Source organism: Nostoc sp. FACHB-133, from assembly GCF_014698055.1.
Lineage (GTDB): Bacteria > Cyanobacteriota > Cyanobacteriia > Cyanobacteriales > Nostocaceae > Nostoc.
In genome coordinates this window covers 1-57,671 of record NZ_JACJSH010000036.1, presented here as the reverse complement: position 1 = coordinate 57,671, position 57,671 = coordinate 1, and the positions used below count along the sequence as shown (strand labels likewise).

General features: G+C 40.4%; 45 protein-coding genes and 1 pseudogene (1 of these 46 running past the window's edge). 31 read left to right on the top strand and 15 right to left on the bottom strand.

The genetic code is table 11. The features are described from left to right. Window positions 1–2,334: the 3' portion of a plasmid replication protein, CyRepA1 family gene (locus H6G86_RS24815; protein ID WP_190936565.1), read on the top strand. The gene continues 1,218 nt to the left of window position 1, outside the view; the window shows 2,334 of its 3,552 coding nt (coding positions 1,219–3,552); its start codon lies beyond the left edge, outside the window; its stop codon occupies window positions 2,332–2,334. A gap of 107 nt (window positions 2,335–2,441) precedes the next feature. Here H6G86_RS24815 and H6G86_RS24810 read toward each other — a convergent pair whose 3' ends face one another. The 3 genes from H6G86_RS24810 to H6G86_RS24800 all read right to left on the bottom strand — a co-directional run bounded on the left by H6G86_RS24810 (window position 2,442) and on the right by H6G86_RS24800 (window position 5,959). Continuing rightward, window positions 2,442–3,371: a tyrosine-type recombinase/integrase gene (locus tag H6G86_RS24810; RefSeq protein WP_190936564.1), complete on the bottom strand. Its 930-nt coding sequence runs from the start codon at window positions 3,369–3,371 to the stop codon at window positions 2,442–2,444. Window positions 3,372–5,005: 1,634 nt separating this feature from the next. Continuing rightward, a complete protein-coding gene (locus H6G86_RS24805; protein ID WP_190936563.1) occupies window positions 5,006–5,152 on the bottom strand; it encodes a hypothetical protein in 147 nt (48 codons plus the stop codon). A 132-nt stretch (window positions 5,153–5,284) separates the two neighbouring features. Next, window positions 5,285–5,959: a hypothetical protein gene (locus tag H6G86_RS24800; protein ID WP_190936562.1), complete on the bottom strand. Its 675-nt coding sequence runs from the start codon at window positions 5,957–5,959 to the stop codon at window positions 5,285–5,287. A 632-nt stretch (window positions 5,960–6,591) separates the two neighbouring features. Here H6G86_RS24800 and H6G86_RS24795 point away from each other — a divergent pair. From H6G86_RS24795 to H6G86_RS24735, 13 genes are all read left to right on the top strand, one after another. Beyond that, window positions 6,592–7,182, top strand: coding sequence for a hypothetical protein (locus tag H6G86_RS24795; RefSeq protein ID WP_179076233.1), 591 nt, complete (start codon window positions 6,592–6,594; stop codon window positions 7,180–7,182). An 80-nt stretch (window positions 7,183–7,262) separates the two neighbouring features. Next, entirely contained in the window at window positions 7,263–7,583 is a 321-nt protein-coding gene (locus H6G86_RS24790) for a hypothetical protein (protein ID WP_190936561.1), read from the top strand. 55 nt (window positions 7,584–7,638) lie between these two features. Beyond that, window positions 7,639–10,458, top strand: coding sequence for a putative type IV secretion/conjugal transfer ATPase (locus tag H6G86_RS24785; RefSeq protein ID WP_190936560.1), 2,820 nt, complete (start codon window positions 7,639–7,641; stop codon window positions 10,456–10,458). Between the two features lies 1 nt (window position 10,459). Then, a complete protein-coding gene (locus H6G86_RS24780; RefSeq protein ID WP_190936559.1) occupies window positions 10,460–11,179 on the top strand; it encodes a hypothetical protein in 720 nt (239 codons plus the stop codon). A gap of 120 nt (window positions 11,180–11,299) precedes the next feature. Further along, entirely contained in the window at window positions 11,300–12,400 is a 1,101-nt protein-coding gene (locus H6G86_RS24775) for a hypothetical protein (RefSeq protein ID WP_190936558.1), read from the top strand. 147 nt (window positions 12,401–12,547) lie between these two features. After that, window positions 12,548–13,339, top strand: a complete 792-nt coding sequence (locus tag H6G86_RS24770) for a hypothetical protein (RefSeq protein WP_190936557.1) — start codon at window positions 12,548–12,550, stop codon at window positions 13,337–13,339. Continuing rightward, a complete protein-coding gene (locus H6G86_RS24765; RefSeq protein ID WP_190936556.1) occupies window positions 13,336–14,904 on the top strand; it encodes a TrbI/VirB10 family protein in 1,569 nt (522 codons plus the stop codon). Before H6G86_RS24770 ends, H6G86_RS24765 begins: the two co-directional genes overlap by 4 nt. Next, the gene (locus H6G86_RS24760; protein ID WP_190936555.1) at window positions 14,901–15,647 is read left to right on the top strand and encodes a hypothetical protein; all 747 of its coding nucleotides are present in this window, start codon (window positions 14,901–14,903) and stop codon (window positions 15,645–15,647) included. Before H6G86_RS24765 ends, H6G86_RS24760 begins: the two co-directional genes overlap by 4 nt. Next, on the top strand, window positions 15,644–16,834 hold the full coding sequence (locus tag H6G86_RS24755; protein WP_190936554.1) for a hypothetical protein: 1,191 nt from the start codon (window positions 15,644–15,646) through the stop codon (window positions 16,832–16,834). Before H6G86_RS24760 ends, H6G86_RS24755 begins: the two co-directional genes overlap by 4 nt. A gap of 156 nt (window positions 16,835–16,990) precedes the next feature. Then, window positions 16,991–18,766: a type IV secretory system conjugative DNA transfer family protein gene (locus H6G86_RS24750; RefSeq protein WP_190936553.1), complete on the top strand. Its 1,776-nt coding sequence runs from the start codon at window positions 16,991–16,993 to the stop codon at window positions 18,764–18,766. A gap of 4 nt (window positions 18,767–18,770) precedes the next feature. Continuing rightward, window positions 18,771–19,259: a relaxase/mobilization nuclease domain-containing protein gene (locus tag H6G86_RS24745; RefSeq protein ID WP_190936552.1), complete on the top strand. Its 489-nt coding sequence runs from the start codon at window positions 18,771–18,773 to the stop codon at window positions 19,257–19,259. Window positions 19,260–19,469: 210 nt separating this feature from the next. Then, the gene (locus tag H6G86_RS24740; RefSeq protein WP_242064951.1) at window positions 19,470–22,964 is read left to right on the top strand and encodes a DUF3854 domain-containing protein; all 3,495 of its coding nucleotides are present in this window, start codon (window positions 19,470–19,472) and stop codon (window positions 22,962–22,964) included. Window positions 22,965–23,207: 243 nt separating this feature from the next. Next, on the top strand, window positions 23,208–23,984 hold the full coding sequence (locus H6G86_RS24735; RefSeq protein WP_190936551.1) for a hypothetical protein: 777 nt from the start codon (window positions 23,208–23,210) through the stop codon (window positions 23,982–23,984). Here the strand turns inward: H6G86_RS24735 and H6G86_RS24730 are convergent. Both H6G86_RS24730 and H6G86_RS24725 read right to left on the bottom strand, forming a co-directional pair. After that, window positions 23,981–24,223 (bottom strand): hypothetical protein, encoded by a 243-nt coding sequence (locus H6G86_RS24730; RefSeq protein WP_190936550.1) that lies wholly within the window; start codon window positions 24,221–24,223, stop codon window positions 23,981–23,983. The two genes, H6G86_RS24735 and H6G86_RS24730, sit on opposite strands and share 4 nt — an antisense overlap. A gap of 150 nt (window positions 24,224–24,373) precedes the next feature. After that, window positions 24,374–25,159 carry a sensor histidine kinase gene (locus H6G86_RS24725; RefSeq protein WP_190936549.1) on the bottom strand — a complete coding sequence of 262 codons (786 nt, stop codon included), beginning with the start codon at window positions 25,157–25,159 and terminating at the stop codon, window positions 24,374–24,376. Between the two features lie 255 nt (window positions 25,160–25,414). Here H6G86_RS24725 and H6G86_RS24720 point away from each other — a divergent pair, with 255 nt between their 5' ends. Further along, window positions 25,415–26,068: a response regulator gene (locus tag H6G86_RS24720; RefSeq protein WP_190936548.1), complete on the top strand. Its 654-nt coding sequence runs from the start codon at window positions 25,415–25,417 to the stop codon at window positions 26,066–26,068. A 4-nt stretch (window positions 26,069–26,072) separates the two neighbouring features. Here H6G86_RS24720 and H6G86_RS24715 read toward each other — a convergent pair whose 3' ends face one another. The 7 genes from H6G86_RS24715 to mobV form a co-directional block, all read right to left on the bottom strand. Next, window positions 26,073–26,666, bottom strand: coding sequence for a DUF6753 family protein (locus H6G86_RS24715; protein ID WP_190936547.1), 594 nt, complete (start codon window positions 26,664–26,666; stop codon window positions 26,073–26,075). Then, window positions 26,666–27,364: a hypothetical protein gene (locus H6G86_RS24710; protein ID WP_190936546.1), complete on the bottom strand. Its 699-nt coding sequence runs from the start codon at window positions 27,362–27,364 to the stop codon at window positions 26,666–26,668. The genes H6G86_RS24715 and H6G86_RS24710 overlap by 1 nt, the downstream gene beginning before the upstream one ends. Window positions 27,365–27,372: 8 nt before the next feature. Next, on the bottom strand, window positions 27,373–28,557 hold the full coding sequence (locus tag H6G86_RS24705) for a nucleotide-binding protein (protein WP_190936545.1): 1,185 nt from the start codon (window positions 28,555–28,557) through the stop codon (window positions 27,373–27,375). Between the two features lie 31 nt (window positions 28,558–28,588). Beyond that, window positions 28,589–28,915 carry a hypothetical protein gene (locus H6G86_RS24700; RefSeq protein ID WP_190735143.1) on the bottom strand — a complete coding sequence of 109 codons (327 nt, stop codon included), beginning with the start codon at window positions 28,913–28,915 and terminating at the stop codon, window positions 28,589–28,591. 100 nt (window positions 28,916–29,015) lie between these two features. Continuing rightward, complete coding sequence (locus tag H6G86_RS24695; protein WP_190936544.1) at window positions 29,016–29,585, bottom strand: DUF192 domain-containing protein; 570 nt, start codon at window positions 29,583–29,585, stop codon at window positions 29,016–29,018. Beyond that, a complete protein-coding gene (locus tag H6G86_RS24690; protein ID WP_190936543.1) occupies window positions 29,582–31,210 on the bottom strand; it encodes an AAA family ATPase in 1,629 nt (542 codons plus the stop codon). Before H6G86_RS24690 ends, H6G86_RS24695 begins: the two co-directional genes overlap by 4 nt. 107 nt (window positions 31,211–31,317) lie before the next feature. Beyond that, window positions 31,318–33,024 (bottom strand): MobV family relaxase, encoded by a 1,707-nt coding sequence (mobV, locus tag H6G86_RS24685; RefSeq protein WP_190936542.1) that lies wholly within the window; start codon window positions 33,022–33,024, stop codon window positions 31,318–31,320. Between the two features lie 1,062 nt (window positions 33,025–34,086). Here mobV and H6G86_RS24680 point away from each other — a divergent pair. The 4 genes from H6G86_RS24680 (at window position 34,087) to H6G86_RS24665 (ending at window position 37,075) form a co-directional block, all read left to right on the top strand. Next, entirely contained in the window at window positions 34,087–34,572 is a 486-nt protein-coding gene (locus H6G86_RS24680; RefSeq protein WP_190936541.1) for a hypothetical protein, read from the top strand. Window positions 34,573–34,584: 12 nt separating this feature from the next. Beyond that, window positions 34,585–35,814, top strand: coding sequence for a ParM/StbA family protein (locus H6G86_RS24675; RefSeq protein ID WP_190936540.1), 1,230 nt, complete (start codon window positions 34,585–34,587; stop codon window positions 35,812–35,814). A 277-nt stretch (window positions 35,815–36,091) separates the two neighbouring features. After that, the gene (locus H6G86_RS24670) at window positions 36,092–36,502 is read left to right on the top strand and encodes a hypothetical protein (RefSeq protein WP_190936539.1); all 411 of its coding nucleotides are present in this window, start codon (window positions 36,092–36,094) and stop codon (window positions 36,500–36,502) included. 198 nt (window positions 36,503–36,700) lie between these two features. Beyond that, on the top strand, window positions 36,701–37,075 hold the full coding sequence (locus tag H6G86_RS24665) for a hypothetical protein (RefSeq protein WP_190936538.1): 375 nt from the start codon (window positions 36,701–36,703) through the stop codon (window positions 37,073–37,075). A 164-nt stretch (window positions 37,076–37,239) separates the two neighbouring features. Here H6G86_RS24665 and H6G86_RS24660 read toward each other — a convergent pair whose 3' ends face one another. Next, complete coding sequence (locus H6G86_RS24660; protein WP_190936537.1) at window positions 37,240–37,770, bottom strand: hypothetical protein; 531 nt, start codon at window positions 37,768–37,770, stop codon at window positions 37,240–37,242. A 47-nt stretch (window positions 37,771–37,817) separates the two neighbouring features. Here H6G86_RS24660 and H6G86_RS24655 point away from each other — a divergent pair, with 47 nt between their 5' ends. From H6G86_RS24655 to mcdB, 11 genes and pseudogenes are all read left to right on the top strand, one after another. Beyond that, on the top strand, window positions 37,818–43,007 hold the full coding sequence (locus H6G86_RS24655; RefSeq protein WP_190936536.1) for a hypothetical protein: 5,190 nt from the start codon (window positions 37,818–37,820) through the stop codon (window positions 43,005–43,007). A gap of 42 nt (window positions 43,008–43,049) precedes the next feature. Then, complete coding sequence (locus tag H6G86_RS24650; protein WP_190936535.1) at window positions 43,050–43,205, top strand: tetratricopeptide repeat protein; 156 nt, start codon at window positions 43,050–43,052, stop codon at window positions 43,203–43,205. Continuing rightward, a pseudogene (locus H6G86_RS24645) lies at window positions 43,171–43,407 on the top strand (transposase); the annotation flags it as partial. The gene H6G86_RS24650 and the pseudogene H6G86_RS24645, both read left to right, overlap by 35 nt. 750 nt (window positions 43,408–44,157) lie before the next feature. Continuing rightward, on the top strand, window positions 44,158–47,901 hold the full coding sequence (locus tag H6G86_RS24640; protein WP_190936534.1) for an AAA domain-containing protein: 3,744 nt from the start codon (window positions 44,158–44,160) through the stop codon (window positions 47,899–47,901). Further along, a complete protein-coding gene (locus tag H6G86_RS24635) occupies window positions 47,882–49,300 on the top strand; it encodes a hypothetical protein (protein WP_199338417.1) in 1,419 nt (472 codons plus the stop codon). Before H6G86_RS24640 ends, H6G86_RS24635 begins: the two co-directional genes overlap by 20 nt. A 537-nt stretch (window positions 49,301–49,837) precedes the next feature. After that, complete coding sequence (locus H6G86_RS24630; RefSeq protein WP_242064950.1) at window positions 49,838–49,963, top strand: ParA family protein; 126 nt, start codon at window positions 49,838–49,840, stop codon at window positions 49,961–49,963. A 172-nt stretch (window positions 49,964–50,135) separates the two neighbouring features. Continuing rightward, a complete protein-coding gene (locus H6G86_RS24625; RefSeq protein WP_179076604.1) occupies window positions 50,136–50,903 on the top strand; it encodes a spermidine synthase family protein in 768 nt (255 codons plus the stop codon). Between the two features lie 85 nt (window positions 50,904–50,988). Further along, complete coding sequence (locus H6G86_RS24620) at window positions 50,989–51,243, top strand: hypothetical protein (RefSeq protein WP_190936533.1); 255 nt, start codon at window positions 50,989–50,991, stop codon at window positions 51,241–51,243. A 293-nt stretch (window positions 51,244–51,536) separates the two neighbouring features. Beyond that, entirely contained in the window at window positions 51,537–51,812 is a 276-nt protein-coding gene (locus H6G86_RS24615; RefSeq protein WP_190936532.1) for a hypothetical protein, read from the top strand. A gap of 180 nt (window positions 51,813–51,992) precedes the next feature. Then, window positions 51,993–52,775, top strand: coding sequence for a carboxysome distribution maintenance ATPase McdA (mcdA, locus tag H6G86_RS24610; RefSeq protein ID WP_179076601.1), 783 nt, complete (start codon window positions 51,993–51,995; stop codon window positions 52,773–52,775). Window positions 52,776–52,781: 6 nt separating this feature from the next. Beyond that, a complete protein-coding gene (gene mcdB / locus H6G86_RS24605) occupies window positions 52,782–53,243 on the top strand; it encodes a carboxysome distribution maintenance protein McdB (protein ID WP_190936531.1) in 462 nt (153 codons plus the stop codon). Between the two features lie 82 nt (window positions 53,244–53,325). On the opposite strand, the gene H6G86_RS24600 is transcribed toward mcdB, so the two are convergent. After that, complete coding sequence (locus tag H6G86_RS24600; protein WP_190936530.1) at window positions 53,326–54,153, bottom strand: P63C domain-containing protein; 828 nt, start codon at window positions 54,151–54,153, stop codon at window positions 53,326–53,328. A gap of 111 nt (window positions 54,154–54,264) precedes the next feature. Here H6G86_RS24600 and H6G86_RS39645 point away from each other — a divergent pair, with 111 nt between their 5' ends. Next, the gene (locus H6G86_RS39645) at window positions 54,265–54,390 is read left to right on the top strand and encodes a hypothetical protein (protein ID WP_277883662.1); all 126 of its coding nucleotides are present in this window, start codon (window positions 54,265–54,267) and stop codon (window positions 54,388–54,390) included. A gap of 608 nt (window positions 54,391–54,998) precedes the next feature. Here the strand turns inward: H6G86_RS39645 and H6G86_RS24595 are convergent. Continuing rightward, window positions 54,999–57,671, bottom strand: a 2,673-nt coding sequence (locus tag H6G86_RS24595) for a strawberry notch family protein (protein WP_190936529.1), incomplete at its 5' end; no start/stop codon positions are given.

Genomic DNA, 57,671 nt, shown 5'->3' with positions numbered 1-57,671 from the left:
CGCTGGTGGCGTGACCAAAATCCTAACGCACGGTTCCTCAACAATGGACATCGGGTTAACTTGTTGAAAAATCTTGCCGAACGCTTGCAAACAGCCATGTACTCCGACTTGGGTTACACAGGTTTAGCTCAGGCTCAAGCCCTCTCCATTACTATTGACAGCTTGCATAAGCTGAATACTCAGTCTCTCACCTACGGCTGCATATTTATAGATGAAGCTTGCCAATACCTCACCCACCTACTGCACAGTAATACTTGCAAACAACACCGTGCAGCAATCCTAGAAGTCCTGGAATATATAGTATACAATGCGCCACTGGTCGTCATCGCTGATGCACACATGGATGATTTAACGGTAAACTTCTTTCTTGCAATGCGACCAAAAGGTGAAGTACCTTACATCATTAAAAACGAGTGGCGAAACGGTTCACGCACAATTTATTGGTACGAGGGGGATAATTCTAGCGCTCTAGTCGCCCAAATCTCGGCAGCGCTAATGCTTGGTGAGAAAGTCATGGTTGCCAGCGACAGTAAGCGTTTTATCAAAAAACTCGACAAATCCTTTACTATCAAGTACGAAGAATCTAGTAGTTCGCCAAGTGAACTTGGCGGGGTGCATGTTAAAGGGGAAGGGGAAAAGGAAGAATTAACAGATTCCTCCTCCGCCCTTTCCCCCTTACCCCTTACCCCTTGCCCAGCCCGTAGGACTTCATACCGCATTTGGTCGGTTCATTCCGATAATTCTGGCAGTGATGAGAATGTCGCTTTCATCAAAGATATCACCAACGCCGTCAAAAACTTTGATGCCTTGTTCACCTCTCCCAGTCTCGGTACTGGTGTCGATATTTCTGAGTATCATTTTGACTTAGTATTTGGTGTCTTTCACGGCGTTTCCCAAACCGCTACCGAATGTGCCCAACAACTGTACCGCTATCGTCCAAAAGTCCCGTTTCATATTTGGGTGGCCCCACGTCCTCCCTTTGGTTACAAGGATACAAACGCATCCAAGATTAAAGAGCGCTTACTCCAAACCAATGAAATGACCGCTTTTCTGTTGCGAATTGACAGAGAAACGGGTAAGCGGGGAGCGGAGAAAGATTGGGCGCTTGAGGCTTACTGCCAAATTATGGCTAACCGCCACTATTCTCTCAATAATCTGCGCGATGACTTGCGATCGCTCCTCACAGAAATGGGCAATACATTTATATGTGTGGGCAGTGAAGATGATGAGCAATCTCTTGAAAGTCTTAAAGCAGCAGCACAAGCTTTGGATCGTGCCCACAATTCGGCTGTTGCCAAGGCCAAGAATATTACTTTGAGCGAGTACCGTGCCCGTCAGAGCAAAGATTACCTTGACCCTAATGAAATTTTTGAATGTGAAAAGTTCCGCATTTCTGATTCTTACGGCATCGAAGTAACCGAATCGCTCGTAGAAATGGATAAAGGAGGTCGATTAATTAGAGCGATCGCTGGACTTGAGGCCATTTTAGCCCCACCCGAAGAATCGTTTACTGACCCCAAAACCGGGCAAACTTATCCTACACCACCAACAATTGTCACCCAAAAAGACCGCACCGAGCGCGACAATCTACCTTTGTGCATCGACTGGGGCAATTACTCGGCGCGGTGGCTGGCTAGATTTAACCTGGGGCTGCATCAAATTCTCACTTCTTTAATGAAAGGTGATGAAGTTACTGCCGACGATTCCACCTTACTCAAGATGACGGAGATCGCTATACATTGTGCTGCTCACGTTAAAGCAATTCTTGGGTTTACTATTCCCAGTGACTGTAAACCTATTTGGTTGCTAGGAACTTTAGTCGAGCAGCTGGGGCTAAAGCTGACTTTCCGCAAGCAGGGCAAGCGCGGTCAACAGGTGAAACTTTTTTCTTTATCTAAAGAGGAATTAGAATTTGCAATGCATGTAATTGCTCATCGTGAAACGAAGCGCAATCAAAAAGAAAATCGAACCTATTATGCCCCCAAAACCCCTGCTGCATATAGTGTAAACCCCAATCAGCAGGCCGTATCCACACCCCCCCCTAATGCTATAGGGAACTCCCATTGCCAGGGGGAGGATACTACCGAATTTGAGTCGCCTCCGACAGATCGCGTTACGCTACTCCACTGTGTAGAAATACTTCGCTCTGGTATTTCTCGTGGAGTGGACGCAATCAAAGGCATTCTTAAACGATGGACTGGGGATTTGCGCTGGGAGACAGTACTGGAACTTGAGGCGATCGCGGCAAATGAACTGCGACTTGTGGAATCTCTTGTTCCTGAATTTTATGAATGGCTCTTGGAAGAAGTGTTGCCTATGGAGGGGGCTGGCTAGAGAAAAATCCCTTTGGCATTTGAAAGCTGTTTTTTGTTTCGTTCCCGGTAGCAATTGATGCCACTGGTTCCCATTTGTGCTGCCCACATCACAAGTCATGCAAAATGTTAAAGATCCATCAAGTTTAAAGCGCTACTGTCATTCGGTCTAGCCTTGAGATAGTGATCGGTGATGGCTAAATTGGCATGACCCAAAGTTTCTTTCACCAGCACTGGATTAGTCCCGCGCTCAATCGCGTGAGAACCGTGGGCATGACGTAACCAGTGAGCAGAAACCAGTTCGCTTAATCCAGCTTCAAGGGAGATTGCTTTGACAATCGGGTGCAAGTTTTGACGGTCGAGGTGTCCCCCTTTTTGACTTCGGAACACTGCGTCTGTAGGTAAAGCTTGACCTTTGAACTCCATTAGTTCCGCCCACAGCTTCGGCTTAATGAGAATTGTGCGATTTTTGCTCCCCTTGGCTTTTCTCACGTACACCTGTCCACTGTCACTGCGGGGTGTCAAATCTCCCCAAGTCAAATTACAGATTTCACTTGCCCGTAACCCTGCCTGATACAAGAGTTTGATAATTAACAAATTACGTAGGGCTGTGTACTGTCTTTTGGGAGTTTTCGCCAATGTTAAATGCCTATTGGCTGCCCGTACCAACAATTTAATATCAGCTTCATCAAGATAGCGTTCGTTGATTACATCTGGTAATTCACCCAGTTTTAGTGCCATACCCACATTAAAAGGGAGATATCCAATTTTATGAGCGAAACTAATCAAGCTTTTGGCACAAGCTATGTATATCCGCTTTGTGCTTTCGGCATTGCCCCCAAAAGAACTAGCGTATTCTACCAAGTCTTCATAAGTCACTTTTTTGAGCGGCTTGTCCAGAAAATTCAGAAATCGCCTAGTGTATCGCTGGTAAGCCCGAATAGAAGACGACGCTTTTCCCTCCAACCACAGCGCAATCAACTTCGCCTCCGCCTGCGCTACTGGCAAGGAAGCAAGAGCCTTTCTATGCGCGACAATATGAACCAGAGAGAGCGTCATTTTTTTTACTCCCTTAAAAATCAGACACAACGACAGTTTTGTCTGATGTTATAGTGTCTGATTTTTATTGTCGCTCTAAATGGTCATTTCAACTCACTGTTTCACAACTAAAAAATTCTCATTTTTTGCGTATAGTACACTCATAATACTTAGAATTATGATATAACTAATACAATTATTGACTATCCATTGCGGATTGAAAGTTGGGCATTTCCTCCGAGTATTGCCGTTTATACACGGCTAACTTGTAGTAGAAGGAGGTGCTATTTTTGGGTGTGGGAGGAGAATTAAGAAAAAAATTTGCAACGGCGATTGCTGAATTTAACTGGCGGGTTGACTATTTAAAGTTTTTTAGAAGGGAATAGGCAACAAAAGGTTTTGTCCGGGGAATGAGTAATAAGTTAAAAATTTTACTCCTTACTCCTTACTCACTACTCATTACTCCTCCATTCGAGGTGTGGTGAGAAATCCGGGAGTAAGTGATCGCTTCATCTTCATGCAAGTCAATTTTCCCGATTTGGGTGGTAAGGCACTTACCCGCTCATAAAGATACGAAAGTAAGATCCACCAGATCCACAGCACACAACAAGCAATTAAGAACACGGCTGGTATCTTTTTTTGTGGTTCCCCCTAAAAATACACCTTTAAAAGAAAAACCTAAAAATCGGTGAAAAAAATAAACTGAAGATGACTTTATAGTTAACAAATAATAAAACGGGATAAAGAGCATACTCCTAACAGTTCACTACACAAATATTACAGGTGTAGGTTTGGGTTAGAGAAAACGGGCAAAGGTGATTATTTTAAGAAACTTGTACAAAATTCTTCCCTGCTTCTGTTGCTTTCATGCCAAATCAAGCTTATCGGAATAGCCCGCTATTTAATCGCTATCAAGCCATAAAACTATAGAGTCATTTTTAGTTTATTTTTTGAGAGTGGTTTGATTCCTCTATAAAAAATTCTTCAAGAAATGGGTAAAACTTGCGTGCCAAAAACTCAAACTGTTCTGCAATTGATTCCGAACTTGTCCTGAATCAATTTTCAGGGTGAACGCCAAGATGCTCCCTGATGGCCGAAGGGACTTTAGCTGATTGCGAGTTAGTTTATGAGGTCGTAAATTATACAGTTAAAAATACAACTTTAACATCGAACGAAATCCCCGTGCTGTATCATGATACTTGTCTAGGTAAACGAATAAGCTTATGTTAGGTTCATTTAGCCTATTTACCTAGATGAGTATAATGCAGAAAGTTTTACTGCATAGCGCTGCCTACAGTAATAATAATTGCGTAATACAAGGTGTTTTAGATTACAAAAATACAGTAATACAGAGGGCATAAGGGAAGGTACAGACATCGTATGGCATAGTGTTCTGCAAATTCCCGCTCCTTTTAACACCCTCGATCTTGGCTCATATAAAGGATTAGTTTTTCAGAATCATAATTAAGTTTTTGCCGACCAATGGTCGGCAAATTGCGATTTTCATAGAGCGATCAGCTACGCTCTTGCGGTTACGCCATCCCTTAGTATAAGCATGAAGTAATCAATGACTGCAAAACTTAAGTATAAAAAACTACAAAATTTTGCTAAATAACTGATGTGCGTGAGCAAAACTATTTACTGGCTGAATTAACTTAAAAACGGCGATCGCTGTTGACTGCGCTGCTCACATCAAAAATTTTGGGTTTCACTGTTCCCTCTGACCCCAAACCAAGAGAGGCTGTTGGGGTTGTTGTTAGACCAACTGGGGTTAAAGTTAACTTACCGCTTGCAGGGGACAAGGGGTCAACAAGTTAAATTATTTTCTTTATCTAAGAAAGAATAAGACAATACTTGCGTTGGTTGGTTGTGGTGGAGATAGAGGAAGTTGCCGCGACTGAACTGCGATCCAAGGAAGCGACTGTGCCTGATGTTTACGATTGCGTCTTCTTCCATTCGTCTAATGTTAAGCAAGTTTTCCCAGTGGGTATTAATCCTGTGGTTGCTGACACACCAAAATTTTTCAGCGCATAATTTTCTACTTCTGCGTCCTTGAAGGCAAGTTCTACTACTGTTTGTTTTTCCTGCTTTGACAGAGCTTCAATCTTCACGTTTGCTGCGGTAGGAACAGCATTCGTTTTATCTCTGGTGAAATTTTTTACATTATAAAATTGCTCTTGTCCTGGCTTACCTGAGTTCAAGCATCCTTTAGACTTGACAAACAATCCTGTAGCCCAATAGCTATTAACAAAGTGTTGCTTATTAACAAACTGCACCCCATTAGCTGCCCAGACGTAAACGGGATCAACATATCCTTTAGTTTTGGGAATTTTAGTTTCGCTACATCTTACTCCATCCCGAAGACGACTTCTATAATCTCCGCATACCTTCCAAGTTATTCTATATAAGTTAGGTGTCTCTTCTACATATTGCCTTATTTGCTCCTGTACTTCCTTATCTTTTTGGCTTTGCTCATCAGTTGCCGCCGCATAAGCCGGTTTTAAGTCATTCTCTGCGTGAGCCACCAAGTCTCTTTCAGACTGGCAAGCTCCTAAGCATAGTGCTACACCTATTGAAACAAGTGCTGTAAATATTTTTCTTGTACTCATAAATGCTCCAACAAATGATTATGAAAATTAATTCTCAATTTCCTTGCTTGACCAAATATCTACTTCTAACAAATGCTGAATTACAAGCTGCAAGTATTATACATATTTGTTCTATACATGCACTCAAGTTTTAACAGTTTTTAGTGATGATGCAAAACATGGTGAGGTATCGAAGGTAAAGTTCAATTTATGGAGAGTAGGGATACTTAAACAAGTCGGAAGTCGGAAGTCGGAAGGACGCTCGCAGACTCGCTACCGCTACGCTAACGGAAGTACAGTTTTGTAACGGGGATTTTAATTAGGCTCTTAACTTAAATCCCCAAACTTTGTTAAAGCTAATTTCGATATGTTAAATCATAAAGCTAGCCAATAGTCAATCCCCCCTATTTGGCACTTACTGAAGAGTTTGCACAAATATTTATACTAAATAATGATTAAGGATGTGATTATATCAAGCACAAAGACTGATAATACAAGAAAGAGATTTTTATCTACGTAGATGATTGCTGTTAGAAATGTTTATACAGTACTACAGTTCTGTTTTTTTCAGTACCAGAGTTTGTGGATTTTGGGGTTGACTTATTCAAGAATGTGCCTATCCCTCAAGAGATCGTTCAGGAGAACGAAAGCAGATGCGTACTGACTACGAATATCTAGAAAGTTTTTCCGCTTCGGCAACAGCAACCCTCTCACCTTCTCCAAAGAATGAGAGGGCGACAAAAAGCACACTTACACTCATGGGTGTGACTGGTGTGTTGATGATAGCAGAGATGTCCATCCACAATATATTGATGGGTGGATTTATGATTGCGTCTGCCATCGTCATTGCCTTGCCGAAACAGTCACAAGCATTATTTACTAACTTCGATAAAGTACAACGAAAGTATGGAGTTAATCTCTATGCTGTGTTGTTTGCGCTGTTAGCAGTAATTTGCCTAATTGATTTTGCGGCGGCTCCAGCTAATGCTCAGTTCTTCAATAATGCTCAAACTTGGATGACCACCACTTTTGGTAATGCCGGCAATGGACAAACAGCAGCAGTTATCGCGCTTTTTTTCAATGTATTGAGAGCTTTATTCCTATTATATGTTGGGATCAGTTTAGTTCGGATTATTCAATCTGCCCGAAATGATGAAGACTGGCAGACACTAGCAAGAACTCCATTAATCATAGTTATGGCAGTTTTTGTTGGAGATTTAATTACTGCTTTGATTGTTCAGTAAAAAAAACTTTATGAGTTATCCGTTATTGATAAATACGCATTTGGATTAATAGCTGATAACTCTTGATTAAATCAATAAGTATGTCAAAAAAACATGATTTTCGGACAGTAAATCGGATTTTAGGAGAAAGACCAAGACTAGGGCCATTCCCTGCCGACCAAATATTTGCCTGGACATTAATAGCAGTAGTCAATGTATTTATCTTTAATTATCTACTGAAAACAAGTTGGTTAGGTACAGGATTAAGTATTGCTTGGGGATGGGCAACATGGTGGACAATTTCTACAAATAAAGACTTTTTCGGTAAGTTCGTCAGCGTCCCTCGGATTAGTAGGGGATATATGAGATTTCAATCAATACAACAGAAACAGAAGTCAGAAGTCGGAAGTCGGAAGTTGTAAGTCGGAAGAGAAATAAGTTCTGAGTTCTAGTGAAATTTCAGTTATTGGTAAAGTTATGCCAAAATCTTCTAATAAGGCTAAAGATAAATTAGGTAAAGTCGCATTAGAAAATGAGCAGATTAGTGTTGTGAAAATGCTCACTCCCTTTGAAGATATTATCCATTTAGGGGGCATTTGTGACCTCAACTTAGGAGGTAGGCAGGGTGTAGGCGCATTAATTCTCAAAAAAGGTGAAAATATTCAAATCAAATTCTGTTTTGATTGTTTAGGGATTCATCCGAATTTAGAATCATCACAAATGCTACCGATCTTTGAAGGCATAGAAGCCGGACTAAAAGAAATTCCCGAAGGCGAAAGTCTTACAATACACTTAGGGTCTTTTACCTCGGATTATTATAGACAAAAGGAACTATCTTCTTTAGAGTCAACTTGTTCTCAAGATCAGTTAAAGCTATTGATTCGTAGTGAGAGATTGCGAGTTAAAGAATTAACTCAAAGTGGCACTAGAAAAAATAAGTTTCTCCGGCTATGGTGTACGTACACTGTTATTGATGATGATGAACGTTCTGATGATTTTATCGAATCGATTATCAGAAAATTAGAAAAAGGTTGGTTTTCTTTTACTGGAGAAATTCATGCCCATAACAATACCAGAATTGAAAATATCCTCCAAAATTCCTTTAGCAATGGTTTTTTGCAATGGTCAGCCATACTAAGTAATAAAATGAAACTTGGGATTAGGGTGCTGAGTGCCCAAGAAATATGGGAAATGATTTGGCAGCAATTCAATTTGTCATCGCCACCAGCAATTCCTAATCCTCTAAAGATAGATTCCGTCAACGGGCTAGTAGAAACTCAAACTAGTGATTTTCACATCCGCCACCAGATGTTAGAGAATGAGGAGTCTGTGCCATTCTTTGATAGGAAATGGGTAAAAATCCAAAATAAATATATTGGGGCGCTCAACTTCAGCCAAAAGCCAGGGGGATGGTATGACGAACAAGCCCAACTGCGATATCTATGGGAATTAATCTCTAGAGATAGTATTTCTGATACAGAGGTGATTTGTCAGCTAACAAAGGCAAATCAAGCTATTTCTAAAACAAATCTTCAACGCATTACCAAGCAATCAATTACCAGCACTTCTTTATCTACAGATAAAGGAAATATTGATGTCAAGTCAGGGATGAATATTGAAGAAGCGGTAGAGGCGCAGAAGACAATATATAAAGGTAGTGTAGTAGTGCATACCGCAGTCGCTTTTCTCGTTCACCGCAAGACTATAAGAGAATTAGATGAGGCTTGCCGATATCTGGCTAGTTATTTTCTGCGTCCGGCAGTAGTAGACCGGGAGATTGAATACGCTTGGAAGACATGGTTGCAGTGTTGCCCATTTGTTTGGGAGCCGTTGTTAACCAAGCCTTTTAACCGCCGACTGCCATATTTTAGTTCGGAAGCACCAGGGCTGATGCCATTGATCAGGACTGCCACAGGCGATCGCACTGGCTTTGAGTTAATCGCAGAAGAAGGGGGCACACCAGTACATTTAGACTTGTACCAAAACCACAAGAATTTGGCAGTCTTCGGCGCAACTCGTTCAGGTAAATCTGTACTGGTGGCAGGTATTCTTACCCCGGCGCTAGCACAAGATATTCCGGTAGTGGCACTAGACTATCCCAAGCCAGATGGTACTTCTACATTCACCGACTACACTAATCTACTTGGTGAAGATGGGGCATACTTTGACATCTCCAAAGAATCAAACAATCTTTTTGAACTACCTGATTTGCGCTCTCTGGATGCAGAACTGAGAAATGAGCGATTGAACGATTTTAAGGAATTTCTTAAATCAGTGCTGATGACAATGGTGATGGGGACGAGCATGATTGGTGTCAGCCCAACAATTACCACCAATATTGAGTCAATCATTGCTTTAGCTTTAAAAACATTTTTTAATGATGATGAAATTAAATCGCGCTACAAGTCAGCAATACATTTTGGATTTGGGACTAAAGAATGGAGCGAGACTCCAACACTCAAAGATTTTTATAATTTTTGTTCTCCAGCTTTTATACAATTAGATTCTATTGCTAGTAAGAGTCAAGAGATTTCCGAAGCCTTAGAGCAAATCAGGCTGAGAATAAATTATTGGTTGAGTACCAGGGTAGGACAATCAATCTCACGCCCATCTAGTTTTAGAACTAATGCCAAATTACTAGTATTCGCTTTACGTAATTTATCGAGTGAAGCTGATGCTGCCATACTCGCTCTTAGTGCTTATGCTGCTGCATTACGTCGCGCATTATCATCAAAAGCTTCGATCTTCTTCCTTGATGAAGCACCAATCTTATTTCAATTCGATGCGATAGCGGAGTTGATTGGGCGATTGTGTGCCAATGGTGCTAAGTCTGGTATCCGCGTCATTATCTCTGCCCAAGAACCAGAGACTATATATCAGAGTGCATCTGCACAGAAGATATTTGCCAATATCACTACACGTTTAGTAGGCAGGATTCAATCATCAGCCGTTGACCCGTTCATTGTTCGCTTTAAATATCCTATTGAAATCATCAGGGTCAATAGTACGGAAGCTTTTTATCCAAAAAAGTCGGGGATTTACTCTCAGTGGCTGCTTGATGATAATGGCAAGCTTACTTTCTGCCGCTATTATCCCGCCTACTGTTTATTAGCCTCAGTTGCTAATAATCCCAATGAGCAGGAATTACGCAGTTTGTTTCTCAAACACTATCAAGATAATCCTCTGCTTGGTTTAGTCAAATTTAGTGAGGATTATATCAGAATGATTCGGGGGGAAGAGTTGTCAGACTTGGCTAAACATTTGATTTCCCGCTCACAAATCAAACAGGTTGCTTAATATGAAACCGATCATGAAGAAATTAACTCTTAGTGCGATAGCTTCTGCGACTTTTGTCAGTTTATTTATTGCTGCACCTAGTTATGGTTTCAGTATTAACGATTTTATCAATTCATTGGTTTCGGATCTTCAAAGTGAAGTTGGTGAAATTCAAGCCTGGGCATCTGATGAGATTAACAGTGCTTGGGCAGACATTAAAGAAAACGCGTCAGCTGCAATTGATAGTTCTATCGGACAATTGGGTGCGCCTGACCCAATTGCTTCGGCTGATCAATTGAAGGATTCACTTAAGGATGATTATTCTTATCCTGTCGCCCAAGAAAAAGCACAGAAGCTCTCACGTGAGCTAGCTTTGGCTTCTGTCGCTAGCGTGGTCAGCGAAAAAGGACAGCAGCAAACTCAAGAAAAAATTGATACTACTGCACAAATCGCCCAGCAAGCAAAAGGTATTGCTGATGAGGCGCAGAGTATGGATGCTTCACAGAATGTTCTCAAAGCGATCGCGTCTCAGAATGCGCTAATTGTGTCGATGTTAGCAGAACAACGTACTGATTCGCTATTAGCCCGACAGGACAATGCTTACTCTAACTTGATGCTAACGCAAGTAGCGGAGCATCTTGATTCCCAAAGGCAAAAGGAGAATTCCCAAGAAGATGGCAGATTGTCTCTAGTGCATGAAGTGGTACTTAATGCACGGCTAGATCCTACTTCTGCTGACTGATTAAAAAAGTATAGAAACACAGTAGGAGGTAAAGTTACAAGAGCTTTTACCTCCTATACAAACAATCAACTAGCGTTCAAATATCTTTCAAAATTACTGTATTGAGCAAGGATTCAAATCATGTTTTTATTAGCCCAAATAGATGGTGGTGATTTAGCTGATTTAGCCAAAGAAAATGCAGCTTCAATAGCGCAAGGATTTGATGAGCTTTGGAACGAAACTATTACAGGTGGTGTTTATTCAGCAGTTTGTACAGTCGGAGCTTTATTTGCTATAGCAACACTAACTTTCTTCGTCGTTGAATGGACAAAAAAAATGATGGCGGGGGAAGAACAAAGAGCTTATACAGACTTTATTTGGCCGTTAATAGTAATTCTTTTGCTCAGTAATAAGGGGGATGTACTAGGCAAGTCAACTTTGGGGATTAGAAACTATATTAATAATGTAAATAATATAGTTCTTAGCGAAGCGGCGGCAGGAATTGACCTCAAGCAAGCGTATGAAAGTGCATTGGGAACTGAAGCAGCACGTAGCGCTATTGGTATTGCTGTAAATAAATGTAGAAATTCATCTTTAAGTCAACAAGAACAAATCAACTGTTTGAATCAAGCTAAAGAAGATTTAACCCAAAAATATCCAGATAAGTTTAACAAAAATAATGGGGCTTTTTCTTGGTTTGTAGATGCAATTGATGGCGCTATCGATGCTTTTAATGATGTGAAAGATGGTCAAGCAAATGGAATTGATTTAATTTTATCTCCCATTAATGCTTTTGTTGGGTCTGCTGTTACTGACATAGTTACGATAATTTTAGTCGGAATGAATGGGGCTTATCAATGGGGAATTGAACTAACTATGCTTGTAACAGCACTGCTGGGGCCTATAGCTGTTGGTGGTTCTCTGCTACCTTACGGAGCTAAATCAATCTACAGTTGGTTAGTCGGATATTTCAGTATAGGTTTTGGCAAGCTCTGCTTCAATATCATTGTTGGTTTCGCCGGGCAATTAGTCGCTGAATCTAAATCTTATCAGCCAATGTTCTTTCTATTTACAATTGGTATAATTGCGCCATTCTTAGCTACAGGTTTAGCAGCTGGTGGTGGCATTTCTGTTTTACTTCAAATCAATAAAGCTGCTGAAACTTACAGTGGGATTGCCATTGAGGTTGCTAAAGGTGTTGCTACTAAAGGTGGTAGTTTAGTCGGGAAATTAGCTAAATAAAACGTAAGAATTCAGCACTCAGGATTCAGAAGCCAGAATTTAAAAGCAATGAGTGCATAACTCTTCCATTGATTGAAAATAATTCACTCTTCTTCTCTAACATTCTGATTCCTGAATTCTGACTCCTGAATTCTGACAATAAAACCTATGCTGAATCAAAAAAGTAAAACTCAACCCAGAGAACCATTACAACTACTTAGTTACAACAAATCCGTGACAACACGAGTTGGAATAATCTCTTTAGTTGGGTTTTCAATGGCGGGATTTTCCCTCTTATTACAATTTCTCAATTATGGGGCAATCAGCATACTAAATCAAAAGCAATTAGCCCTGGTACAATTATCATCAGGTGAGACGATTTCCGCTAGAGCAGTAGACCCTCAAAAACGCTCTGATGAAGTAATTAAAAAGTTTATTTCTGATACCTTCATTAAGATGTTTAATTGGGATGGAATAGTACAAGTTTTCAATGAAAAAGGTGAGCCAATAACTAAGCAAGATACTGGGGTAGAAGTAGGCAAAAATAATAATAAATCTAATAGTCGAGTCACAAGTAAAGCTTATGATGCTGCCTTTGCGTTGAGTGAAAATGGAGGATTTAGAGCCGCATTTCTGAAAAAATTAGCTTCAATTACTCCCACGAACATATTTAATGGTGATACGCAAGTATCTTTAATCCCTAGATTTATTTCACAGCCACGGCAACTCAGAGATGGAAAATGGGAAATAGATTTTATTGGGACGCTGGTAACTTTTGAACGTAGTGATAATTCCGGCAAAGGGATTACTTTTAATAAAACCATTACACTTTCATCAATTTCTAATCCAGAGTATATCCCAGCTAATACTAGTGAACTGTCTAAGAAAATTTATTCGGCAAGGAAGGCCGGATTAGAAATTACCGAAATTGTCGATTTAGATTTGGGCAAAAGAAAATGAGTAAAGAGAATAATAAAAATGGGTCTGTATCGACTTTAGAGGATTTGCTTGAAATAGATGATGTTAATAAAACTAATGGTAATAAAGCACCAGAACCGGAAAGTTTATTAGTAGCGACTAAGCACACAATTGTCACTTCTCCTTGGTCAAGACTAGCAATAATTGCTGTCCCTTTTGGAGTTGGATTTTTAGCGATATTTTTGATGCTCAATGGCATTTTCAATCCCGCACCAGCACCAAAGATTGGTCTGAAAACGCAGGAAATACCCACCACTGAACAAGCAGGGCAAAGTGATGATGGAGACGGTGATGCGCGTGCAAAACTTGCTCTGTCGGATCAAGAAGATGAGTTAGGTCGCATTAACAAAAATAAATTTGACCAACCAGCACCAGTACCAGTTTCAGTAAACCAAAAGGTCGTGCCATCTAACCCACCATCTCCACAACCTGCGCCACGTTCTGTTCAAAATACACAACCACGTCGCGTAACTCAGACTGCACCACAACCGATTAGGAACTATACTCAGCCACCAACACGCACGAGTTTTTCTCCAAGATCCTCTATATCTGCACGGACAGTAACGCCCCTAGATCCCCTTGAACAATTGAACAAACTCCGAGGCATCGGTTCTTACGGCAAAATCGCATACGCCGAAGCTAGCAGCAGCAAACAATCTTCATTAGATCCGGCTCAATCCCAAGCTCAAGCAATTCAAAATCAACCGAATGAACAAAATGAACAAACAGATACAAATAATTTTGACCAAACCACGCCGCAAAACTCAAGCGAGTCGATTGAAAAGATCCGCCCCAGGTGGCAAGCAACTTCTAAAGTTAACAAGATTACTTTAGCTAATAATTATTTACCTCAAGAAAGCCAAATTCTCCAAGGTAAACAAACTCGCTACCTTACCGTTGGCACTTTTGCTAGTGGTGTGATTGTTACCCCATTAGTTCAAACCACAGTTAATAATTCAGGGCAGACACAGACACAAACACTAACCTCTAATAACACTAGGTCTGTTGCTAGACTGCAAGAGGATTTACGCGATAACTATGGGCAAGTGGCAATCCCTTCGGGAACAATATTTGCAGTCGAGTTAGGTTCGGTTGATGGCGGCAGTTACGCTGTCGCGTCGGTTAGAGCGATCATCAAAGATAATACAGAATATCCGATTTCTGCGGGTGCGATTTCCGTGACAGGAGTTGGTGGTAAACCCCTTTTGGCTCAGAGATTTCAAGACAGGGGTGGCGAGATTGCACGAAATGACTTGTTTGGCGGTGCTGTGTCTGCATTAGGGAAGGTTGGGGAGATTATGAACCAACCGGATAGTGAAGAAGAAATTTCTGATGAATTCACAGGCAGGATTCGCAGACGTAGTAGTGGCAATCAGCGCAATCTTACTGGTGCGTTAGTAGAAGGTTTTTTTGGTAACATCAGTCAAAATCTTAGTCAACGCAATCAACGTAAGAATGAAGAAATTACTTCTCGCCCTAATACTTGGTTTATTCCACAGGGAACCAAAGTTACCTTTAATGTAAATCGCTCTTTAGAGTTGCCATGAAAAAGTTTTTGATTGGTATACCGTTGGCTCTAACAGTTGCTTGTATACCACTATCCACAATTGCCGCACCAGTCGTTCGCACCATCAAACAAACTCAAGCTAGTGGTCAAGGTGCAATTTTACAAACTATCAACGTTTGGAATGGTCACGGGGTAGCCATTTCTTTCTATGAAATTGGCGAGACAATTAAAAAGGTTTGGTTAGACGACCCATCGCAAATCCTGCTTGACACAGATGGTTGCTTAGAGGGACTGGAAGAGAATTGCTCTAACCCCGGTGCTGGGCTGATTCATCTGCGGCGGATCAAGAGAGTAAACATTCCCGGAATACCGCAAACATCTACCACTTTGTTAACAGTAGTTACGCAGTCATCCTCTGGTGAACGCAAGACTTACAGTTTTCGACTAGCAACAAGTAATGGCACTCCTAAATATAGTCAGGTGACAATTCAGAATGATGTGGCACGAGAACAAATAACCCCAAAGCCTCAATTGCAATCATTAGTTAAAACACAGCAAACAATTAATCAAATTCGAGGCGGGATTGTTGTCGCTATTAAAAGTGGATGGATTCTTCAGCAAGATGAACTACACCAGCGCTTGCAAAAGTTAATCGGTTATTTACAATCAGGTGATAACATTTCTACTGCTGCTAATAAGGCTTCTGTCTCTCAAGAGTTAGTTAACAAATTAATTGCTTTGAGTAAGAGTTCTGATAATTTAACGCAAGGTAATGGCTTATGAAATCATCTTTACGACCCAATAAAAACGCCTTACGTTACTTCATTTTTTTGGGTTTAGTAGGTAGCTTATTGATTCATAGTTTCATAAGATATGGGCTATTGAATCAAGTTGTAGGCTTTTTGCTGCCCAAGGCTTCAGCACAAGTACCCGTTATCAATTCTCCTAATGGGTTTACTCCTGATTGGTCGCGTTTGAAATTCAGCGACATGATTATTTCTGTAAGTAGCAGTGTTACCTACCCAGGCACAAGAGGTACAGAAACTAGAACTTGGACGGCAGGACAGAGCATTAGCGAGTTTATGGAACTGGGAGATTTTGAAACACCTCAATTAGCAATAGAAAATCTAAATCTCTCAACCATAGCTTCAATACAGGGAATCAATTTAAGTGGCTTAACATTAGATGATTTTCAATTAACTCAATGGCAAACTTTACCATCTTTAACGGAAGCGATTCCTGGCTTAGGTAATAGAAATGTTACAAGTGTTAAACCTGTGAGCGATTTTTTGAGAAGATTTGGAATTACTGGGGGCACAATAGGTAACACCAGCCGAGATTCTCGTTTACGTGACGTTCCATTAGGAAGAGTAATAAATTTAAAAAATTACTCACTAACATCTATTTCCGACATTGAAAACACATCTATAAATAGATTTGGGAATTGGCAAGACTCCAAAATTAATGGAGTACCTGGGCTATCAACTTTGACATGGGATAATTTGCCAGGACTACGAACACTTGACCTTTCATTTGTTGCCAAAGTTGATCTGCCATTGGGAGATATTGAAGCTAACCGTACCCGCTCCATATCTGGTAGCTACCAAGATGGCTTTAATGTTCCCTGTCTACAAAATAATTGCGCTCATACGGAAATGTCCGGCATTGGTAAGACTACTGGAACACAGTGGATATCCGGGAAATTCCAAAAGGTTAATGGTGGATTTGGCATTTTAAAAGCTCTTAATGATGGTAAAGAGCCTACTGGTCGAAACCCCTTTGGTTCCAGCTTTAAGCAAGTTGTTTGGAATATTTATGAAGACAGTGGAAAGGTGGAGACTACTATGTTTTTCCGCATCTGCAAAACTATACCCTTCATTGGTCGCACTTGCAGTCCATACTTTATAGGGCCTGTACCTTTTATTGAGTACCAAGAGAAAGACCCTATCGTTCTTGGTCAACCAGAATAGGGTGTTGGGGGTAGGGTGTTGGGTGTAGGGAAGACGGTATTGGTGGGGGCAAGTGACCCACTGGTTATTGAGGCTATTTCTTCCCCTATACCCCACACCCCACACCCTACACCCTGCCCCTTTGGGGCTTGGTCAACCTAATTCTCTACCCTAAATATGAGCAAATCTTTCAAAATAAATAGCGCTAATCCTCAAGGATTTCGATTTGAGCAATTACAAAATCCTTCAGATGCAATTGGCAACTATACTCATCAATTATTCACCCCCAATGGACTAACAGTTTTGTCCTTACTTGGTGCTTATATTTTGATGAGGGTGTTTTTTGGCGATGGTAACAAAAAGAAAATCGCTACCAGTTATTGGGGTAGTGGTAAAGAAACTGCTACTGCTCAGAAAAAAGCCATCTTGCAAATTGCCAATCCCCAATGTGATAGTGCGGCACTTTACATTGGTAAGCATCAGGGAAAAGGTGGTGGCACTACTTTCTATATCCCTGATGTGCAAAGAGGTACGGCAGTCATCGGCGCTCCTGGTAGTGGTAAAACATTCAGCGCCATTAATCCGATGATTTACTCGGCAATTGATCAGGAATTTCCATGTATAGTTTATGACTTCAAATACCCATCTCAAGCGAAAGTTGCTGCCTATGCTAAATACAAGGGCTATGATGTTCACATCTTTGCACCGGGATTCCCTGAATCTGAAGTCTGCAATCCTTTAGATTTTCTCCGGGATAGTAGTGATGCCGAATCGTCCCGACAAATTTCAACCGTCATCAATAAGAATTTTCGACTTCTGGGCAATTCAACTGAAGATGGTTTCTTCGGCCCGTCTGGTGATCAGCTGACTCAGGCAATTCTAATGTTAGCTAAAGAGTTCGGTCAATTAGCAGATGTTATGACTTGCGCCGCGATACTTTCTAGCGAACAAATGGTCAAACGCCTGATGGCTGCTTCTCTCAATCCTTGGGTAAAAATTGCCTTTGGGCAACTGTTCAGTTCCGCAGCTAGTGAAAAAACCGTTGCCGGGATTGTTGCAACTGCCAGTATTATGTTTACTCGCTTTATGGCCAAAAACACACTAGGCTGCTTCATTGGAAAGACGACTTTACCTTTAGAAATTAAAGGTAAGCAAATGATTATCTTTGGGTTGGATAGAGAGCGCCGAGATGCAGTAGGGCCTCTCATGACCAGCATTTTACACATGACCATCGCCCGTAACATTGCCAAAAAGCGACTTGATCCACTCATCGTTGCACTGGATGAATTACCCTCGATTTACTTACCTGACCTGTACAGATGGCTCAACGAATCTCGTTCTGAGGGCTTCTGTGGTATTATCGGCTTCCAAAATATGGGGCAGCTTGAGAAGAACTACGGTAAAGATATTGCTAAAGCTATCCTTGGCGCTTGCAGCACTAAATTCATTTTTAATCCTGGTGAAAACGAGTCGGCGCAATTATTCTCCAGCTTCTTAGGTGATGAAGAGATTAAGTACAAGCAAAAAAGCCGTTCTACTGGTAGTAAAAATAATAGCACGAGCATCAGCGACCAAGAGAAAACGAGAAAGCTTTTTGAACCGGCTCAATTTCTGAAGTTAATTGCTGGTAAATGCGTTTTCATTAACCCAACTTATGCTAATAAAAAAGAAGGTTCAGTTCCACTGTTGAAAACTATTAAAATTTCTCAGACTCTCAAAAATATTGAGAAATACAATCAACTTAAATGGGCGAGAATTGTTAGTTTACTAGCTAGGAGAAGTACGCAGAAATTTCCCTCACAGCAAGATTTAGCTTTGCGAGTTAAGCAAGTTGAGTTACGCTTTCCCATTCCCCAAAATCCTCAAGCTGTTTCTAATAATCCCGGTCTGACATCAAAAAACGTTGGCAGTATGGTTAATCAAGACCAAGTTCCTTCTGATATCGGGTTTTAAGATTATGAAAATGACTATTGAAGAAGTGAAGATTGATAATTTTGACTTAATTAAAACTTTATCTCAACAGTATATTCTTGCTAATGGTAGTTTCATTGACATTAATCTGACTCTAACTCAAATCATTGATGATTTTAATACCTTGTCTGGGACTAGACCAAGACTTAAGAGTTTGGGAATCTATATTGTCATAAGTTTGAAAAATATTTATATTAACCTAAATCAACAATTGTGTATTCAAATTGTTAATCAATATATTCACGGTATTGGCTGGCATGATTTGCAGTACATTTGCTTTTTTGATATTAATCCAAGTAATGTTTACATTCATATTGTTTTTAATCGGGTTACTCCCCAAGGTAAGCTCATTGATATCAAATACTTGGGGGCTAACTGGCAACAATATGAGGTTTTACGTCAATCTTGTTCTCGGATCTTAGAAAACCCTGCTAACAATAAATATTTGCAGATCCGATGCAACTGTTGTTCTTAAACAAGAGTACAGCACAAGGCACAGTGGTAAGAAGTCAGAATTCAGGAGTCAGAATGGGCTGCGCCCCGCTACGCTAACAGAATTTATAAAAGGTTTGATATTCCGAGTACATTTTTGAGTCAAATGAGTTTCTGGTTCTTCTACTGTTCTGACTCCTGAATACTGACTCCTGAATTCTTAGGCACAGTGTATAAATAATTAACAAAAAATATGTTTGATGAACGACATTTGCAACTCACTTCTGCTTACGCTAAAGCTAGTCAGCATTTTATTAGAGCTTTTATTTATCCTTTAGGAGAGTTTATTTACAAATCAATCGAATCAGCTATTGATTTAAAATGTCGAATCGAAATAGGAGAAGAAACTTATTTTCTTACTCCTGATGAGGATGGTGGCTGGAAATGGTCTAAAAATAACTTTGAAGGTGTAACAGATGAGTCAATAGAACAAGTAGAAGAGATAATGGCATATTTATTGCCTAAACTTCTCCCCGGTAGTAATGATATAACACCACCTAATTTTTCTCCTGCTCCTGATTTACCTCCAGTTTTACCCAACCCCAATTCCCCCTTAATTCTTCCGCCTTCTGCCACATCTGTTGAGTTTTTAACTATACCATTCGATTCTCAAAATCCCCAGGAATATCTACCTATTAAAGACCAAGAAAATTTAGATTTAAATGCTTCCATCCAGAGAAATGTTTTTTTTACAGTTGAAAGCGCCAACAATGGCATAAGTAGTAAAAAACTTGAGCGACAAAATACTCAACATATCCCGCCTCACCCAGAACATATTGATCCGCAACATTGGCACGAACTCGTAGTAGGCAGCGCGATCGCACCAGAAATTGCACATCTCAACTTCTCTAGTCTTCATTTTAGCTATGTCGGTGGGGAACATGAAGCTTGGGAACGGCTGATGATCAGCGACAAACTCTCACGTACAAATACAGGTAGCCTCTCTATTAGGCTTTTAGAACTCTATTCCCATCTAGATGCAGGTGGGTGGTGGTGTAATTCAGGAGTAGACCCGCGCACATTTGCTAATCTTCCCCCTGGTGAGCAACCTCAAATTAAAGAATGGGGATGTTATAAGCCAAACCGCCCCAGACCCAAAACCGTGAAAAAAGATGGGTTCACTGTTGCGGTTGAAGGCAAGTTCATTAAATATGAGCATCCACCATCAGTTGATTTGAGTATTTTCTTGCTAGATGTCCCAGGCGTGATTGCCCAAAATATTTACTCAAAAGCTGGAGTAAACCCCACCGATAGCGATCGCTTGAATGGTTTTTGGTATTGTGTGTATAAACACAATATTCCACTCGTCATTACAGAGGGGGCGAAGAAGGCGGCTAGTCTGTTAAGCCAAGGTCACGCAGCCATCGGACTACCGGGAATTTCCTCCGGCTATCGCTCACCTAAAAACGAGTGGGGCAAGAAAATTGGTGATTCCTATCTGGCTGATGAGTTAGCTGTTTTCGCAACTTCTGGTAGAGAAATCAAAATCTGCTTTGATTATGAAACGAAGCCTGAAACTAAGCTCAATATCCAAAGAGATATTTGGAAAACAGGAAGCTTATTACAAGAATTTGGTGCTGTCGTGAAAGTAGTAACGCTGCCAGGGTCGGATAAAGGTGTAGATGATTTTATAGTTTCACAAGGAAAAGAAGCTTTTGAAAAGTTATCTGCCGGGGCTATATCTCTAGAGGAGTGGCATCAAAATCAACTTGATAATTTACGTTTTACTATCAAGCTCAAGGATGGCACAGTCAAAAAAATTGATCAACAAAAAGGAGACTCTACTGTGATAGATGATCCCGAATTAGAAGCAAACATTGGTATATTTAAAAAAAGTCGTGCTAAATCACCTATTGACCCTAGTTCACAGATTATAGATATAAAAGTTATTGATTCAGACATTATCCATATAGATGTTGCCCCAGAGCTAGCCCAACCAACTGAAACTCCTGTAACTAGTTCTTCTTGGGCTAAAAAAGCAAATGTTACAGTTTATGAGCCTAATTTTTTTAGAAAGCGCCTAGAAGCTAGCGAGAATAAACAAATAGCTTTTGCTGCTTATACTTTGTTAAAAAAGTATGGTGTTGAGGCGAAAGATGAACAACAGCAGACTAGTGGCAAAATCTACCATGCTGATGCTTTTGTAATCAAGAATCATGGTGCTGATAAATACAGTATCTATCGTCGCCATGATGATGTAGAGTTAATGACTTTTCAAGCTGATAAATGGGGACATGTAGGCAATATTAAACTTTCTTACACAGAAATAGAGTCTGAGCCAAAAATTTGGCAAGAAAAACAAATTAACATTCTGCCTATTGAAAGGCAGGAGTTTTTGTTAGTGGCTGACTACCTGAAAGCTGGTAAAGAATTGCCCTCTGTTGATGAAGACCCTCGCAAAATAGCTTCTGTCGTTGGTTCAGTCTCTCCTAAAGGCACACACAATATTTTAGAAAGTTTCAAAGAAAACGAGGTATTAAAAATACTCACACAAAGTATTACTAGCTTCGAGAAAGACGATTTAACCTTGGGCAATTACCGGATTATTTTTCGGCAAACTAGTGACAATACATCTACTCTGCAATTACTCAAAACTGAACACAATGGTACAAATCGGGAAGCTGTTCGCTTTCAGTTTGAGAAAACTGACACTGGTATGACTCATCAAGTCCAAGGGATGGCTATCACTGAAGCTGATTTGGAGAAGTTAAGACTGTTGGCTCAAAAACTGCATATTAATTACAAAGCATTATTTGGCAACTCGACAGACACCCGTGACATCGACTTGCCCGTTCACCCCGAAATTAACCGTAATTTAAACGATGATCAGTCACACCAATCTACTCAATCTACGCCCAACGCACCAGATCGCAAGACACAATCAAACCCACAAGGAGTAAGCTCTAATTCTCCAAAACAACAGAACGCTGTATCACACTCAACTACATCAACACCTAACGGCACAACACCATCACAACCAACAAAACGACCCAATTTTTCTTCTAACTTAGATAACGCTGTGCTACCACTACATCCAGTTTTAAAACAATATTGGGAGCAGTTAGAAAAAGATGGTTCAAGTCATGAGACTGTAGCGCAAGGACATTTAGAATTTCAATCTAAAATTCAGCAAACTGGAAAATTAACTGTTGGTGAACAGCGTGAACTTTACCAGCAGATTCAAAATCTTGCCTGGAGTGAAATTAATCACAATGGGCGTACTGATATTGTGCTTCCACCATTAGCCCACATTGTTAATGATTTGCGATCGCACGTTCAAAAAGAAGCACAGCCACAGTTTTATTCTGACCCAAAACGTGATACACCCGTGTCTCTCCATCCTGACATCGCCTCTCATTGGCACGATTTAGAAACGAATAAAACTTGGTCTAGTGTTGCCAATCAGTACAACAACCCTTTACGGGAAAAACTTGTCTTAACTGGCAAGCTGACTATTGGGGAGCAACGTGAACTTTACCAGAAAATTCTCCTTCAAAGTCAATTCGAGCAGCAGAACATTGGGCAAACGAATATCTCACTCCCTCCTTTGAATGATGTGATTCAGGATTTGCTTAAGACTCGTAGCCAGGTTATTAACAATACTTATACGCCCAAGGTTGAAGTACATTCCCAAAAATCTCACACTCCGCAACAACCTACTACTAATTCAGAGGAATTAGAATTATGAAAAGGAGTCAGAAGTCAGAATTCAGGAGTCAGAATACTCCATGTCTGTTCGCGCAGCATCTCCAAGAGTTTGTCGGGGGCTTTAGACCATGATTCAGACGCTATCTAAGAGACGCTAAAAGCGTAGCAAGATCCCCGTAGGGGTACACGCACTCGCTTGCCGCCGGCACTATCTACTAAATCGATTCAGAATTCAATTCTGAATTCTGGCTCCTGACTCCTGAATTCTTCTTTGGTAATACCTATGCAATCTAGCTCAGTAGCCGAAACCATCACTATCATCAACCGCAACAGTGGCTTTTCTGACAACCAAATGGCCTACAGACTGGCACTGATGATGGAGAAACACCCACCTTCACCGTCAATAACCCCCGCACTAGAGCCCACACAGCGCGAAAATCTTATTGGTGAGGTGAGAAATACTCTAGACCTGTCCCGAAATGCTCAAACTACTGAAGATTACAGGCAATCCCTTAAGGAAAAATACTACCAAGAATACGCTCAAAAATTTGGTTTAAATAAATCCGAGGAAACACCTGATATAAACAACTCAACAAGAGTTGAAGATTTAATCAATGAAAAGAAAAAGACATTCTCACAGCAGATATTAGAAACTAAAGGGCGCAAACTGCCTTTTGTTGACAGTCAACAGTCAAAATCGGTTGAAACTGAAAATAATGAGGTTGCTAAAAAGTCTCTCATTCCTGCACTAATGAATATTATCGTTACAAAGGGACAAGATACTATTGGCGGTCGAGTCTATGAAGGCATGGCTTATCAATTAAATTTGTTGATGAGAGAAGGTATGCAGCGTCTGACTGTTTGGCGCAAAAGTGATAATCAATCGGCTTTTAGTGCTTATAAAGTAGATACTAACGAAGAATACAAAGTAATACACAATCACCTTTCACCACAAGAAACACAAAAGCTGATCAACTTTGATATAAGAGTGCAACAGCAACAGCCACCACCACAGCAACAACAAAACGAGCGATCTTCTGACGGCCCAGAGTTAGACTAACTAAAATACCCAACAAACAACCCAAGAATGTACGCGCTTACTAAAACATATCGCTTAGTCACCCGCTCGAATTGTGACCAGGGTGAGATGATGACAGCTAATACTATGTAAAACAATACTTGTAAAAAATCGTTGTGCCCCAGTTTGATAATTGCCGCTATCATCAAAGCCACAAAAATTAGAAATTCCACTCCTGTTTCAATCCTGTCCCAAAGTTTCACATCATATAGGTAACGCATCTTGTAACCTCTTTTAGAAGTCGGAAGTCGGAAGTCAGAAGTCGGAAGTCAGAAATTAAACTCAAAACTTCCGACTTTCGATCTCACACTTCATACTTATTCTTGTCTCACCATAATTCTGATCTTTCTCCATGATTAAAATTAGGAGCTTCAAACCTTTTTAAACTCAAAACTTCCGACTTCCGAACTCCGACTTCCGACTTGTTTTGGTGATTTGGGCAACATCCTACCATCACCCCCATAGATCCCGTCATCTTTGTAAGGAAATATAATGGTGAATTTGGTTCCTTGTTTGGCTACTGAATCTACCCTCATACTGAGTCCGTGAGCATAAGCCACCATCCAGGCAATATACAATCCCATTCCTCTGCCCGCCTGATCAGATAACCTACTCTGGGGCGCTCTCCAAAACGGAATAAATATATTTGATAGCTGTTCGGTGGCAATTCCACAGCCGGTATCTTCAATCTCAATAATTAAATCATCTTCTTGATTGAGCAATCTTAAAAAGATATCTCCGGCAAGAGTGTACTTAATAGCATTTGTCACAAGATTACACAACATTCTGTCAATACTTATGCCGTCACCCCGTACTTGCGTTCCATGCTTATACGATGATTGAGTTTCATAGTGGAGATTCAAGGAATGATACTGCGCTATTGGTTTGAATCGAGAATAATTATTTTGTAAAAAACTTAACATATCAAACTGCTCCTCTGTCACTGGATTTAGTTCAAAAAAAGCAGTTCTTTTAGATTGAATCAAACTCACCCCTCGCTCATGCGTTTGTTGTAAAGCTATCAGCAACGGTTTGATCTCTTCTAAAGACTGTCCATAAGCACCATCAATTATCTGATTCAAAACTAACGATGCTCCTTGATAGTTGTTTGAAACATCATGTAACAAACCTAATATGCTTAAAACTTCCTGTTGCATAACTATGTTTCCAACGACAGATAGTGATTTGGGCTACTTTTATGAATAAGTGCTAATTATGTCTGCAAGATTTGAGAATACTTTTATTTTAGTTATAAAAAAAAATATCCAATCCAACTTTAGTACTAAAGTTTTTTTCATTTATCTGGAAAAATTTTTCTTACTTTTATTTTATATTACAGACATAAAAAGTAAAAGGCTTAACACCAACAACTATGCTATAAATATTGAGTCATCTTATAATCGAAGTGATCTATGATTCGATTAACGCTCATTGAGGATGAAGAACTCATTAGGTTGGGGATCACTACTGCTATCAATCAACAACCAGATATGGAAATGGTCGGCGTTGCTCGTACTGGCATTGAAGGGATTAATTTAGTTAAGGAATTAAATCCCGATGTGATTTTGGTGGATATTGGTTTACCCGACATATCGGGGCTAGAAGTGATCAAAGAGGTCAAAGTCAATAGCAAGACTAAAATTGTTGTCCTTTCTTCCCATTCTTCTCAAGGCACTGTTCAATCAGCTTTAAATGCCGGCGCTGATTCTTACATTCTCAAAAAGAATAATGTTCCTCTGATTTTAGAAGCAATTAAAACCACATTCTACGATAACAAGTCTTTTTTTGACCCTGATATTAGCCGACATAATTTTTTCTTCCAGCAGAAAATTAAGGGGAAGAGTTACCAAGATCATCTTAGTGCCACTGAAATGCAAATTATCTCTTTGATGGCAGATGGTTCTTCTAATAAGCTGATTGCCGAGCGGTTATTTATTACTGAAAGTACCGTTAAAGGCCATATTAACAAGATTTTTGCGAAGTTAGATGTCAAGGATCGCGTCAATGCTCTGATTGAAGCTAGTAAACTTGGATACATCGAACAAGATTACTTGAAAGTAGGTTAGCTACTTACTTACCTACTTGAATTAAACAATAGCCCTGGGTTTTACTCTGCTGTGTTTGACAGGCTTCAATTGCTGCTTGATTCTTCAAGATTATTTGATACATTTGCTTACCCTCTTGGGATTTTGCCCATTGAAGAATCTTTATCTCGTTACGTGATACTACTACTGACTGATTCGTTCCTATATTTTGCACCAGATTCCATGTGGTCAGCGAACCCAGCAAGGTACTGCCAGCCGCGACTAATCCACACACAAGAGATACTGTGCCCAATCCCCAGCCTGCCTGCACTTTCATACCTGTGCCGGTGGGCTTGCTTTTTTTGATCTCATCACGTACAGCATTTGACACAACTGTATAATGCATTGACTCGGCTTGTTTGCTTGTTTTCTCCAGTTTTTGGTCTATCAGTGCCGCCCATGCTTCTATCATTGCCTCCATTCTTGCCTGGAGGTCTATGATCGTTTCTTCATATCTGCCCAGTGTCGCCATCATCCTAAAAACTGGATCGTCTGGTGTAATTCCTAATTGATATGCCCCTTCAACTATGCGTTTTTGTTCTGATGGGGAATAACCTTGTAGTGTGTCTTGTAGTGTCATCAATCAAGCCCTAGATATTTAATAGCCAAATCGTTATTCATCACTGAATGATGAAACTTTTTAATCCACTGAAAAATGAAGCTTCTCCAAAATAAAATTATTGAGAAATCCTGGCAAACTTGTGAATATGGTTTATCAGCCTTTTCCATTGCTTGATAATGATTCCGATGTAGAGCCATTAATTCTACTTCTGTCCCTCCTATGATTAACAGCTTTTTCCGCATCTTCTCCTCATATTCTCTAAAATCTGGCGCAAAATGGTAATTTTTCACTACCACGTAGTTAGCGTTATTGGTCGCGTTCTGGATGATTGCATTTAAGTAATATATACAGTCTTCCCTGTGAGAAATAGGTTGAAGAAATGTTAAATTCCAACCAAATTTTACTACAACCTCAAATAAGCTAGCACTCTCGATATATTGAATTACTTTTTCAATATCTTGTCCGGGCATATCAACAATTATCACATCTAACTCAGGATGATTTAAGTCATCTGCTATTGCATCAGCATCGTCATTTGATAAATTAAACTTCTTAATGGTTGCTATATGTTCATAAGCTTGAAATACAGGGAATGATTCTTGGTTATAAACCTTTATCCGTTTTCCTTGTTGGGCGAACATTTCTAGCAATAGCTTGATAACTGTAGACTTACCCACCCGCGCATCTCCTACAGTTATAATCATTCTTTTTGACATCTTTATTCCTATTCAGATAAAATCTTCTCTATGCCAAATAAATCTTTTTTTGGCTTTATTTGCCCTTTAAAATTGTTCAGCCAGCTTAAGACTCTACCAAATACAGACGGATATTCATCTTGTTCAAGTCCTTGTCTAAATGTCAAATTTTTCACATCTAAATAATCGTAGGATTTTTTCGCTAATTTTGGCATATTTATACTTGTGAAATCATGCCCTGTTGCTTTTACTTGCTGTTCAATTACTTTTATTTCTTCGGAACTATTATAAAAAGTAAACTGTTCTGTCTCTCCATAAAACAAGTTTTTTACTATTACATAATCAACGCGATCGCCGCAGAAACTATATAGTTCTAGTAGTTGAGTTATACAATCAATTATTGTACTAATAACTATTACTATAGTTACCTGCATCTTACATTTATTATTTACTACATCTAAAAACCCCATCTCGGTTATTAAAATTTTTAAAGTTGGCAGAAATTGTGATGGCGTTTCTAGTAGTATCAAAGATTGTGAATCTCGATATTTCCCAGATTCTTTTGATTTGGGATAGACTAATTCTTTTAAATTATCTACAAATTCGTCCAATTTATCTGAATTAGATATATCTAAACGTTGAATATTTGCAGCTTTCTCATAAAATCTGATCAAGTGTGGATTAGAATTATCCGCGTCTAACCCGACAAATTTTACTGCGTTATCTATGTAAGTTTGCGCTAAACCTCTGGCAAACGTTGACTTACCAACACCTCCTTTATCTCCTGTCACCATTACTAATCTTCTTAGTTGTTCTGGATTATTTTTATTGTTGTTATTCTTATTATTCTTTTCGGATACTGGATTATTAGACTGTGTATTACTAGTGTTTTCTTCTGTCGCATTGTTAAGTGCTATATTGTCGGGTGCTAGGCTATCTAACTCTGTATTACCAATGTTTTCTTCTGTCACATTCTTGGGTGGTACATTGTCAAGTACTGTGCTATCGGGATCTGTATTACTAGTGTTTTCTTCTGTCACATTCTTGGGTGCTATATTGTCGGGCACTGGGCTGTCGGGATCTGTATTACTAGTGTTTTCTTCTGTCACATTCTTGGGTGCTATATTGTTAAACGGTGTATTACTAAAGAGTTGATCTGCCAGATTGTTGCTAGTATTTCGGTTATTATCGTTGGCTATCTTAATAGTCATCATTCTTCTTCCTTTTGATATTGACTAATTTTTTTTACAAGTACTGTCTTTGAAATATTGGTCGAATTTTAATTCGTACCCAATGCAGAAATTTATTAATCAAGTCCGCTTTTACAATCGTCTTTAAGGTATTGATGGCTGTAAAATTTAAAGTTTTTACTTTTACTACCTCTTCTTCAATAACTACATAACGTTCTTGACTGTGAATATTCATCAGTACTATTTTTTCGTTATTTAATTCTGCTGCAACGACGTTGAACACATCTTCGGCAAATATCTCTAACCCTAGTGGGGTAGAGATTACTCGCACCGTGTTACCCAAAGGATGATCAAATTCCCAATATGTCCATACTCTTCCCATAAATAGATTGCCATATTTGATTCAACACACGAAGCTATTTAGGTACTGTTTTTTTCAGTACTATGGTTTCTTGATTTTTCAAAAATACGTTATACAATTACTAGCGATTATTTTTGATTCTCAAAGAATTGCCTCTGTCAACACTGATATTATTCTTAGGCAAAACTGATAACGGTTGGATGTTAAGCCGATCGCCAACCTTGATATTGGCAGTGCCTTTTACTAGCTCTAGCACTTGGGAGGCAACTTTCCCCTTGTAGATGGGACAAGGGGTTTTGTAACACGGTTGGGCATTGTAAACCGCAGTTGTCACCACATTGTCCTTAAGATAAAAGATGTCTAAAGGAAAATTTACCTTGTACATCCAAAAAGGCACGTCGTAAATTTCTCTGCCCAGGTTGAATAACATTCCGCGTGAGCCGTTTAAGGATGCTCGAAATTTCAGCCCTTTCTCTAATTGCTCTGGTGTAGAGGCGACTGAGAGCTTAAATGTGCGATTGCCTTTCGTGAGAAGGTGCGTAACTGGTAAATCCTGGGGACGAGTTTGGACGTAACCCAGCGCCACAGTGCCAATGATAATAAATACTCCAGCAACAGGGCCTAGTATGTTCAGTAACTTGAAAGCAGCAACATATAAATCCTTTTCAGAATTAATTTTTAAAGTTTTCATATTTCACCAAAAATATCAACATTGCCGAGACTATATATAGATGAATCAATCGGGCTAGATGGAAGGCCATGCAAAGCCGCAATGTTACGCATACTTTCAACTCGGTCAGCTTCGCGGATGGCCAGAGGATTCATACTCTGCCTTGCAGCCAGCAATGCCGATAATGTAATTCCTAGTGGTGGTAGTTCTTGAAGGGGAGAAACATCGTCGCCAAACATTTGACAGAAAGTAGAGATGGCGGCACGTTCAACAATGGCTTGAATCTCCGCCCCGACACATCGCTGCGTGGCTTTGAGTAACCTTTTCCATTCTTCTTCGCTGTACCCATCGCCCCGATCGCGGAAACGAGGATCGAAACGGGCCAAGTGAATCTTGAATATTTCGTGCCGTTCGCCGTAATTTGGGAGATCCACCTTAAAAATCTCGTCGAAGCGCCCACTTCTGGTTAGCTCTGGTGGTAGCCATTGAATATTGTTAGCCGAAGCGATAATTAAAACCTCACTAGTACGTTCTTGCATCCAGGTCAAAAGCATACCAGCGAGGCGTTTAGATAAATCATCATCCCCGGCGAATCCCTTATCAAAGTCATCAAGGTATAAAATTAAACGATTGATTCGGTCTACGAGTGCGAGTAAACTCTTGAGTTTATATTCAGCCAAATTACCGTAACTGCGGAAACTACCCCACTCCAAGATAATCAGAGGTAGCCCCAATTGTGCAGAACTTGCTTTAGCGGAGTAAGATTTTCCTGTTCCCGGTGGGCCGATTAATAAAATCCCCTTGGGTAAACGAAGATTGTAAGCTTTAGCCAATGAGGATAGAAGGCGCTTATAAGTTTTAAACGCTTGCTGCATCAGTTCCAGCCCCCCGATAGGAGTGCTTGGAGGTTGGAGAAATTGAATATTATAAATTCGCTTAAATAGGTCAATTTTGTAAGCGGACAGTTTTTCTACTAACTCATCCAGTGTAATTTCATGATTTGCGATTGCTTGTCTGATTCCATAGTTAATGTCTGCCAAGTACATGCCTAAGCCAGCGTTCGCTGTCGCATGAATATCGCTGCGGCTGTAATCAGGTAATACTTGGGATAAATAACTGCTTATTTCCTCTATAGCTGGCAATTGTTGCACAATGGTAGGAACTTCGGGGGCAATGTCAGATGACACGGTGGCGTTTGACCCTAAGAGAATCGCTGCTTTGTTAGCATGGCAATTGTACAGCTTCAGGTTAATCAGGGCTGACTTAATCCACTCGGAAGTCAGAAAGAAATCGGGGTCAGTGGTAGACTCTCCCAGCCAAGGGAATATGCCCTCTAGTATGAGAATCCCTTGTAAATGGGTAGTTTTCCAGAATCGCAGAATTTCAAAGTAATGTTCACGTCGATTCTTGGCGATCGCCTGATACTGGTCAACTCTTTGTAAACTTAATCCCTCCTCATTAGTAGATAACTGCTGTAGCGCATCATCCTCCAGCGTCCACAGGTAACAGTTAATATTGTATTGCTGGCATTCACTGGCTAGATTGATGAGCAGCCTGACCCTTTCTTGCAATGGAGACTCGACAGCAATCAGCTTATTGTTAAGCTTAATTAATCCAAATATTTGCTTTGTTAACTCATTATTCATTAGGGCTTTAGTTAAATTTCACCCCAATATTATTGATAGCTAAAACTCTTTACTAGCTACTTTGGTACTGAAAAAATCGGTACTAGAGGAGCTTGACTTTTTTGCAACTATAGCTCTAATTCTTCGTGTTTTTGTTGTGAATAACGTTGTTGTAATTGATGGGAGAAATTGATTAACTGCGTATTCCAATCCCGACTTTCGCACTTGAGTTGAGTCGAGTGTGGCAGCAGTTCTTTAACAGCCCGTGCCACTGTTGGTTGACTAAAAGCTACCTGTACACAAGGAACATTACGTAATCTTTCAACAGGTAAATTTGAAGTGTCATCTGCTGCCATGTAAACTGTTCTGTTTTCTGGTATTCCTTTAAAGAGATATTCCAGCATGGCTACTGAAATGGCATCAATGGGAGAAAAAGACAGCACGACAGTACTAGTTTGTTCGTTAGGCTTTTTCCCCAAAGTAAAGTAAAACCAGCTATCACGGCGAACAGTACCTAACTCATAACCAGAGAAATTATTAACTGCCCCTTCTAAAAATGCTCCTTTGGTCTTTCCGTTGAGATCCCGCATCACAAACACTACATTTGCTTTTGAGTCGGCATAAACTAGTCCTTGGTTATGTAACATTTGTACGCAATCAGAGGGTATGCCTCGTTTCTGAGTTAGGTAATGTTCAACACCTGACCAATTAGCTTTATCCTCAACAGGTGGGGTGAATTGGGGTGCTGGTTGAGTTTGGATAATGTCAGCCGTAACTTTTTGAGCATGAGCCATCGCTGCACGTTTTGCGCCGACTTCACCAAATCTTTCCCCCAGCCATGCGATCGCAGTTGTTTGGTTGCATTGATTAACGTGTTTCACCAAATCAATTGCATCATTACCTTCAAAATGAGAACCGGGAGCAAGGTCGCTAAATTTAGAGCCATCTATATTAATGATGTGGTTTCCTCCTACCCATTCATTCCCTTTACGCCACAGTCCTAACTCCCAAGCAACATCATCCAAAGCTAAATCAGTTGACCATTCGGTAAGTTTTTTAATTGATTGATTATCTTGCTCCAATTGCTCTATCCGCCGCCGTAACTGTTCATTGTCAAGTGCAAGAGCTTTGGCTGTAGCTTCCATCTCTTCCTTACGCTGATTCGCCCTGTCTCGGTCGGCAGCTTTGGCTTTCAATTGCGCTGTACTTAGCTCATCAACTTCTAAATCCCGCCCCTCCTCCACTATGCGGTAAAAATCCTTGATGTCCTGGTGCTTTGCTCTGCTTCCTTTAATACCGCGCTCCAACCCAATTAACCGCATTGTCTGGTAGTAAGAATCTTGAAATTGTTGGATTTTCTGCCGCCCGTCAAAGAAATGATTGCACCGTAGCTGTCCTTGATCATCCAAAGGCACAAAATAAGCGTGAATATGGGGTGTGGCTTCATCTAAATGCAACTCGGCGCGGACAATGCGATTGCCATATTCATCCGCTAACCACTGATGAGTCGCTTCTAGCCATTCATCCAGCTTTTGTGGTTCATAGTAACCGGCTTGAGTGGGGCAGTTGGGACGGAAATAACTGGGCGATGCACTCAACAGTAACTCCACGCAGTACACCGCATCAGTGCGAATCTTCCGCTTCTGCTCCGAGTCCCCTATCTTGGCTAAGACTAAATCCTCTAGTCGTTCCTCTGGGTTGAGGCTACCGATGAACCGAATATTTTTTTGAGTGGGATCTGCATTAGGGGTTTCTCTTTCTCGTGCAGTGTGAGATGCACTCCCTGATATGTTACCCCGCTTTAATTTTTTTAATCGCGCGATCGCGTATGCCATTTTTTCTTTACGCTAAAATTTGGAAATACAAGTTTTTGGGCTGACTGACTGAGAAACAAATATCACTCAAATTCTTGCTGTTTTTTCTCGGTTTCACGCCTATTTTAAAGCCAAATCGCTCAGATGCGAAAATGGGCAAATAACCGTAGTAAGTACGACTATCTTAAGCCACCCTACAGCAGTTCTGAGGCATTTTACAGGCAATTCTCCCGCTATCCCCAAGATTCCCTTAGTAGTATAGTAACTGTTAATACAATTTTAACCTAAGTAGAGAACACCCGACTTTCTGTGACTGGGACTAAAAAACCACGCAATAGCAAGGCTTTCGGGTTATTTTGTTGTCAACAAGCCTTAATTAATGAGAATGAATAGGCTGCTCACAGAATTTTTTGAGAATTACTCAAGGTTTTCAAAGCTAATTCAGAATTTTTTGAGAATTACTCAAGATTTTCAAAGCTAATTCAGAATTTTTGGGAGTTTTTGTAGTGCAAAATCAACAAGATTGTAGTACACATTCTCAATAAGACCCAAGCTTATTGAGAATAAAAACATGGCAAAAAAGTGGCTGTAGCTGATTAATGATAAGGCTTTCAAGAGAAAAAATGCAAAAACAGTGGACGGCCAAGAGGACAGAAAACGGCGTTTCTTGTCCTTTTGGCCGTCCAAAGGAAAGTCATGAAATCTAGATATTTCCAATTTGGGCTTGTGTGAGGACGGCCAAAGGGACAGAAAACGGCGTTTCTTGTCCTTTTGGCCGTCCAAATTGATAGTATTTATTTTGACAAAGAGTGTACTTAAAAATCAAATAAACCCGACTTAAATAGTGTAGATTCAATATTTTGAAGGAATTGCATTATGAAGTCTAAAAAAAATGATTAAATGGACAAGTAGAAATAAAATTTAAGTACTTCAAGATTGCTTCATAGATAAAAAAGTGAAATTGAAGTTCCTCAAGACGAAAAGTGTTGAAACTAAATTTTAAGAAAAATAAAGTTCAGCAGTATTAAAAATAAAGTGTCATAATTTTCAATATCTGCATTACCTGTGTGAGAAGCATAAAATATGGCAGAGATAGAACAAATAAGAGTTTCGATTAAGCGCCCGAAAGATAGTTTAGATGGAAAAGTAGTTGGCTACATAAGATCAAATCCATTTGGTTTAGAAGCAGATTATTCGCAAGTTATAACAGCAACGCTAAAAAACCACTGGCTACCTCTAGCCTTGTTTTCTTCGGGACTGAGGGGAGAAGAATTAAGACAGATTGGCATTTGGGCAATTAGTCAACTAGAAGCACAAATTAGTATGATTCGGAGAACTTGCGGGATAGCACCAGACCCACTAGTGGTGACATCAAATATATCAATGCAAGCATCAAACATAGTGGCATCAGATAGTCTATCTGTCTTAGGGATTACTTCGGGAAATGGACAAATAAGTTCTACTGATGAAGAAGATGAAGACGATGACGATAACGATGAATTTCTTGACTCGCAAAACTATCAAGAGATGACCGATATTAAGCGGATGTTTGGCTGGGACAAACCTTGAGGGGGGCTGAAGATGAATAAAAAGAATAATTCTAAAGACTACACAAAAGTTGCGATAACTATTGATTTAGGGACAAGTTGCCAGAAGGGGATAGCACAGATTTATCCAGATGGGGTTCCAATAGTTTTAGCAATGGAACCAGAAATAGCGGATTTAGGGGTAGAGTCAATAGAATATTTGTCAAATCAACTCGTACAAGATACGACGGTGTGGATAGGAATTGGGTCAGAATACTATGTTTTGGGAGCATTAGCCAAAAGTATGTTCGCGGGGACATCAGCTATTAGAGATTTGAAATATCAATATGCCTTACCGAAAGTAGCAGCTATGTTATGGTTGGCAATTCGGCGGCTGGGAGTGAAAAACCCAGATATAGAGCTATATGTACATTTGTTGTTGCCAGTGGGAGAAGCATCGGATGGGCAAACGCTCAGAGCAAAACTAGCACAGAACTTAAAAACAGGAATAATCACGCCAACAGGGAGGTTAAAAGCGAAATTACGTAGCTTTGATGTCAGTCCAGAAGGGGCGGGTATCATGGCATATCGCAGTCGCAACGTCAACATAAACTATTTCCAAAAGAGTATAGGAATGCTGATGTTAGGCTATCGTAATGCCAGTTTTATTTTGTCGCACAAGGGGAATGCAATAAAAGCTGAATCTACAGATTTAGGGATGAATTGGGTAGTGCATCAGTTTGTAGAACGTACTGCTGTAGGTTTATCAAAAGATGACTTACGCCTAATTTCAGCTTTAGCCGAAACCACGAATAACAATTTTGATGCACTGCGGTTTCTATCGCGCAAAACCAAAATTGAAGAAATCAATGCTGATGTAGAGTTGTTTTGTCGGATTTTGCCGATAGTTCGCAAAGAGTACTGCCGTGCTTTATGGCGCTGGTTGAGAAATATTGCTCTTATGGATGAAATTTTAGTTTGTGGTGGGACAGCATCGTTTGTACGCCAAGAGCTAACCGAACATTTTGATGGTGAAGGCATCCCCATTTGTTGGAATGGCGGAATGGAACTACCTAAATATTTAGACACAATGGGATTAGGTGATAGGATAGCCGATGCTTGGGCATCCCATATTAGCCATATCAAGTTTTTGGATCATGAATTGAGCTATGACCGCCAAGACAAACCCCTAGTTCCTGATTATTATGTTCAACCATTCAAGAGTTCTAAACCGGACATGGAGATTTGGCAAAGGAACGGTTATATCACTACAAGCCAAAAATAGGGTGTTGGGGGTAGGGTGTTGGATGTAGTGAAGACGGTATTGGACTGAGCTTGGAACTCCGACCAATGCAAGCCAGAGTGAAAAGACAGGGCTTGTAACGAATCTATGTTGTTGTACAAATGCTGTCTGATGTTAGACAGACATTCTGTCTAACATCGCCAAAGCCAATAAATGCAAGGGTTTGGCTTTGAATGGTGTTTCCCTCCGCTTAATCAACAATTGCTCAAGATGGTTGAGTCAAACAATAAACGCGAACAATTAACCTTAGTCAATTGATATGTCAGAGACGACACAATTACAAGTACAAGAATTAGCCCGTTTCGCCCAAGAGCAAGACTTCAATCAGCAATATCGTCAGTATTTTGGCGATGTCTGGGAAGAAGCGGGTGTAAAAAATATTTCTCAGATGACCGTCCAAGATGCCGAACAGACCTTAAAGATTCTGGCTGATAGTGAGGCATCCCCGCAATTCATTAAAAGCTTATTGGCACAAGCAGCAATTGATGGTGCTACACCGCAGGTTTTAGAGTATTTCCTAGCAAGTGACATTGACTCAGATGGGCGGACTCTGGCGACTGTTTTATTTCAGGATGGGACAAATCCATTGCAGCCGGATACACCCCAGCCACCACCCAAGGCACAGGTTTTATCTCCATCTCCAACTGAAGATTTGGATTGGGAAATATAGCATATATTCTCAAACTTTACTAGCAACCTGAGCTTTGATTTTTTCAGTACTCAAGTTGCTAGTTCTTTTTTGAAAGCATATTTAAACTTCTTAAGTTAGATACGAGTTCCATTTTTCAAAAAGCACACTAGGGTGTAATCGATAAGCCAATTACGCCTGTTCCCTCAACTAACCCAACAATTAAATGAGGACATATTTATGACTATATTAGGTATTAATAGACCTTTAGATACAACCCAGGCAAAACTGTGGGACGAGCGCGATTTGTCTACAAGCGATCGCCGCCGAGAGCATCTAGAAATTCTCCTGTGCCAGAAAGTACAGATAGGTGAAGACCCTGCCCTGTGTGAGAAAGTGTTGAATTATTTTTATTTCTCGGCATTTCAACAGAATCTCAATCGCATTACTGTCCAAAAGGAGAAAGAAAAGTCGGTCTTTGCATCCGTACAGCAAGTGATTATTACGTCCTTTGCCATTCTAGGAATGTTTGCGTTCCTTGCCGCCGCTTCCAACAAATCAGTTGTGCGATCTCCTGGGGTAATCCCTCCAGCTATAGAACGGCAAGCCAATTAACCAAACAATCCGCTTTTTCGCCCAGTCGCAATACAACTCTTGGAGAGGCTATGCTCAGTCCAAGGGGAGCAATTGCAGATATAAAAGGATGCCATTAAAAAGCTGAGAGCTTTGTTTAATAATGCTTTCAGCTTATATTATCACTCACTTGGCATCGCTCCCGCCTAATATGCTGTGTCCTTGTCGAAAGGTAAACTGTCAACATCCTCAAAGTTACGCAGGTCTTGCTCCATCTGCTGACGACGTTGGACGTATGTTCTGCTATCTTCAATCCTTCCTCTCATTTGCCATGCACCAAAATTAATACCTTGTTCTGCGTATTTAGCAGACACTTTGTTGTAACCATCAACTTCTATTTTCTTGCGACGTTCTTGTTCTTCCAGCGCACCTTCACTGATCCCAATTTTTCGAGCGTATTCTAAATATTCAGGTTTGAGAGAACCATCAGGGTTAAATTCCCTTTTCTCTTGTTCAGTGAAGAAATCATAAGCTGTATACACTGGCCACGGCTCTGGATCAGTCTCGTCCAGGCGTTTCCACTCGTCATACCCTACTTTTACTCTACGAGCATAACTATCTATTGCTCCGGGATCTTCACCTTTAGATAACATTTCTTGTCGGGCTTCGTCTTTTAATGTCCCATTTGCATTGAATTCTTTTTTATGCATATTTATCCAACGCTTAATTCTTGACATATAAACCTCCCAAAATATTAACTAATTTTCATTAACTTTTTAAACTCATGACACTGGAATTAAAACATTTTGACCCCAGGCTTAATCAATGGATTTATACAGATGACCGTAAAACTATTTTAACCGAAAAGCTCAGTAATACTTTACTAGAATCTTACTTCCCTGATAAAGAATTCTCATTTGGGCACTCAGATGAATACAGTACAGACGAAGATTTAAAGAATCATCCAGATGGACATATCTTACTATTATCTTCTAAAAGTCGCTTACTTTATGGAGAAAAAGAATGCTTAGAAAAAATTCAAAAAATTTGTCCAGATAGTAAAGACCGTGGGGCTTATGGTTCGATATTTCTTGGAGCTTGTAAAAATGCGATTCATGAAAAGCTAAATATTCTAGTAGTAGATGATTCTACTGATAATCGGGGTGAAAATGGAGGGATATTATCAAATGATTTGGCATATAAACTAGTTGGCGATTGTTATGGACAGATTTCAACACAACTTTATGACTTGCTCACTTCAAGAGAATCACAGCAAGATAAAAGCTACCGTGTTATCCAGCATCGATTTGGCTGGAAGGAAGGAAATGGAGAAGATACTACTAAATACCGCTTTGGTAAAGGAACACTCCGACCATACAAACTAGATGAGATAAAGTACGCAGACTCAAATAATGAACCCAAAATCGATATAATTCTCCCTGTAAGTAGTTTCAAAGGAACAGATAAGGATAGACCAGCAGGGGCGACTAAACCTCAAATTAAGCCAGGATTATATCAGCAAAATATTTGGTTGGCTGAAAAAGGACAATCTCAGCAAGGCCAGATGTCTATCTCCCAACTCTTGGCATCTTTTCCCCAAGGAATTAAAGATTTTGCCGAAGAATTAGAGCTACAAGCTGAGAAACTAGCCTTTATTCAAGATGATCCTAGAATTGTTGCTGCTGACTATTGTGAAAAATACGAAAAACGCAAAGAATCATTGAACCAAGGTAAATTAAAAATAGGAGAAGTCACTAGCCTTGAACCAAATATTAAAAATTCAGGAACAAATGATGACTTAAATGCAGATGAGGAATTAGATGACGAGAGTACTAAAGATGACTTGTTCATGTACAAGCTCATCAAAGCTGACTTACTTGGTCATCAGCAGTTATTAGAAACGGAAAAAGTTAAACAGGAATTAAGTCGGTTTGTACAGAGTCAATGGCGAGATATCGCTTTGGGGAAAACGCTTACTTTTGACCGAGGGATGATTATTCCATCCAAGGAACTCAAAAATGGTGAAATTTGTGTCCCTTGGCTTGATGAGCAAGAAAAAGTTCTTAACTTCCGTTCTCCTTTTTTAAATTCTAATGGTTTATGTGTTTCTAATAATAAATATGTTGAGGATCGACTAGGGCCAGACGGTGAACCCTTAGAAGGCATAATTGTAGTCAATGACGAAGACCACAAGCGCATACAAGCCAGAATTACAGAGTTAGAAGCACGAGGGATTGATGTTGATTTTATCGATCCAGCAGAAACCGAATCAGAACGCCAAGCACGAGACTACGATGGTGATTGCATTGGTGTAGCAAGAGCCAGCTTATATCCTAATCTGACAGCAGAGGCAGAGCGAAGAAATCTTCCCCAAAACGCTTATTCGCCCACGGTTAAGCTCAAAAAACAATCATTTTATGAACCCACCGATGGAACCCAACCCCCATTTGAAAAAATCGCTATCCACATGAGCGATAGCATCAGCGTGGGCATAATCAACAATCAAGTGACAGCACTGGAAGCATTAGAATCGGAAATTGAGGTACTTAAAACTTACGGTACTTTAGAACAACAATCAACTTATTTAGACCAAGTTTCTAGCCATTACCAAAGTTTATTTGAACAGGAGTATAGCGAGAAGCCCAAACCAATTAGAGCAGAGTACAAGCCTTTCATGCAATCTGTTGTAGCTCTAGCAAAGAATCCTAACAGAACGCCAGAGATTATTCAGCAGGCGATGTATGTTAACCGCCTGATGTACCGAGAAATGATTGGTGAGGGGTGTTATCAAAACCAAATAGCAGTTGATTTATTCAAAAGCGCTAAAAAACCTGAGATGGATTTAATCAGGGAAAACAGCCGCTATTTGTATCGTGATGTTAATTATATTAAAGATAAGAAATCTTCGTCAGTTTATTTAAACACGGGGATAACACCAAAGGGCTACTCGCCAGTAGAATTATTAATTAGCCAAACCAATAAATATTTCCAAGAATCACAGTTAGAGTCGCGTCCTATCGTCCAGTTTAAAGACTTATTCAAAGGAGTGGAATTTACACCACAGCAAAAATTTGCAGCGATCGCCGCCAAGTACGAGTTTGATCAGAAATTCAACGCTGCGGTACGTATGGAGCGACGGCGGGAAACCGAGAAAGGGCCATCAGCAATCATCCAAACTCCACAGTCTTGCCAACTCGAAATTACCAATCTCACCCATTACGAACATCCTCTGATTTGGAAAGCCCAAACGTTGAACATTCGCCTAGACGAAATACCAGAGAAATGGCGAACTAAAGAACGCCCCCACAAATTACTAGCAGTTGCACAGATAGATGGCGAGGTTGGGAAAGATGGAAAACCCGCTTACCGCAACCTGGGGACAGTTAGCCAACAATCTGTGACTGACCACAACCTCAAATCGGGGATGACCATGCAGGGAGCTAAACTCCTAGAACTAAAACCAGAACTTACTAGAAGCCAAACTAAATTACTTTTCGACAAGGCACAAGAGGCGGCTCTCGCATTTTATACCTCTATCCCAGAGTCAGAAAAACTTGCTCTATCCGCCGCCGCTTGGAACATCTGTGCATCCCGCCAGGATGAACTCGAAGTTGCAAGAAAAGAAAATGCAAACCCCCAAGCGATCGCTAAAAAAGTTTCCAATTTCGCCTTCGCTGCTTTCCCTAATGAGATTATCTCTCGCTTAGATAAATTGCAATTTACCGAACCGAAGTTAGTCACACTGAATAATGAAGCGAATCAATTTTTAGGTCGAGACTGGAATCCCACCGAAAAACACCCGATAGAAATTAGGGCTAGCCACCACCCAGTCGGGCATGAACGCCACGTTTCCAGGCTAATGTTTGTCCAGGATAGTGACGGCGAATATAAGGAATTCGCCATGCTTGAAACCAGAACTGCACAGCTTCCCATTGGTACGAAAGCGCTCTCTTGTATGGTTGAGGTAGAACCTGCCACAGCATCAGCAACTATTGGACTACCAGGAAACGAGCCGGTTGAAATTACTATCCGTGAACTCAAGAACTTCTCTTATGCAGGACTTGTTTTTAACGACGAACCCGTAAACTTAGAATTTGGCACTGTGCCAGTGACTGATAAAACAGTAAAAATCAAAATTGATGCTTTGACCCTGGGTGAGTTAGACAGTGATTCTGTCCAACAGTTGAAACAAATTGATTATCTCAAAAATGGTAATCCTCTAAAGTTAAAACTTACTTCTATCTCCGAAACTGGAGATCAAGCTTTTGTTCTGGGTGAATCTCCCAATGGGAATCTTCTCAAAATTAATAAAATTAACTTTTATGATTTTTCTGGTCAGACATTCAATGATCAAGATTACCGAAAACTGAGTATCGAAACCTCAGCTTCTAAAACTAGAGATGCTGTATTTTTGAATGGTGAACCCTTGGGAGTATTGCACTTCAAAAAAGACAAAGACGCGCTCAGACAACTTGGATTGCTCAAAACCGGAAAACTTACACACGCCGACGCTATTATTCAAAGTAATTTCTCTGTGATTTGCGCTCAAATTGACCCTAATACCGTTGAATATCCTACTATTTGGACGAAGGAATTTCAGGCTTTTGGGACTCAATCAGTTAATCCTCAACAACAAGAGATGATTGAGAGTAGTGCGAAAATTCTACATCATATTAAAGAACGTCCTACTTTCTTATTTTCGACAGAATCAAATAAAAAACTCGGAGTCATGGGCTTGGCTGTTGACAACCAGAAAGCTGAGACTGTGACAAAATGGTTAACTGCTCAAAAACTTGAATGGCAGCAAGTACCAATAGAAGATGTTATCAGGGAAACTAAAAAAGGTCTAGCTGTATTTAACTTGGTTGATAGCTCCATCCCTGCCAAAACTTTAGAGAGCATGGCCAAGAAATTTGGGGCTGTGATTGAAACGGATAGTGAGTATCAACAAAGGGTTAATTCCCTCGCCACACGACCGCAGTTTTTGAAACCACCAGAACAAACAGCACAATCCCAGAAGGAGCAAAGCCGACATTCCACTCCACCCCAAGATATTCAAAATGTCGCCCCTCCTGTCATCAAAGGTAAACCAATTCCCATGAACTACCCTTTAATGATGCATGGTGAGCCGAACCCACTACCTGTAAATACTTGCATTGATGCCATGCGCGGATACGGCAGAACTCACACTACTAGAGCTTATGAGCCTTACAAACAGTATGGATTTAAAGAGGGGGATATTGCTCTAGCCACAGGCTCCGGCAAACAAGTTGCTTTTCGAGTTGGTAAACAATACCAAATCTCACAACAAATGATTGCTGACCACGAGTATCAGCAGCAGTGGGCGAATATGGAGAAGCACTCTGCCAAAGCATTAAGTGAGTTGTTTACCGGGAAGCCCCAAGTGTGGGGACTTCATGTCGAACCGTTGGGTGATTTTGTGGATGGGAAGATAATTCCGTTTGGGCAAGCACAAAGCCAAGTGACATCCACCCAAGAAGTTCAAAATTCATCTGTAACTATTGATGACTTGAGACAGTGGTACAGTGCTGTTGATAAACTAGGCAAGCCGGAAGCCTACAAGCAAGGGATTGTAGAAGTTGCCAATTCTTTTAAGACTAGTGGACAGCTATCACCCCAAGCAACAGCGGCAATGTCCAAGGATAAGCAAGACTTAGAAGCAGTTAGCCGACTCACCCAAATTGCTCAGAAGGTGGGTATGGTCTGGGGGCAACCTGCATCTGACGGTTTTACGTTCGTCAATGGAAAAACTTACGATTTGAGCTTCAATGCCCAAACCAAAAATTTAGCTTTAGCCCACAAAAACGGCGATGTAATTTTGAGCCTGGAAGCAGGCAAAGTGCAAATTAACAAAGTAACTTCAGAAGTGTTACAAACTTTCGAGAATGCGAATACTCAAGTAGATAAAGCTTTGGCTCAAAAGAAAGAGCAGGATGTAGAATTACAGAGCTAGATTTTGATAAATTTCACCAGAAATATAAATAATAAATGAGTTATGAAAATAATTAATTTATTAGAAGCACAAGTTTTTTGCAATCAAGGTTTAGAATATCTCAAAGCCGGGAACATAGAGGCGGTAATTCAATGTTTTGAGCAAGCATTACTATTTAATCCTAATTACGAAACTAGGTATATGGCTATCAAAAGCTAAAAAATATTTCCCAAATAGCAACAATACTTTTATTCGCTGGTTTGATGAGGAGATAGTAGCTTACTTTGATAATAAGACAACAAGTGGTGCTGTTGAAGGCATCAATAACAAACTCAAGCTAATTAAGCGTTCCGCTTATGGGTTCAGAAACTTTAATAATTTTAGAGTAAGATGCTTATTGAATTGGCATTTTAATTATTAGTTAAGTACTGAAGAACCTTATTTTTAGATTAGGATTTATATGGCTACGCTATAAACATGGACAATGGCGGCAGAATTTAGAACCAAAATTTAATAGACCTGTATTTTGTAGAAAGACTGGTCATGAGATAGCCAGGACAATTTTAGATGCAAACAAATTAAGTGCATTACCCACCCGTCCTCGAGGGTTCAACAAACACTGCCAATGTTTTTAAATCAAGGAAAGGTAGATACGGAACAATATATCTGAATCCAGAACGTTGATGATTTATGACGAGTAGGTAATTTTTGGTTTGTTGCGCTGAGTGAATCTTGCTGATCTTGCCCAATTGGGGTCTAACATAGAGCGGCGTTTCGCTTCTCCCATTATCTCCTCCTCCAATCAGGTAGCTACTAAGTGCTTCATGATGTTAAATCCATGTTTTTGTTCCAGACTGGCAATCGCTCTGGCACTCTCCTCTAGAAGCGATCACCTGCCCTTGGTCAACAACAAAAGCTTAGTATTCTTCATTTTGTAGAAATCTCGGTGGACACCCGTGTAAATGTAAGCCAAAATCAAGTAACAATTAGCTTTGTATAATTAGATGCCATTTACTACAGATAAAAACTAAAAATAGGTGGGTCAGTAAGATTAAATCCAGTTGACTAGTAGACTTATGCAAAAATTACCCTAGAAGCCTTATAAAGCAAGGGTTAAAAGCTAATTCTTGAACAGGTCTAGTATAGGTTATTTAAATTATGAGATAAGGTGATGTCTGAAACTTGGGGTTATCGTTACATAAATGGGGCAAGTGATCGCTTTATTTGCCAAATCGAAGGTTCAGATGCACTTGATGCCTATCCTGAGTTTAGAGATCGGTACAATCGTGCCGACGAGCTAATCTCTGAGCTTCTAGGGTCAGAGCCTTGTCTGTTCTATATTCGCAGACAGAGAGAAGCGCCACAACCTGAATACGAAATTTGGGAGCTAACTATAGCAACAGACAACGATGATTTTCAACTTCCCAGCAAACTGCAAGAACGGCAGCAAACATTACAGGTATGGGTAAGTGTGCGTAAAGACGGTAGCGGCTGTTTAGGGTTAAGGGGAATTAATTTAGTAGATCCGGAACAAGGACAGATAGATGCCTTTTCTTCAGCTTGGCTTATTCGTCTCTTGCCCGAAGATATCGGCATTCCGCAAGAAGTATTTGCACAGATAATAACAATGCCAGTCTGCGGCTCTCATGTACCTACCAGTGATCAGATCAGAGGTTGGAGACAATATTTAGCCATTCAAAGCCGTACAGCTAATCAAAGACAATTTTCTGTGCCTTTTGTTGGACATAACCATCCTGAATCCCAAAGGCATATCACGTTTACCCTTAATGTTGATTTAGCAACAGGTAATGGTTTAGTGTCCCTGACTCCAGACGAGTTTTGGCAACGAGCAAGACGGGCTATAAACGAATTTGTTCAGTTGTTTAGAACCTCTAGTGACTTAGGAGATCATCGGCGTGGGCAAAGATTGGGAGAAATCGAAACAGTCGAAAGCAGTAGCAACCAGATAAAAGTACAGCTAAATACTGACGTAGCTGATTCCTTAAACAGAGAAGATTTTGCGTTGCCCGTTACAGGATTTTTGTCTTTTGAAGATGTTGGTAGCCTTACTCAGATTCGCTGGCAAAAACAAGCTTTAGAAAACTTGCAGTTTGGTCACACCCAAAATCGTTATTTGGGGGAGTTTTTCTTTGATGCCGCTAAAGCCAGACCGCTACCTGAGAGTTCCCGACTTTCAAAGGCAGACTTGTTGCTTTCTGAGGCTAATAAAACTCAAATAGCGGCGGTAGAAGCAGTGTTAGCTGCTGAAGATTTGGTTTTAATACAAGGGCCACCAGGAACAGGCAAAACTACAGTAATTGCTGAAATTTGTTATCAAGTTGCACGTCGGGGAGGGCGCACACTGATTGCGTCTCAAGCTAACCTTGCAGTAGACAACGCTCTGAGTCGATTAGCTCACCACCCACTATTGCGTCCTCTGCGAGAGGGAGATGCAGGCAGCAGAGTTGGTAGAGAAGGAGAGCCTTTTTTAGCCCACAGGGTGATTGACAGGTGGTTGGAAAATACGGCTGTTGACTGTGAAAACCGTCTATCGGAACAGCAGCAAATTGTTCAAGGTTTGCGCCCACTACTGACATCATTAGAAAAATTCAGAGCTTATTTAGAAGCTGAAGTAAACTTTCCACTAGAGCATCAAAAACTGATAGATTGCCAAACCCAACTAGCAGTAGTCCGTTTTAAGAAAAACAGTGAACACGAAATTTTAGAAACGCGAAATCAACAAATTAATTTACTAAAAAATCAGTTAAATAATATACTAGAATCTAACAGTATGTTTTTGGCAGAGCGGGCAAAAACACTTCAAAATTTAAAAACTCGTCAGTCTGAAATAGCAATAGCACTCGATGAACTGAGCGAATGGACAAGGGATGCCAACTCTAATATTTATAACTTATTTAAGCAGTCCTTACAACAGCGCCTATTTGTTACAGAAGACTTGATTTACTTGCCTAGAATAGGGCTGTCGCTTGCAAAGGAAGCTCAATCTGACAACTTACCTTGGAAAGACACTTGCGATCGCCTACTGCGGGAAATTAACCAACTAATTACCCAGTGTATGGATTGGGATGAAATCTGCAAAGTCGCTAACCGCATCTATTGGTTACTTTTCCAGACAAAAAATTCTCTAGCCGATCAAAACCTCAGCGCGGCGCATATTTCTTTGTGTGTTAATCAACTCAAATCTAGTATTGACAGTACCCAACCGTTGCAAAATATCAGCCAACTTTTACAAATTACCCAAAGGATTATTCGCCAGTCCAACCAATCTCAAGAACCTCAATATCATTATAAAACTGCGCTACAAGTAGAGGCGATTAAACAGCAATATGAAATTTTAATAGAGCAAAACAAGCCTAGCGATATTGAACTAAAGTTGAATAGTATTACAGCAAAATATCTTATTGAAATTACAACAAAATCTCAGATATTACTGAATGAATTGCAATCTCAAAACAACATAAAAATTAATCAATTAGAAACACATCAAAATAACTTACAGAAGACTCAATCTCCATTTGTTGTACTTTTTCAGATTAACGATTATTTCCAACTTCAATTAGATGAATTACAGCACCAGATAAAACAGATTGTTCAGGCGATCACAGAATTAGACAACCAGATTGCTGAACGCCATCAAGAGATACAAATATTGCAAGAAAATTTAAACAATCAAAGGAATTGGTGGCAAAACGTTTGGCAGTCTATTCCAAATTCCCTAAAAACAGATATTCCTACTACAGAATTATTCAACTCTGATTTTTTAACAAGTGTTCAACAACATTTTGAACCTTGGAAATATCACCTAGCTAAAGCCTCGTTTTACCTTGAACAATATGAGTATACCATGCAAAATTGGATTGCCAGATTACGCCAACCATCAGAGGAAGACCTGGAATCAATCAGCCGAAAATATTTAGAGAATGTTAATGTTGTGGGAATTACCTGCATCAAAGCAGCCAAATGGAATTTTTCTCAAAAATTCAGCCAATTTGATGTTGTAATTATTGATGAAGTCAGTAAAAGTACACCTCCAGAATTGCTAATCCCGGCACTTAAAGGCAAAAAAATCGTAATGATTGGCGATTATCGCCAGTTACCACCTATCCTTGATGAAGGAAATTTAGATGAAATAGCCGAAGAACTTTCAATTCCTAGAGATAGTGTGCAATTTTTAGAAGATTCGTGGTTTAAGCTTCAATTTGAAGCAGCGATAAATGGACAAACAGGGATAACGCGAAGGCTGAATATCCAGTATCGGATGCACCCTCAGATTATGGAAGCAATCAACCAGTTTTATAATGAGGGTGATGGCGGATTAACCTGTGGACTTTCCGATCCTGACAACCAACGCGCACATAATTTAGCAGGTAAACTTATTAGGGAAGATCAGCATATAATTTGGGTCAGAATACCTTCTGATCCAAATTTTAGAGAAAACCGAACAGGAACTTCTTATGAAAACGAGAAGGAAGTTGATTGTATAGAAAAATTGTGCAAGCAGATGAACGCAACCTGGGCTGCCAAAGTTGCTAACGGTGAATCCAAAAAAGAGATAGGTATTATCACCTTCTATGGCGCTCAGTTGAGACTTATTGATAGACGCATTTCCCGTGAACACCGTTTTCCTAACCTTGATATTCGCACTGGAACAGTTGATAGATTTCAGGGAATGGAAAAAGCTGTTGTCATTGTTAGCATGGTTCGTAATAACCACGAAGGAAGAGTTGGATTTGCTGAAACACCTGAACGGGTTAATGTAGCCTTTTCTAGGGCAAAAGAATTACTGGTAATTGTGGGATGTCACAAGCTTTTTACAAGCATTCCCATCTACCAAGAAGTATCAAACGTTGTCGAGCGTTATAGAGGTTTTATAGATGTCTCCAGTCTTCTCTGACCTACCAATTGATTCTCAATTAAATAAATTAGTAGAACAATTTCAATCACAAGATCAACTTTCATTCATAGGAGGAGGCTATCTTCGCTACAGCCTGAATCAAACAACCTTACAAGTAACAGTAAGTGAACCCCGTAAGGTAGATATATTTGAGGAATTTGTCTTGCGATCTGCTCTTGATATTATTCCTTCTCCGACAGAAACTGAAATAGCTGAGATGCTGGGTATTGATCCCATGTTTGTGCGAAATACGACTGCAACACTTCAGGCTTATAACAATTTGGCGATTAGTTCTGAATCCACGATTATGGTAAAGCCTGCCACGAAAGAATTATTTATCGATAAAAACTGTATTCTCAAGCCTAAATCTACTCAACAGATATATGCTATTGACGATGCTTTAACTGGAAATTTTAGTTTTAACATCACCCCTTTTAAGGATGCCCCCTTTGCTCTAAGGAGATTAGATGATTTAAGCGATTTAGAAAATGAATTTAATACACAGTCACGCTTAAACCTGGAAGCTTTACAAAGTTTTTTTTGCCATGAGCAGGAAAAAGTTGTAACAGGATATCAAGAGATAGAATCTAAAAAAGTTTTTAAATTAATAGGATTGTTACTTTTCCAAAAATTAAGTGGAGAGCATTTAGTAAAAGCTTTTGTTGACGAACATGAAGTGCAAGAAATTTCTAATAGGCTGACATCTCTAAAAAATCAAGAGCAATTCAGCTTAGAGAAATTGGCGAGTTTATTAATTCCCACAATTCCTAATGAGGTTATAACATCTCGAAGGGAGTCTAATATTCCAGATATTTTGGTAAGACAAAACCCAATAAGGTCTATCGAACCTGAACGAGTTTACATAGGTTTGCCACAACGTCTCGCTCATCTGATATTGTGGGTTGACCGTAGATATCGAACAAACATACTTTCACACATACCTGGTGGAAGTGATGTGGTTGTCGAATATCATGATGGACGAGTTTTAGGCTATGACTGGATAAAAATGCCTTGGGTTTATATTAGAACCTTCTTCGCCGGAATTGTAGAGTATGGCTCGGATGAATTCAATAGATTAGATAAGAATATGCAACTTCAAATTGCCAAAAATAAAATTGCAACATTGTATGCCAGGAAATACAAGGATGACGAGGAATATTCCACCGCTCCCTTTGAAAAGGCATGGGATTCAGAAACATCCAACGAAATGCCTTGGAAGTCATTAGAGAGATTTGACTGTAGACGACAAAAGCAACATTATTTTAATTTTGAGAAAATTTCGGGTTTTAAGCCGCAAAGTGTATCGGATTACTATGGATATGAACCAGAATATGAAGATCCTATAGATAAAGCTGAACGACTCTGGGGTATTCCCGATCCAAGACTGATAGAAGATTAGTGTGGTCGCCGACTCATCATTAAAGACAAAATCTTTTTAAAAGAATAAAATCAAACATAAGTGCAAGTATCAATTGCAATAGAGTAAAGCACCGATCCAAACTTTCGATATTCAAGCCAAGGAAAAACTGCGATCGCTCGTAGCTGCTGCTGATAATCGGTGCTTGAGTAGCAGGCGAACTGAAAACCGGGATAAGCTTAAAAGCCTTATTAGATAAGGATTATCCTGATAACGAAGATCATTGACGCTCTGCTGATCATTGAGTCATTACTCAACGATAAACTGAAGGTTTCAGCTTCTAAAAATGCTTGTATTACTCATGTAATATCTCTTAACCCGGTTTTCTGCTTCTCCAGCCCTGACCGCGCGATAGAGATGCACAGCACTGGCTCTCAAAACTATTGGTATCCCTTGGCTGTAGCAATCAATTTTAGAAAATTTTCAGAAAACAGTAGCCCCATCTCTAAATAAAGAGTATTGATTGACGCATCAACAGTTATCTTTAATTGTAATGGTTTAGCTTAAGCCAACTCACTTATGAGCCGAATCATGGCAGTTTTTAATCAGGCAGGAGGTGTTGCCAAAACCACCTTTATCCAAAAGCTGGGCTACCAAATAGCGCAATTGGGTCATCGCTTTCTGCTCATCGACATCGACCCCTAAGCCAGGTTAGTGCTTTTGATACGCGACAACCAGTAAAAAGGTAAATCCCTTTCCAGAGAGCGATGTTATGACCGCTCATGCCCAGGTGATCGCAAAGAGCGAGAAACCTTTCAGCAATAATCGCTTCAATTCATCTTAGGTTAGTATCTTTCTTGTCCGTTTTGGCACGGTTATGCCAAATACGCTAAATATAAAGGTAAAACAACTGCCAATGCTCGATTACGTCAGTGCAGGAATCGCGTTTTACATTACAATGCTTCCCGTACAAGAGTGGATATTGGAATTCCGCCTTGGTTATCTCGGTCGCTACTGGAGCTTGATAAGTGTTGTGGGCTTATTAATTGGCTTTTTGCTCTGTGCGCTGATATTTATACCATTAATTATTAATATGGTACTAGATCCGTTCAGATATCCAGATCATTTGGTTATGAGTGCGATCGCTGCGGTGATTTTCGGTGCAATACTTTGGCTGGGGCAGTGGCTAATACTGCGACAGACTGAGATGACACCAAGAGTTTTTGCGCTCATCAATACAGTAGTTGGAATTTTTGTCTTCTCTGTGCTGGTATGGTTCAATCAACAAAGCTTGCAGTGGAGCGGTGGCCCAATTGAAGGCTGGAGAACCGGACTCATATTTCTAGTGGGTGGTACAGTTACCGGAGCAGCGACGGGTAAAGCATTAGATTTTTACTGTGGACGAGTTGAGCAGCGATTAATCAGACTTGAGAGGGAGAGGGTAGAGCAAGAAACCCAAGAGCGAGAAAGGCTTTTGAAAGAAAGAATTGAGAAAGAGAAATTAGCGCAAGAACGCCTAGAAGCAGAGATGGCAGAGCGGAAAAGGAAACAGCGAGAGGCGGCTCAAGAGGAAGAACGCCTCTGGTACGAACAACACGGGAAGGATTATGCAGATTATGAATATGACGAGGAGGAGGAAGAATAACTTTGTGCTGACTATCTTGTTGGGGGTAGAGTGTAGGAAAAAAATCAAGAAAAATAAATATGAGTGCAAACATAAATAAACTTCTTTGCTACACAACGCTGGCATGAGCATTACTACACCCCACACCCAAAAGCCTTATAAATACAGGAATTTGCCGTTATCAAGCGTGCCATTCGGCTATAAATCAAAGTCAAGGCTGAAGGTTTCCGGTTCAGAATCTTCTTCTTTGTCTTGTGCAAATGGAGTTGAAGTCATTGAAGGAAGTTTGTTCGACTCAGTAGTAATCGGCGTGAAAGCTATTTGTTGTGTGGCTAATCCAACCTTGATGAAAACAAAATAGCAAGTCCCTTATAAAGTAAAGCGTCTCCAGACTCAAGAGCTTATCATAACCTCTTGGGGGCTAAATGGGGTAAAATCTCAACCAGTCGAATATACCCCACAAAGCCCCCACAAAGCCCCCGCTTAGGGGTCAAACTTTGCTCAAGCCTTTAAATAATCTTGGGGTACATATAGCCCCCATATAGCCCCCACATTTTTTTGAAATGTTTTCTATCAACGCAGTAAAAATTAATTTAGATCAGAATGCCTCCAGCGCTCTGAGGATTTTGAGTTTCCACCACGGGTTTTTTGTGAGTGCTGTGCCGAGTGTGGACGTGGCGAGTCATCATTGGCGATCGCCGACAGTACATTTTGGGTCAACTCTACTGGCTGGCTCATCAGTTATATTTAGCGACTGTCCCTCTGATTTATGGCAAGGATCTGGTTTGGTTGGAACCTGAATTGTTAGGCTTAGGTTGTTGTGGCTTGGGTAGTCTACCAGTGGATTTCATGTATACCCGTGTTCTAAATAACTCTGTAACAGTAAGGGTTATGGACTTTAATTTAAATGCTGCATCTTTACAAGTTTGAAATTTTTCAAAAATGCAGTTTTACATTTAGTCAAGTTTTCAAAAGTGCAACTTTGGATTTAGATAAATATTCAACTTAACAAGGTTGCATTTTTTTAATTATGTATTTACTCAAAAAGTCAATGTGTTATGTATAATGTGTTGCAACTTTACAGCATGGACAAAGTTCAGGTTTTTCAAAATGCACACTGTCAGCTCTATATCTTTGGCTGGGGGCCAGGGAAAAACTACAGTAGTCTTGTTCGTAGCAAGATTACTAGCTTTTCAAGGACACACTGTTTTGCTGGTTGATGCTGATCCTCAAAGTAGCTTAACGACTTTCCTGGGGCATACAGTAGAGCCAGACAGTCCAACACTCCTAGAAGTCCTAAAAAAACAGGTTAATACAGAAGACGGAATTTATAAGACACAATACGACAATTTGTTTTTAATTCCTTCTGATGACGCACTCGATAACGTACAAGACTATCTTGCTAGTAGTGGAACAGGTGCTTTTACGCTCAAAAAACGCCTAGCTTCAGTCGCTAAACTATTTGACTATTGTATTGTTGACGCTCCTCCGCAGCGATCGCAAATTTGTTTGACAGTGATTGGTGCAAGCGACGCTTTAATGATTCCAATTGAAACTTCTGTAAAAGGCTTACAGTCTCTAATACGCACACTAGAGCTAATTACTGAACTTCGGGATGATCAGGAAGCATTTAATGGTGAAATTCTTGGTGTAATTCCTTTTCGTGATCGATGGGTAGGCTTACGTCGCACAACAGAAAGCGAAAGTAATATTGAGTCAATGAAACAGATAAGTACCCAATGGTTAGAGTCTGATCTGGTACTGCCATCGATTCGAGAGTCAGAAAAGTTTAAACAAGCCATTAATAAAGGGCTGACTTTGCATCAGATGCACCAGGATGACTTAGCATATCCAATTGAAGTAATAGTCGAAAAAATTAAAAGGTTAAAATAAAACGTTATGAGTGACGCTAATGATATTCGCTCTATGCTTACATCTAAATCACGAGTTAAGGTAGCTCCTCGTGATCCATCTTTAAGCAATAAACGCTCTACTCCAGAGAGTAAACCACTGGTTGAAGTTGATGATGAAATACCTGAAACTGAAATAGATACATCTACGACATCTGCTACATCTGAAGATTTATCAGGATTAGAGACAGAACTAAATAACCTTCCTACTGTTGGCAAACGCTTGGCTGTTCATTTAGAGCAGGGAATTAGAGAAGATTTAGTTAAATTATGTGATAGCAACGATATTACACCAGAAATTTTAATTGAAGCTGCGATCGCTTTGTTACAAGAAAAACCTAACTTGAAGTCAAAAGTTCTAGCAGATGCCAAAGTACGATTAGCTAAACGCAAACGTGCTGGATTAGTACGGCGTACTTTGGCAATGATGCAAAAATATGGTGGAAGTTAGGTTTAAAACGGATCGTAGAAGCCGCCAGACTTTGGTGATTGCGGTAAGCCGTTGTCAGCTTACCGCGTAACTTACGTCTCAACTATTCCACATTCCAACCATCAAACAGATTAGGCTGATCAATTCCGTACTGCCTCTGCACCAGCCGCCTCAGTTCTGCCACCGAGTTAGCCGACTTCATCAGAACCAGGACTGATATAACGTGAGGAGATAACCTCTCCTTTGTTTCTTTCGACAGCATTTGGTGTATTTTGTACTTCCTCCTCCCGTTAGGCAAAATTGGATTAACGATATCGAGCTTGGCTTTTTCTTCTGGAGTCATCCAGTTGTAAACAAACTCCCAATAATATTTGCCGTTTTGTATGTGCTTTTTATGTAGCTTGCTTATCCGTGCTAGATTCTCCTCAAACTCAGTTTCAAAAAGTTTTGTCCAAGGACGCGGGGTATCAAGGATGCGAGAATCGTCTATGCGCCGTTGCTCAACTGTCCGCGACTCTCCCCAAACTTGCTCGAATCTGCTGATGAGTGAATCTTCAGATAAGGCATCAATTAACCTCCGAGCTTGTGCATTTCTTTTCGTGTCGAAATAGCGCCAGATTATTCTGGCATCCTTTACTGATATCGTTTCAGCACGGGTTCCCACGCCATTCACAGTATATTCAGCATAAAGGGTAACATGATTTAGTCCTTGTTCTACAAGGTTTTGATAGACTTTGGGTGCTTTAAAAGGTAACGTGATTAGCCAGTTACGATTGATACCAATTATTGAAAGGATTTGATTTTGAGACATGCGGTACTCTTTCGTCTGCTCTATCCTGATAGCATCAAACCGATAGCTGCCGATGTACAACTCAACAGCTTGGGCGGCTGCAAATTCTTTCTTAGCCATGATTGCTGTGACTTGAACCATAAAATGGCAATAATTGCCACTTTATGGTTCACAAACTAAGTGGCCAATATATACTTCTGTTTTTATATATAGGAAATTTATTTGGTAATGATTATCGCGTAGAGGGGAGAAGTGGGTAGTTGCGCGACGCGCAACTACCCACTTCTCCGTGATTATCATTTTTACTTGGGAAAAGCTATTTTGGCGATCGCCTTTCGTACAAACAGAGCGATCGCAATAAACAAATATCAGCGTTAACTCAAATATAGATAAAAATATAGTTTTGAACCATATCATGACCGCTTTAAACCATATCTGAGTACCAAAGTTCCAAATTTAGAATGAAATTGAAGTGTTTGAATACTCCTAAATTTAATAATGTTGAAATTAAACTTTTGGTCGCGTTATGATGCACATTTTAAACTTGCGGTCATTATTTGATTCATAGCATGAGATGTTGATTGTTTCAAAGCCTTGAGATTACGTAAACTTTTGTCACTTAAAGGAAAAGATGGCCGGAATTAAAGGATAAAGTGGCCGCCCTAAAAACCTGGAATGCTTATTTTTGCGTCGCCGTACTTTCGTCATAGTTTACAGGCGATCGCATTCAATTCTTTCAAATACGCTTGTGTCATAGGTTCTGTTCTGCGGCCACTTTATGCTTAGAAAACGGTCACTTTATCCTTTAAGTTACAACTTTTGGTCAGGTTATGATTCATTTTTTGGCCAATTTATCGTTCAAAGCACAATTGCTTTCTCCCCAAGAATTTCATCAATCCCTCGCGGAGCGCTTGCCAAAGCGATTATTAATTTTTTGAGGGTATAAAAAGACCCAGACACTAAATCTGGGTCTTTGAGGTTGGAAATTATCCCAAGATTTCAATCACAGCCGCTAGAATAGCTGGGGCTTTGTCTGAAACCGGAATGAATACCCGCTTTTTCCAGTTGATGATCTCGGTAAAACATCCAACAGCTAAGAGTCGCTCTGCCAGTGAGATAGCATTAACCAGTTCTATACGAGGTTCATTAGCAACGAAAGAACGTCGCAAGGTTACGCCACCCGGTAACTGCTGGGAATAGCCTTCGTTTAGCACTAAAGAGACTAACTCCTGTGGGCTTAACAGCTTATCCTTCAGTCCGAGTTGTTCAGCCACCGACTTAATATCATTAGCATTCACCACCCGACCGAGAATCTTTTGTCCATCGCTGGTTTGCAAGCGGAATACTCGACTATTCTGCTGTGGTAGGATTTTCCAGATGGGTAGGAGAATACCAGTTACCAAATGCAGGTAATCGGTTGTGAACTTGGGTAATTCGTTTACTTCAGTAGACCAAGCAGCAGTAAACGCATCAATAGAAACTTGCCCCCATGTGGAAGATTCCAAGTCTTGGACTGGTAGGCGAGTTTCTTTCTGTGGGCGAATCAGCAAAACTCTTGGGACAACTCCACCCTCAGAGTCGTATATACTATGTGTTGGAATTGACACAGCAGCATTGCCTGACTTGGAGTTGATCATGAGCTTTCCTTGATATTGAGTTGCGAACTCTAACATCTCGTCAGCAGTTCTGATGTTGTTTCTTTGGGTGCGTTCCACTTTCAAGTAATTGGTGACGCTACCAGTAACAGGATGAGTATATACAGCTTCCTGGCTCTCAACAGTAAACCGTTCAGCCCGTAAAGTCTCCACACCCATCTCATAGACACCAGCCGCGATCGCTGCTTCAATCTGCTGGCTCAAGAGTAGTTCAAACCTCTCGAAAATCATGTTTTGCATATCAATTCGTAAAGCCAGTAGTCGATTGAGGAATTGACGTAGGGGTGGGAGGTCGATTTTCATGCCGCCTTCATGAGAAGTTAAGCACAATCCAGTCATTTGCTCAAACTTTCCTAAAGGGACTTCATAAAATCGACCTTGGAATATCTGCTTGAACAGTTCATACAGTGCATATTCGGCGTAGTTTGACTCAAGGTTATCTTTGTTTGAAAATATCCCATTGCCTCCGGTTTGCCTTTGCCCCCTTGTGAGTGCGCCCAAGCTATCCAGCCGTCGAGCAATAGTGCTGATGAATCGGCGTTCACCAATGACGTTAGTGGTAACAGGTCTAAACACGGGTGCTGATGCTTGGTTTGTACGATGCGATCGCCCAAGCCCTTGAATTGCGTTGTCTGCTCTCCAGCCGGCTTCTAACAAATAATGCGATCGCCGCCGACGATTCGCAGCATTTAGATCAGCGTGATAACTTCTGCCTGTCGCACCAGCGTCACTGAAGATGAGGATTTGTTTGTCACCCTGCATGAATGCAGCAGTTTCAGCAATATTCGCGCCACTACCCCGTGAATCAACGAACAAACGTCCAGATTCATCTTTCAGAACTCGTTTGCTACGACCTGTAACTTCGGCAATTTGTTTGTGCCCAAAGTGCCACAGCAATTGTTCTAATGCGCCAGGGATTGGGTCAAGGCTTGCTAGTCGATCAACTAGAGTATCTCTCAAAGCTACAGCTTCTTGTGAAATAACTGGAGAACCATCGGCATCAAAGACTGGCTCGGATCTTTCTTCTCCATCAACGCCAGAATGGATGGAATGCAGATGAACAGGGAAAGCACTCATTAAGTAGTCCATCACATATTCTCGTGGGGTCAAGTCAAGATTGAGATCCTTCCATTCCGAAGCCGGAACTTCATCAAGTCGTCGTTTCAAAAGTTCTTCATTAGTCGAAACTATTTGAATGACAATTGCAAGACCAAGGGATAGATCCTGCTCAATCGCTTTGATCAGGGTAGGGCATTTCATCCCTGTCAGCAGATGATTGAAGAATCTTTGCTTGTGTGACTCAAACTGCGAGTTGGCAGACATCTTAGCAGCACGATTGTACGTTTTTGCGCCAGAGATATTACAAGCTTCTAACGCTTTTTCTAAATTATTATGAATAACCTGAAAAGCATCGGAGTAGCTATTGTAAATCCGTTCCTGCGTGGGCGTTAAATCAATGTAGAGAGTTTGATACTCAACTCCCTCGAATGAAAGGCTCCGCGCCAGATACAGTCCCAAAGCCTTGAGATCCCTGGCGACCACTTCCATCGCAGCGATACCACCGCCCTCAATGGATTCCACAAAATCCTCACGGGAGGTAAACGGAAAGTCGCCCGTCTGCCAAAGCCCCAGACGATTTGCATAAGATAGGTTAGAAACCTTCGTCGCTCCAGTCGCGGAGACATAGACAACTCTTGCCTGCGGTAATGCGTTTTGCAACCGCAGCCCAACAATGCCTTGCTGGGATGCTGCAACCATGCCCAGTTTACCCTCTTGCGCCATTGCGTTACCCATCGCGTGACACTCGTCATAGGCGATTGTTCCCTCAAAATCCTTACCTGCCCAGTCAACAATTTGCTTAAGCCGACTTTTGCCGTTCTTTTGAGAACGTAGAGTTGAGTAGGTGCAGAACAGAATACCTTGGGTGAAAGGGATGGGGTCGCCAAGTTTGATGTTGCTCAGGTCAATGATATCTTTTTCACTACCTCCGAGCGCACACCAATC

What these genes read in the sequence shown, in the direction of transcription:
- H6G86_RS24810 (WP_190936564.1), bottom strand. Translation starts at nt 3,371, where the DNA reads ATGACGCTCTCTCTGGTTCATATTGTCGCGCATAGAAAGGCTCTTGCT.
- H6G86_RS24800 (WP_190936562.1), bottom strand. Translation starts at nt 5,959, where the DNA reads ATGAGTACAAGAAAAATATTTACAGCACTTGTTTCAATAGGTGTAGCA.
- H6G86_RS24795 (WP_179076233.1), top strand. Translation starts at nt 6,592, where the DNA reads ATGCGTACTGACTACGAATATCTAGAAAGTTTTTCCGCTTCGGCAACA.
- H6G86_RS24790 (WP_190936561.1), top strand. Translation starts at nt 7,263, where the DNA reads ATGTCAAAAAAACATGATTTTCGGACAGTAAATCGGATTTTAGGAGAA.
- H6G86_RS24785 (WP_190936560.1), top strand. Translation starts at nt 7,639, where the DNA reads ATGCCAAAATCTTCTAATAAGGCTAAAGATAAATTAGGTAAAGTCGCA.
- H6G86_RS24780 (WP_190936559.1), top strand. Translation starts at nt 10,460, where the DNA reads ATGAAACCGATCATGAAGAAATTAACTCTTAGTGCGATAGCTTCTGCG.
- H6G86_RS24775 (WP_190936558.1), top strand. Translation starts at nt 11,300, where the DNA reads ATGTTTTTATTAGCCCAAATAGATGGTGGTGATTTAGCTGATTTAGCC.
- H6G86_RS24770 (WP_190936557.1), top strand. Translation starts at nt 12,548, where the DNA reads ATGCTGAATCAAAAAAGTAAAACTCAACCCAGAGAACCATTACAACTA.
- H6G86_RS24765 (WP_190936556.1), top strand. Translation starts at nt 13,336, where the DNA reads ATGAGTAAAGAGAATAATAAAAATGGGTCTGTATCGACTTTAGAGGAT.
- H6G86_RS24760 (WP_190936555.1), top strand. Translation starts at nt 14,901, where the DNA reads ATGAAAAAGTTTTTGATTGGTATACCGTTGGCTCTAACAGTTGCTTGT.
- H6G86_RS24755 (WP_190936554.1), top strand. Translation starts at nt 15,644, where the DNA reads ATGAAATCATCTTTACGACCCAATAAAAACGCCTTACGTTACTTCATT.
- H6G86_RS24750 (WP_190936553.1), top strand. Translation starts at nt 16,991, where the DNA reads ATGAGCAAATCTTTCAAAATAAATAGCGCTAATCCTCAAGGATTTCGA.
- H6G86_RS24745 (WP_190936552.1), top strand. Translation starts at nt 18,771, where the DNA reads ATGAAAATGACTATTGAAGAAGTGAAGATTGATAATTTTGACTTAATT.
- H6G86_RS24740 (WP_242064951.1), top strand. Translation starts at nt 19,470, where the DNA reads ATGTTTGATGAACGACATTTGCAACTCACTTCTGCTTACGCTAAAGCT.
- H6G86_RS24735 (WP_190936551.1), top strand. Translation starts at nt 23,208, where the DNA reads ATGCAATCTAGCTCAGTAGCCGAAACCATCACTATCATCAACCGCAAC.
- H6G86_RS24730 (WP_190936550.1), bottom strand. Translation starts at nt 24,223, where the DNA reads ATGCGTTACCTATATGATGTGAAACTTTGGGACAGGATTGAAACAGGA.
- H6G86_RS24725 (WP_190936549.1), bottom strand. Translation starts at nt 25,159, where the DNA reads ATGCAACAGGAAGTTTTAAGCATATTAGGTTTGTTACATGATGTTTCA.
- H6G86_RS24720 (WP_190936548.1), top strand. Translation starts at nt 25,415, where the DNA reads ATGATTCGATTAACGCTCATTGAGGATGAAGAACTCATTAGGTTGGGG.
- H6G86_RS24715 (WP_190936547.1), bottom strand. Translation starts at nt 26,666, where the DNA reads ATGACACTACAAGACACACTACAAGGTTATTCCCCATCAGAACAAAAA.
- H6G86_RS24710 (WP_190936546.1), bottom strand. Translation starts at nt 27,364, where the DNA reads ATGTCAAAAAGAATGATTATAACTGTAGGAGATGCGCGGGTGGGTAAG.
- H6G86_RS24705 (WP_190936545.1), bottom strand. Translation starts at nt 28,557, where the DNA reads ATGATGACTATTAAGATAGCCAACGATAATAACCGAAATACTAGCAAC.
- H6G86_RS24700 (WP_190735143.1), bottom strand. Translation starts at nt 28,915, where the DNA reads ATGGGAAGAGTATGGACATATTGGGAATTTGATCATCCTTTGGGTAAC.
- H6G86_RS24695 (WP_190936544.1), bottom strand. Translation starts at nt 29,585, where the DNA reads ATGAAAACTTTAAAAATTAATTCTGAAAAGGATTTATATGTTGCTGCT.
- H6G86_RS24690 (WP_190936543.1), bottom strand. Translation starts at nt 31,210, where the DNA reads ATGAATAATGAGTTAACAAAGCAAATATTTGGATTAATTAAGCTTAAC.
- mobV (WP_190936542.1), bottom strand. Translation starts at nt 33,024, where the DNA reads ATGGCATACGCGATCGCGCGATTAAAAAAATTAAAGCGGGGTAACATA.
- H6G86_RS24680 (WP_190936541.1), top strand. Translation starts at nt 34,087, where the DNA reads ATGGCAGAGATAGAACAAATAAGAGTTTCGATTAAGCGCCCGAAAGAT.
- H6G86_RS24675 (WP_190936540.1), top strand. Translation starts at nt 34,585, where the DNA reads ATGAATAAAAAGAATAATTCTAAAGACTACACAAAAGTTGCGATAACT.
- H6G86_RS24670 (WP_190936539.1), top strand. Translation starts at nt 36,092, where the DNA reads ATGTCAGAGACGACACAATTACAAGTACAAGAATTAGCCCGTTTCGCC.
- H6G86_RS24665 (WP_190936538.1), top strand. Translation starts at nt 36,701, where the DNA reads ATGACTATATTAGGTATTAATAGACCTTTAGATACAACCCAGGCAAAA.
- H6G86_RS24660 (WP_190936537.1), bottom strand. Translation starts at nt 37,770, where the DNA reads ATGTCAAGAATTAAGCGTTGGATAAATATGCATAAAAAAGAATTCAAT.
- H6G86_RS24655 (WP_190936536.1), top strand. Translation starts at nt 37,818, where the DNA reads ATGACACTGGAATTAAAACATTTTGACCCCAGGCTTAATCAATGGATT.
- H6G86_RS24650 (WP_190936535.1), top strand. Translation starts at nt 43,050, where the DNA reads ATGAAAATAATTAATTTATTAGAAGCACAAGTTTTTTGCAATCAAGGT.
- H6G86_RS24640 (WP_190936534.1), top strand. Translation starts at nt 44,158, where the DNA reads ATGTCTGAAACTTGGGGTTATCGTTACATAAATGGGGCAAGTGATCGC.
- H6G86_RS24635 (WP_199338417.1), top strand. Translation starts at nt 47,882, where the DNA reads ATGTCTCCAGTCTTCTCTGACCTACCAATTGATTCTCAATTAAATAAA.
- H6G86_RS24630 (WP_242064950.1), top strand. Translation starts at nt 49,838, where the DNA reads ATGAGCCGAATCATGGCAGTTTTTAATCAGGCAGGAGGTGTTGCCAAA.
- H6G86_RS24625 (WP_179076604.1), top strand. Translation starts at nt 50,136, where the DNA reads ATGCCAAATACGCTAAATATAAAGGTAAAACAACTGCCAATGCTCGAT.
- mcdA (WP_179076601.1), top strand. Translation starts at nt 51,993, where the DNA reads ATGCACACTGTCAGCTCTATATCTTTGGCTGGGGGCCAGGGAAAAACT.
- mcdB (WP_190936531.1), top strand. Translation starts at nt 52,782, where the DNA reads ATGAGTGACGCTAATGATATTCGCTCTATGCTTACATCTAAATCACGA.
- H6G86_RS24600 (WP_190936530.1), bottom strand. Translation starts at nt 54,153, where the DNA reads ATGGTTCAAGTCACAGCAATCATGGCTAAGAAAGAATTTGCAGCCGCC.